Consider the following 55,512-nt stretch of genomic DNA (forward strand, 5'->3'; position numbering starts at 1 on the left):
GCCGGCCAAAACGACGTGGCCCGCCCTGGCGCCAGCCAAAACGACGCCAGCGGCCAGAACAACGCCAGCCACCCCAACGCCGCCCGCCCCAACGCCGCCCAGCCCAACGCCGCCCGCCCCAACGCCGCCCAGCCCAACGCCGCCCGCCCCAGCGCTGATCGCAACGACGCCGATCGCAACGACGCCGATCGCGACAAGGATGACCGGCGCCGGAGCGACGAGAGGCGCAGTGCGGTCTGTGCGGACGCGTCGAAGTCCCAGGAGGAGCGGGATCTCGATCTGATCAGCGACGCGAACCTCGACGCGAAGCAGCTCACCACCCGGTGCGACAAGCAGTAGGCCTGCATGATGGCGTGATGATCAGTGATGTGCGGCTGACCGGGCTCGCCGAGCGGCTGGTGGCGGTGCCGGGGGTGGCCGGGGTGGTGCTGGGTGGCAGCCGGGCCCGGGGGACGCACACCGCGGACTCCGACACCGATCTCGGCCTGTACTACCGCGGGCCGGTCGACGTTGAGGCGTTGAACGTGCTCGCGCGCGAGGTGGGTGGCCCGGCGGCCCGGGTCACCGCGCCGGGTGAGTGGGGGCCGTGGGTCGACGGCGGGGGCTGGCTGACCGTCGATGGCGGTGCGGTGGACTGGATCTACCGTGATCTTGATCGGGTCGCCGACTGCTGGGCGCGGGCGGAGCGGGGTCACTACGCGTTCCATACGCAGGTGGGCCATCCGCTGGGAGTGGCCGATTTTGCGTACGCGGGGGAAGTGGCCCTCGCCCGGATCCTGGCCGATCCCTCGGGTGAGCTGGCCGACCTGCGGGAACGTGCCAGGGTCTACCCGTCCGCGCTGCGCGACGCCCTCGTGGAGGGCCTGTGGGAGGCCGATTTCCTGGTCGGTGTGGCGGGCAAGGCCGCACCGCGCGGTGATTCCGCGTATATCGCCGGGTGTCTATTTCGAGTCGTCGGTGTCTGCGTCCACGCGTTGCACGGCGCAGCCGGGCGCTGGTTGATCAACGAGAAGGGCGCGGTGGCGTCGGCGGCGGCGCTGCCCGGTGCCCCCGGGCAGTTCAGGGAGCGGGTCGACAGGCTGTTCGCCGGGATCGACGGGGACCCGGTGCATCTGAGTGCCGCGCTGGCCACCGCCGCAGACCTCGTGCTGGAGACGGCCGACGCGTGCGCCATGATGACGCGATGACTGCTGCGGAACCCACGATCCTCGCCACCAGCGCCGGCTTCGAGCGCGGCAGGCACGGAGCCTTCGACATGCGACCCGGTGCGATCCACCATTTCGCGGCCGAGCTCTCCGGGGCGGGTGACACCGCCAAGTTCTGTTTCCTGCATCAGGCGGTGGGTGATCCCGCCGATTGGATCGGCGCGACGTACGCGGCGTTCGCCCGCACCAATTACCAAGCGTCACATCTGCAGCTCTTCCCGATGCCCAACCACGACGACATCCGCGCCCACCTGCTCGATCAGGACGTCATCTGGGTCAACGGCGGCAGCGTCGCGAACCTCGTCGCGGTGTGGCGCGTGCACGGCCTCGACGAGATCCTGCACGAGGCGTGGCAGGCGGGGGTCGTGCTCGGCGGGGTCTCGGCCGGCTCGATCTGCTGGCACACCGGCGGCAGCACGGACAGCTACGGCCGTGACCTGCGCGCGTTCACCGAGGGGCTGGGCTGGCTGCCGTACAGCAACGGCGTGCACTACGACAGTGAGGAGCAGCGCCGCCCGAAGATGCACGAGTTCATCGCGGACGGCACGCTGCCCGATGGTTATGCGACCGACGACGGCGCCGGCCTGGTCTTCCGCGGCACCCGGATGGCCGAGGCGGTGGCGGACAAGGCGGGCCCCCAGGCATACGAGCTGAAGCGGGCAGCGGACGGCACGGTGACCGAGACCCCGCTGCCCACCCGCGTACTCAAATATTAAAGCTCCTTGATCCGCACGTTGCGGAACGAGGCGTTGTCGCCGTCCCCGTGGTTCTGCAGGCCGATGTGGCCGGCGAGGGAGCGGGCCGGGTCGGTGTTGGTGAAATCGTTGATCTTGACGCCGTTGAGGAACACCTGCAGGCGCTCGCTTTCCACGCGCAGCTCGTAGGTGTTCCACTCACCGGGCGGGTTCAGCGCGGCGTCGCGGGCGGCCAGGTCGGCGGCCTTGAACGTGTAGACCGAGCCGGTGGTGCGGTCGTCGGCGTCGGTGGCGTCGATCTGGACCTCGTAGCCGTTGTTGACTGCGGACCACGGGTCGTCCGAGGCCGGGAAGCCCAGGAAGACGCCGGAGTTGTCGTCACCGGCGAGCTTCCAGTCCAGCTTGAGGGAGTAGTCCGTGAACTCCTTCGTCTCGTACCAGTAGAGGCCGAGACCGCCGGTTGAGCTGAGGGTCGCGTCGGTGTTGGTGAAGCCGCCCGGGCCCGCCTGCGACCAGCCGGTTGTCGTGCCGTTGTAGAGCGTGGTGTAGCCGGTTTCGGGCCGGCAGTCGGCGTTGGTCTGCCCGGCTGCGTAGCGGAGGCCGCCGAGCAGGTGGGTGCGGAAGGCCGGGTCGGCGTACGACTCGATGGTGTGCCCGCCGCCGGTGTAGAAGGACCGGCCGTCGTCGAGCGTCTTGCACCAGGCGTGCGGATGGTCGGCACCCATGCCACCGCCGGTGTACGTGCCCTCGTCCAGCGAGGCGAGGACGTGCGCCGTCGACCGGGGGTTGGTGCGGTAGTTGTACCACTCGTCGGTCCGGTTCCAGCGCTGCGGCAGGTGCGCGGTCGCCGCGTGCGCGCGGTCCTCGACGACCACGTCGGCCGGCTGGATCGCCGGGTGCGAGTCGAACCAGGCGCCGACCAGGTCACCGTAGAACGGCCAGTCGTATTCGGTGTCGGCAGCCGCGTGTACGCCCACATAGCCACCCCCGCCCCGGATGTAGCTCTCGAACGCGGTCTGCTGATCGGCGTTCAGCACGTCCCCGGTGGTGTTGAGGAAGACCACCGCGTCGTAGTTCGCGAGGTTCGCCGTCGTGAAGGCGGCCGCGTCCTCGGTCGCGGTAACCGCGAAACCGCCGAGCTCCTTGATGGCCTGGACGCCCGCCGCGATGGAGTCGTGCCGGAATCCGGCGGTCTTCGAGAAGACGAGTACGCCGGGTTCGTCACCGGAGTTGAGCGTGAACGAGTCCACATCGAACAGGGCGCCGCTGCCGCCCGCGAACGTCAGATAGAGCGGCCCGGTGCTCGCCGGGGCACCGCTGATCGGCCCGGTGACGTCGATGAACGTTTCCCAGCTGCCGGTCACCGGGACGGTGGCCGAGCCGATGATCGTGCCGGTCGGCGAGCCGGTGCGGAACTGCAGCGTGCCACCGGCCCCACCGGAGGAGACCCGGGCGGTGAACGACGTGGCGGTGTCCAGCCGGTACGGCTCGAACGAGACCCAGTCCCCGTTGTCCACATTGCCGACCGTCCGGCCACCCTCGGCCTGCGTCTTGCTGATCGGGTCGACGCCCGAGGAGGCCTTGTAGTGCTCGGCCTGGCGGTGCCGGGGCTGCAGGGTGTGCTGGGTGTGCGTGGTCAGGCCACCGGAGTCGGTGTACTGCGCGTCGAAGATCGCGAAGATGTTCGCCGCCGAGTCGTGCTCGCCGTCGACCGGGATCGTGATCTCGCCGGTGCACCCGTTCTGTGACGTGATCTGGTGACCGTGGCTGTCGTGGCCCAGCACGTAGGTCATCGTCACCTTGGTGCAGTCGATCGAGTCGTCCTCGGGGTCGGTGACTGTGATGTCGAACGGGACGGTGTCGCCGTAGGAGAAGAGTGCGCCGTTCGCCGGGGCGTTGACGGTGACCGTCGGCGCGGTGTTGCCGACCGTGATCGTCACGCTCGATGTGCCTGTCAGGCCCTCGGCGTCGGTCACGGTGAGCACAGCTGTGGGCGTACCCTCCGCTGTGTAGGTCTTTGCAGGGTTGGCCTCGGTGGAAGTGGTGCCGTCGCCGAAGTCCCAGGAGTAGGTCAGCGGGCCACCCTCGGGGTCGGACGAGCCGGCCGAGGAGAACTCGACGGTCAGCGGGGCCTGGCCGTTGGTGACGTTCGCCGCCGCGGCCGCGGTCGGTGCCCGGTTGGAGCCGGCCAGGTAGTCGAAGCGGTAGAGCGCCGAGTTGGCGTCGCCGTTGAAGTAGCCGGTGCCGTAATCGAGGACGTAGAGCGAGCCCTCGGGGCCGAACGCCATGTCCATGACCTGCTTGCCCACCCAGGGGAAGGCCGAGATCTCGCCGGGGGAACCGTCCGCGGCGACGTCGATCGGCTTGATCCAGCCGCGGCCGAACTCGGCGGCGAAGAAGTGCCCGTCGAAGGACTGCGGGAACTTCGTGGGGGAGTCGAGGGCCGGGTCGAAGTGGTAGACCGGGCCGCCCATCGGTGACTCGGAGCCGCCGCCGAACTCGGGTGGGGTCCCGCTGTCGCCGCCGTACTTGATCCACGCGGGACGGGCCGCGGGCAGCGTCTCCAGGCCGGTGTTACGGAACGAGTTGTTGACAGGGCCGCCCGCACAGTCGTACTTCGCGCCGCTGGTGCCGGTGTCGAAGTCCCATTCGTTGTACGTCTCCGAGTTCGTGTTCGCGCCGGTGCAGTACGGCCAGCCGTAGTTGCCCGCGCTGGTGATCCGGTTGAACTCCACCTGCCCGCCGGGACCCCGCGCGGGATCCGTCGCACCCGCGTCCGGGCCGTAGTCGCCCAGGTAGACGACGCCGGTCGCCTTGTCGACGCTCATCCGGAACGGGTTGCGGAAGCCCATCGCGTAGATCTCGGGACGGGTCTTCGCGGTGCCCTCGGCGAACAGGTTGCCGTCGGGGATCGTGTACGACCCGTCCGCCCCGACCTTGATCCGCAGCACCTTGCCCCGCAGGTCGTTGGTGTTGCCGGCGCTGCGCTGGGCGTCGTACGCGGGATTGCGGTCCGCCCGCTCGTCGATCGGCGCGTAGCCGGCCGAGTCAAACGGGTTGGAGTCGTCGCCGGTGGACAGATAGAGGTTGCCGGCCGCGTCGAAGTCGATGTCGCCGCCGACATGACAGCACAAACCCCGATCGGCGGGTACGTCGAGCACGTCCACCTTGCTCGCGGCGTCCAGCGTGAAGTCGGCGTTGAGGGCGTACCGGGAGAGCCGGTTGACACCCTGCCAGGCCGACCAGTCGCTGCCGGTGGCCGGAGCGTCGCCGCCGGGGGTGGTCAGCGGCGGCGCGTAGTAGAGGTAGATCTGCCGGTTCGTGGCGAACCCGGGGTCGACGCCGACGCCCTGCAACCCCTCCTCGTCGTGCTGGTAGACGGGGAGGGTGCCGACGAGGGTGGTGGTGCCGTTCGCATCGGTACGCCGCAACGCGCCGTTACGCGCTGTGTGCAGCACCGAGCGGTCGGGGAGAACCGCGATCGCCATCGGCTCGCCGACCTCGTCGACGCCCTTGGCAAGGGTGACCTGCTGATAGTCGGCCGGGTCGGCGTCGGGAGCCTGGTGTGGAACGACGAACAGGGCGGCGGTCAGCAGAGCAGCCGCGGGAAAAGAGAGCATGGGCGGGGATCCCTTCCTCTTTGTTACAGGCGTGTGACGCTAGTAACGGAAGGGGCGCTTTCGCCCGAGAGGAATCAACTTTCGTCTATGAAGCAAAAAGGTGCGCCACCCGTGGTGGGTGACGCACCTTTGGGCCAGTATGCGCAGTGCAGGACGGGCCAGTATGCGCAGTGCAGGATGGGTCAGGATGCGTAGTGCAGGATCACGTTGTGGGCGTGATGGGTCTTCTCCGAGCCCCGGAACTCGACCTCGTAGGTGTGCTGCCCGACGGTGATCGCGATGGTGCCGGTGGAGAAGTACTGGCCGACGAAGCTCTTGTTGCTGACCACGCTCACCGAGCTGATCTTCGAGTAGGGGATGCTCGTGATCGCGAAGCGCTTACCGGCGAACGACTTGTCCTGGATGATCACCCGGCGGGTGGTGAGGCCGAGGAAGCCGGTGCCGACGCCGACCGCGTCGTACACCGCGATGATCTGCTCGCCCTCGAGCAGACCGGACTCGATCTGCTCGAACTGGCCCTTGCTGTCGTACACGGGTGCCGTCATGGCCACCAAGATTACTGAGCCACCGCTACTGACGGCCCACCACGGTGCGATACGCGTCCTCGATGCGGGCCGCGAGCGTGACCTCACCGTCGGTGATCGCGTCGCCGTCGGGCTGCCCCAGCAGGATCTGGGTGTGACCGGCCGTCCGGTTGATCCGGGGCCGCAGGCGCAGCGTGTCCGCCGCTACCTTTATTCTCTCCGTCAGATCGGCGTGCTGACTGTCGTCGCACGGGAGCTCGCGTTTGAGCTGAACGCCGTCCTGCGTCCAGCCGCCGAGCACCGCGAGCGCATCGCTCAAGTAATCGGAGCGGACACCCCGTGATTTCCTGCCCCGCATGAACCGCACCTCCCTGGCGTCGTTGCAGGCTTGTGGCCAAACTGTCGCCGTGTCGTCATGGTCGGTGCCCCCAGTCTTGTCTTCGTCGTCAACTATGTCCACGCCCACATATCCGTGTTTGCGTGACGATCGGGACGCATCGTTCAACCTGTTCGGTTAACTTTTGTGGCACGCTCTTGGCTCATGCCCCTTGGACAGCCTGCCGGCGGCCGCCAACTACCGAGAGTAATTGTGGCTGCGGTGATCGTCACTGACGGACGTGTACTGGCATGCGAGCGCTCAGCTCCGCCCGAGGCGGCAGGCAAGTGGGAGTTCCCGGGCGGCAAGGTCGAGCCCGGTGAGACCGACGCCGCCGCGCTGGCCCGCGAGTGCGCGGAGGAGCTGGGCGTGCGGGTGAAGGTGGGGGCCAGGGTGGGCCCGGACGTACCGCTGGCGCACGGCCGCGCCGTCCTGCGCGTCTTCGAGGTGACGCTGCTGGACGGCGACGAGCCGCGCGCCCTGGAGCACACAGCCATGCGCTGGCTGGCGGCGGACGAGCTGGACAGCGTGCCGTGGCTGCCGGCCGACCGCCCGATCGTGGCCGAGCTGCCGGCGCTACTGTCCGCCGATCGTCCGGCGTAGCTCCCGCTTCAGCACCTTGAAGCTCGGGCCCATCGGAAGCTGCTCGACGAAGCGGACCTTGCGCGGGTACTTGTGCTTGCCGAGCCGCTCCTTCGACCACTCGATCAGCTCGTCGGCGCTGAGAGCGGTGTTCTCGCCCTGGTCAGGGACGATGACCGCCATGATCTCCTCGCCGTGCACCGGGTCGGCCACGCCGATCACCGCGACCTGGACGACGCCGGGATGCCGCGCCAGCGCCTCCTCGACCTCGCGCGGGTAGACGTTGAACCCGCCACGGATGATCAGGTCCTTCTTGCGGTCGACGATGGTGATGAAGCCCTCGGCGTCCTTGGTGCCCAGATCGCCGCTGCGGAACCAGCCGTCGACGACCGCCTCGGCGGTGTCCTCGGGCCGGTTCAGATAGCCGGCGAAGACGTTGTGACCGCGGATCACGATCTCGCCGAGCGTGCCGGTGGGCAGTAGCTCGATCCGGTCATCGAGCTCCGGGCGGGCGATCTCCACCTCGACGCCCCAGATCGCGTGGCCGATCGTGCCGGCTCTCGTGCCGAACGCCGGCTGGTTGGTCGTGGCGGTCGGTGAGGTCTCCGACAGGCCGTACCCCTCGTAGATCTTCGCGTTGAAAGTCTCGCCGAACTTCTCCAGGACGGCCACGGGCAGTGACGCACCGCCTGAAACGCAGAGTCGCAGCGCCGGGAGCGTGTCCGCCTTCGCGGCAGCCTCCAGCAAGGCGATGTACATCGTCGGAACGCCATGGAAGACGGTCACGTTCTCGCGCACCATCAGGTCGACGGCGGCCTCCCCGGTGAACCGCGCGAGCAGCACGAGCGTCCCGCCGAACCGGAAGGTGCCGTTCATGCCGACGGTCTGGCCGAACGTGTGGAACAGCGGCAGGCAGCCCATCACCACGTCGTCGGTGCGCACCTCGTTGGCGTCGAAGACGTTCACCGTCGCGTTCATGACCAGGTTGAGATGGGTGAGCAGCGCACCCTTCGGCTCCCCGGTCGTCCCGCTGGTGTAGAAGACGACCGCGACGTCCTCGGCCTCGCGGGACACGTACGTCGGCAGCGCCTCCACCGCGGCTGCGGCGTCCTCCAGTCGCTGCGGCGCCCCGGGCAGGTCCGGGGGCAGCGGGCCGACACTCGCCAGCTTGGTGCCGGCCTTGTGCGCGGCGGTCGAGGCCGTCTGCAGCTGACTGGAGTGCGTCACGAGCAGGTCGGTGCCGCTGTCGCGCAGGACGTACGCCATCTCCTCGGCCGTGAGCAGCAGGTGCACCGGCACGACCCGGGCGCCGACCGCGAGGGCCGCGTAGTAGACCCGGGGGAAGTCGGTGAGGTTGGGGATGAGCATCGCCACGGTGTCGCCGGGGCCGATGCCGAGCTCGCGCAGGCCGGCGGCGTACGCCAGGGACTGGTGCCAGAGCTCGCGATACGTGGTGCGCAACGGCCCGTCGACCACCGCCACCTTGTCCGGATACTTGCGTGCACCTTCGGCCAATACAGCGGCCAACGACAACATTGTCACGCTAAGTGCCCTCCGATCTTGGTGTACCCGCGGAGCAGATCGCGGGAGATGATGAGGCGCTGCATCTCGTCGGTGCCCTCGTAGATGCGCATCAGGCGGACCTGGCGGTACCAGCGCTCGATCGGCAGCTCACGGGTGTAGCCCATGCCGCCGTGCACCTGCATGACCCGGTCCACCACGTTGTTGACCATCTGGGCGCCGAACAGCTTGGCCATCGAGGACGAGTGCCGCATGTCCCAGCCCTGGTCGACGGTCCACGCCGCGCGCAGGATCAGCCAGCGGGCCGCCTCGATCTCGACCTCGGAGTCCGCGATCATCCACTGGATGGCCTGGTTCTCACCGATCTTGCGGCCGAACGTCTCGCGGGTGTTCGCGTAGTCGACCGCCATGCCCAGCGCCCGCTCGGCGATGCCGAGCGCCTGCGACGGGATCAGGTAGCGGCCCTTGCCGATCCACTTCATGCCCAACTCGAAGCCCTGCCCGATCTCGCCGAGAATGTTGCGGGCCGGAACCCGCACGTCCTCGAAGATCAACGAGGCGGGGCCGCCTTCGCCCATGGTCTGGATGAACTCGGAGCGCCAGCCCATGTCCCGGTCGACCAGGAACGCCGTGGTGCCGCCGCCGCGCACGCCCTTCTCCCGGTCGGTGACCGCGACGACGATGACGAAGTCCGCATCGTTGCCGTTGGTGATGAACGTCTTCTCGCCGTTGAGCACCCAGTCGTCGCCGTCCTGGCGGGCGCTGAGCTTGATGTTCGCCGCGTCCGAGCCGGCGCCGGGCTCGGTGATGGCGAAGCAGGAGATCCGCTCGCCCTCGATCGTGGGGATCAGGTATTCCTGCTTCTGCGCCTCGTTCGCGTAGTACAGGATGTTGTCAGCGTCGCCGCCGAACTTGAACTGGATGAAGGTCCGGCCGACCTCGGTCACGATCAGCGACTGCATGACCGCCGGCAGGTTCATCCCGCCGTACTCCTCCGGGGTCGACAGTCCCCAGAAGCCGAACTTCTTCGCCTTCTGCTGCAGCTCGCGCAGCTCGTTAAGCTCCAGGCCAGGCTGGTGGTTGCGCTCGCGGCGCAGTGCCTCCTGCTCGAGCGGCATGACTTCACGGGTGATGAACTGGCGAGCTGTGTCACGGACAGCCCGCTCTTCGTCGCTGAGTGAAAAGTCCACGTGCTAAAACTAGCGGTGTAAGTTTTCCGGAGTAAAGAGTTTCAGGAGTGTTAAAACGGTGGCCCGTCCGAGACACACCCTGCTCTCCCGCGATCGCATTGTCGACGTGGCGAGCAAGCTGGTCGACGCTGAAGGGCTGGAGGCCGTCTCGGTCCGGCGGCTCGCCACCGAGCTGGGTGTGGCCGGGCCATCGCTCTACAACCATTTCCCCACCAAGGCCGACATCCTCGACGCGGTGGCCGACGCGGTCATCGCCCAGGTCGACGTGTCCTTCTTCGCCACCCATGAGTGGCAGGAGGCGCTGCGGCTCTGGGCGCACTCGTACCACGCGGTGCTCTCCGCGCACCCGAACGTCGTGCCGGTGCTGGCCCAGGGTCCCGGGCGCCGCCCGGCCGCGCTGGCCATGGCCGACACGGTCTACGGCGGGCTCATCGATGCCGGCTGGCCGCCCGCCCGGGCGACCCACATCGGCGCGCTGATGCGTTACCTGGTCACCGGCTCGGCCCTGGGCTCGTTCGCCCTGGGCTTCGACGAGGACCCGCAGTTGTACGCCGAGCGCTACCCCCACCTGCGCGACGCCCACCTGCTCGCCGAGCACCGCCGCAGCGTGGACGAGGGGGCGTTCGCGCTCGGCCTGGAAACCGTGATCACAGGTCTGACAGTCATGAAGGACGGAGTGCTGCGATGAACCGGGACAGCCTTTACCTCGGCGGCCGATGGGTCCCCGCGAACTCGGGGGCCACCATCCCGGTGGAGAACCCCGCCACCGAGGAGATCATCGCCCACGTGCCGGCCGGTAACGCCGAGGACGTGGAGCGCGCGGTGACCGCCGCGACCGCCGCGTTCGACGACTGGTCGCGCACCCCGATGGCCGAGCGCGGCGCGATGCTCGGCAAACTGCACGAGGCGCTCGCCTCGCGCGCCGATGAGATCGCCCGGACCGTCGGGCTCGAGCTCGGCACGCCGCTCAAGGTCGCGAAGGCGGTCCAGGCAGGACTCCCCCTCGCGGTTCTTCGTGGGTACGCCGACCTGGCCGCGAATCCGGCCCCCGAGGAGACGATCGGCCACTCGCTCATCGCGCGGGAACCGGCCGGCGTGGTCGGCGCGATCACGCCCTGGAACTACCCGCTGCACCAGGTCGTCGCGAAGGTGGCCGCCGCCCTCGCCGCGGGCTGCACGGTGGTCCTGAAGCCGAGCGAGCTGACGCCGCTCGTGGCCTATCTGCTCTTCGACGCGGCGGACGAGGCGGGCCTGCCCGACGGGGTGCTCAACCTGGTCACCGGCACCGGCGCTGAGGTCGGCGCGGCGATCGCCGGGCACCCGGGCATCGACATGGTGTCCTTCACCGGCTCCACGGCGACCGGCCGGGCCATCTCGCACGCGGCGGCGGACCGGATCGCCCGGGTCTCGCTCGAGCTCGGTGGCAAATCCGCCAACATCATCCTCGCGGACGCCGACCTCACGAAGGCGGTGAAGGTGGGCGTGGGCAACGCCTTCCTCAACTCCGGGCAGACGTGCACGGCGTGGACGCGGATGCTGGTGCACCGCGACCTCTATGACTCCGCCGTTTCGCTGGCCGCTGACGCCGCTGCTGCGTACACGACCGGCGATCCGTTCGACTCCGGTACGCGGATGGGCCCGCTCGTCTCGGCCGCGCAGCGCGAACGGGTGCAGGGCTTCATCTCCAGGGCGGGTGCACGGATGGTCGCGGGCGATGCGGGCATACCCGAAAAGGGCTATTTTGTTGCCCCCACGGTCTTCGCCGACGTCGACCCCGGCAGCGAGCTCGCGCAGGAGGAGATCTTCGGCCCGGTCCTGTCGATCATCGCGTTCGACGATGACGAGGACGCCGTACGCATCGCGAACAACTCCCGCTACGGCCTGGCAGGCGGAGTCTGGGGTACGCCCGACCGCGCCCTCGCCGTGGCCCGCCGCCTGCGCACCGGAGCGGTCGACGTGAACGGCGCGTCCTTCAACCCGGTGGCCCCGTTCGGCGGCTACAAACAGTCCGGCATCGGCCGCGAGCTGGGCGTCCACGGCCTCGCCGAGTTCCAGCAGACCAAGGCGATCCAGCGATGAAGGCCCTGGTCGTACGCGCCGCGGGCCTGGCGCCTTCCGTCGAGGAGATCCGGCTCCCCGAGGTGGGAGCGGGCCAGATCCGGGTACGCATCCGCGCGGCCGGCGTCTGCCACTCCGACCTGTCCATGGTCAACGGGACCCTGAACCCGCCGTACCCCCTGGTCCTGGGGCACGAGGCCGCGGGCGAGGTCGTCGAGATCGGCCCCGACGTCACCCGGGTGCCGGTCGGCGCGCACGTCGCGCTGAACTGGTCGCCGCCCTGCCGCACCTGCTGGTTCTGCGAGAACGGCGAGCCGTGGCTCTGCGCCACCGCTAACATCGCGGCGCTGGAGAACGGCAGCACGCTCGATGGGGCTCCGCTGCAGGTGGCGCTGGGGCTGGGTGCGTTCGCGGAGGAAGTTGTGGTGCCTGCTCACGCGGTGATCGAGGTGCCGTCCTCGCTCGCATGGGAGAGCGCGGCGCTGCTGGGGTGCGCTGTCCTCACCGGTACGGGAGCCGTCCGCAACACGGCCGGCGTCAGGTCCGGGGACTCGGTGCTGGTGATCGGGCTCGGTGGCGTCGGGCTGTCCGTGGTCGCGGCCGCGCGGGCTGCGGGTGCTTCGTCGGTGATCGCGGTTGACGTGTCCGCCGCGAAGAAGGCGCTGGCCGAGGCCGCGGGTGCCACGGACTTCATCGTCTCGGGCGACACGCTGTCCAAGGACGTGCGCGTGCTGACCGGTGGGCGTGGCGCTGACCATTCGTTCGAGTGTGTGGGGCGCTCGGGGACAATTCGGGCAGCCTGGCGGGCTACGCGGCGCGGTGGCCAGGTCACGGTTGTCGGCATGGGCCGGGGCGATGACATGGTTCAGCTGAGCGCGCTCGAGATCTTCAGCTCCGCGCGTACGTTGCGGGCCTCGGTCTATGGCTCCTCCGACCCGGACCTCGAGGTGCCGCAGTTGGCTCAGGACGTGCTGACCGGGGCACTGAAGCTGGACCATCTGGTCACCGACCGGATCACGCTTGCCGAAGTTCCCGTGGCGTTCGAGCGGATGACCCGGGGAGAGGGTGCGCGCTCCGTCGTGACTTTCTGACTGTCCGTCGGCGCGCCTGGTCAGCCAGGTGCGCCGACGTGACGGTTCTTACGAATCTGAAGCTGCGCTCGTAATGCGGGCTATCGAAACATGTGTGTATCGTCGCGAAGGGGTCACTACCGCTAGGAGGGTGATGACTACTTCGAGTAACGAGACGGTGCTGCGGCGTACAACCGACGCTCTGGAGCACGTCTCGGGGATCTGTTTCAAGACCGGGCCGCCATCGCGGGTCGGTGTTGAGCTGGAATGGACCACCCACTACAGCGATCAACCAGCGGCCGCGCTGCGGGTCTCCGATCTTCGGAGGGCGCTCGGGCCGCACGCACCCACCACGCTCGGCAATCCCGATCCTGTGCCGCTCCCGGGCGGCGGCACGGTAACCCTTGAGCCCGGCGGCCAGATCGAGATCTCCTCGGCGACGGCCCGCGATCTCGCCACGCTGTACGACGTGGTCGGCAACGATCAGCAGTACCTGGTCGAGTTGCTGGCCCGCGGCGGGCTCTCCCTCGGTGAACGCGGTATCGACCCGCACCGCGAGCCACAGCGAATCCTCGACACCCCCCGGTATGCGGCGATGGAGCACGCCTTCGACGAGGCCGGGCGCACGATGATGGGCAGCACCGCGGGTTTCCAGGTCTGCCTGGACGCGGGCACGGAGAGCCAGGTCGGCGCGCGCTGGGACACCGTGCACGCCGTGGGGCCCGCGCTTGTTGCCGCTTTTGCCACGTCCCGGGTGCATGCCGGCCGGGACACCGGCTGGGCCAGTGGGCGGATGGCCGCGTGGTACGGCATCGATCCTCGCCGGAGCGGTCCGGTGGGGGGCAAGGACGATTGGCCACGCTATGCGCTCGAGGCGCCACTTCTCTGCGTACGCAGGGACAGCGGTCGCTGGGAGGCACCCGCCGGCGTCACGTTCGCCGACTGGATCAACGGCGCCCTCGGCAGCAACCGGCCCACGATCGACGACCTGGACTATCACCTGACCACCCTGTTCCCACCGGTACGCCCGCGTGGGTATCTGGAGGTCCGCTACCTCGACACGCAGCCCGGGCTGGAGTGGATCGCGCCCGCCGCGGTGCTCTGCGCGTTGTTCGCCGACGATGCCGTCACGGACGCCGCTCGTGACCTGGCCGCGCCCGCCGAGGGCCGGTGGGTGGAGGCGGCCCGCGACGGGCTGGCCGACCCCGCGGTGGCTGCCGCCGCTTTTGATCTCGCCGATCTCGCCTGCCGTCGTCTGGACAGCACCGGGCTGTCCCGGGAACTGCAGGACACGGTCGCCGACATCGTGGATCGCCGCCTGCACGGCGTCGGTTCCCCACGGAAGGACCTGCATCGATGACCGACAAGAACAAGGTCGCCGCCGAGCTGGAGCGGGCGCGGCAGCGGACCGTGCTGCTCACCGAGGCGGTTGATGACGCCGATCTCGTACGCCAGCACTCGCCGATCATGTCCCCGCTCGTCTGGGACCTAGCCCACGTGGGCAACCAGGAGGAGCTCTGGCTCGTCCGCGACGTCGGCGGCCGGGAACCGGTGCGCCGCGACATCGACGAGCTCTACGACGCCTTCAAGCACTCACGCCGCGACCGGACCGCGTTGCCGCTGCTCAGCCCGCAGGAAGCGCGCAAATACGTGGGGCAGGTCCGGGACAAGGCCATGGACGTGCTCGACCGGGTCCGGCTGGACGGAAGCCGGCTCGCCGCGGACGGGTTCGCGTTCGGGATGATCGTGCAGCACGAGCAGCAGCACGACGAGACGATGCTCGCGACCCATCAGCTGCGGCTCGGCGCGCCCGTTCTCGAAGCGCCCGCGCCGCCGCAGGCCACCAGCAAGATCACCGGTGAGGTCCTGGTTCCGGCCGGTTCCTTCACCATGGGTACGGACACCGAGCCCTGGGCACTGGACAACGAGCGCCCCGCCCACGCCGTGCACGTCGACGCGTTCTACATCGACGCCGCTCCGACGACCAACGGGGAGTACGCCGACTTCATCGCGGCGGGCGGATACGACGAACCGAGTTGGTGGAGCGAGCGCGGCTGGGCCCATCGCCAGGAGGCGGGCCTCACGGCGCCTCAGCACTGGCAGCGTGACGGCGACGGGTGGGCGTACACCCGGTTCGGCCGCACGCAGCGCATCATCGACGACGAGCCGGTGGTGCACGTCTGCTTCTTCGAGGCACAGGCGTACGCGACATGGGCGGGCAAGCGCCTCCCGACCGAGCCGGAATGGGAGAAGGCTGCCCGCTTCGACCCGGCCACCGGGCGCTCACGCCGCTACCCGTGGGGTGACGAGCCGCCGGAGACGCGACACGCCAACCTGGGCCAGCGGCACCTCGCCCCGGCACCCGCCGGGGCGTACCCGGAAGGGGCCTCACCGCTCGGTGTGCACCAGCTGATCGGTGACGTCTGGGAGTGGGTCGACTCCGACTTCTACGGCTACCCGGGGTTCAGCATGTTCCCGTACGAGGAGTATTCGCAGGTCTTCTTTGGCGGCGACTACAAGATCCTGCGGGGCGGCTCGTTCGGCACCGACGCGGCAGCCGTGCGGGGTACGTTCCGCAACTGGGACCACCCGATCCGCCGGCAGATCTTCAGCGGTTTCCGGTGCGCCCGTGATGCGGCCGATGTGTAGGCACCTGGCCTATCTCGGCACCCCGATCAAGCTGTCCGAGCTGCTGTTCGATCCGCCGAACGCCCTGGTGCGCCAATCCTGGGCACCGCGCGACATGCGTGGCGGCGGCACGATCAACGCGGACGGTTTCGGCGTGGCGTGGGGAACCACCCGGTTCCGCAGTGCGATGCCGATGTGGTCGGACACGGCACTGCCCCAGCTCGCGGCGACAACCGTGAGCGGGGTGGTGCTGGCCGCCGTACGGTCCGCGACCGTGGGTATGCCCGTGACCGAGACCGCCAGCGCACCCTTCCAGGAGGGGCGCTGGCTCTTCAGCCACAACGGCGTGGTGCGGGGCTGGCCCGGGAGCATCGCCAAGCTCGCGAGCCGGCTGCCGACCACGGACCTGATGACGCTGGACGCCCCGACGGACAGCGCCGTGCTCTGGGCGCTGATCCGGGACCGCCTGCGGGCCGGGATCTCCCTGGCCGCCGCGGTGACCGAAGTGGTGGCGGAGGTCGAGGCCGCCGCTCCGGAATCCCGGCTCAACCTGCTGCTGACCGACGGCTCGCAGATCGTGGCGACGACGGTCGGTCATTCCCTCAGCTTCTGCAAAAGGGCGGACGCCGTCCTCGTCAGCTCCGAACCGCTCGACGACGCGCCGGGCTGGGAGCCCGTGCCCGATCGGCATCTGCTCGTCGCAACCCCGTCCGAAGTCACCCGCACCCCGCTAGGGAGAGCCTGACCATGCTCGAGATCCACCTCGACGAGCAGGACATCGACCGCCAGCTGCGCGCCGACGTCACCCTCGGCCTGAGCGCCACACCGAAGTGGCTGCCCCCCAAGTGGTTCTACGACGCCCGGGGCAGCGAGCTCTTCGAGGACATCACCCGCCTCCCCGAGTACTACCCGACCCGCTCCGAGCGCGCGATCCTCGCCGCGCGGGCCGCCGAGATCGCCGCGATCACCGAGGCCAAGACCCTGGTGGAGCTGGGCTCGGGCTCCTCGGAGAAGACCCGGCTCCTGCTCGACGCCCTGCTGTCCCGGGGCACGCTGGGTGCGTTCGTTCCGCTTGACGTCTCGCGTACGGCGTTGGCGGAAGCAGTCGCAGGCCTCACCACCGACTACCCGACCCTGTCGGTGCACGGCGTGGTCGGCGACATGACCGACGACCTGCGCCACATCCCGGACGGCGACAACCGTCTCGTGGCGTTCCTCGGCGGCACGATCGGCAACCTGATCCCCGCCGAACGAGCCGCCTTCCTGACCGGTCTGCGCGCGGTCCTCGGCGAGGGCGAGTGGCTCCTGCTCGGCACCGACCTGGTCAAGGACCCGGCCATCATCGTCCCCGCGTACGACGACGCGGCGGGCGTCACCGCCGAGTTCAACAAGAACGTCCTGCGCGTGGTCAACGCCCGCCTCGACGCCGACTTCGACGTGGACGCCTTCACCCACGTTGCCCTCTGGAACGCGGAGGAGGAATGGATCGAGATGCGCCTGCGCGCCACCACGGCCCAGCAGGTCCGCATCAACGACCTGGACCTCACGGTCGACTTCGCCGCGGGCGAGGACCTGCGCACCGAGATCTCCGCCAAGTTCCGCCGCCCCGGCCTCGAAACCGAACTCGCCGCAGCGGGCTTCACCCTCCGCCACTTCTGGACGGACCCCCAGGGTCTCTTCGCCGTCACCCTGGCCCAGGCTGTCAGCGGGTGATCACGCTGGGCGGCGGCGCAGGCCGTCGAGCAGCAGAGTGACGGCGCCGTCCGCGTCGACCTGGGAACCCGGATGGTCGAAGGCCGAACAGATGCCCTGCAGGGTCATCATCACGGCCCCGATCCCCACGTCGTCGCGGATGGAGCCGTCCTCGACGGCGGCGGTCAGCAAGTCGGTGATGGCCTGGCCCAGCGCCTGGCCGCCCTCGGCCAGCGCACCCGAGCGCGTGACCATGAGCGTGGTGAGCGTGCGGGCCAGGCCCTTGTGGGTATGCAGATGGATCACGAAACCCCGCAGGAACGCTTCTAAGGCCTCGTATGCGGGGAGCGCGGCCCGCAGTTCGCGGGTGCGGTCGCACATCGCGGTGAGCTCTTCGCGGTAGACCGCCTCGGCCAGGGCCTCGCGGGTGGGAAAATGGCGGTAGAGCGTGCCCGTGCCCACGCCGGCCAGCTGGGCGAAGTCGTCGAAGCGCAGGTCGAAGTCGCCGGCTGCGAAGACCTCGCGGGCCTTGGCGATCAGGGCGTCGCGGTTTCGCCGGGCGTCGGCGCGGAGCGGCTTGGCGGTGGTCATGCAGGCCTCACGTTGACAAGTGGAGATCGTCTCCATATCTTGAATGTGGAGACGATCTCCGATTGTAGGCCACGCGAGGTGCGGCATGAAGATCCTGATGTTCGGCCGAGGCGTGATAGCCGTGATGTACGGATGGGCCCTGGAGCGCGCCGGCCACGAGGTCGAGTTCTACGTCCGGCCGGGTCGCGCGGCGACCTACGGGGACGCGATCGACCTCGACGTGCTCGACGCACGCCGCCGGTTCTGGGGACAGACCGTCACCGAGAGATGGCCGGTGCGCTATCGCGAATCGCTGGAGCCCGACCACGATTTCGACCTGATCGTGGTGAGCGTGCAGCACTACAGCTTCGCGGAGGTCGCGGCCTTCCTGGGACCACGCGTGGGCAGCGCGACGGTGCTCGTCTTCAACAACCTGTGGGTCGAACCGCTGACGGCGATCGAGGCCCTCCCCGCCGACCAGGTGGCCTGGGGCTTTCCCGGCGCCGGCGGCGGCTTCGGCGACGACGGCGTGCTGCACGGCTCCCTGCTGCCCATGGTCTTCTTCGGCACCCTCGGCTCGCCACCGACCGAGCGCGAGCGGGCCGTGCGTGCGGCCTTCCGCGAGGCCGGTTTCCGCTTCCAGGAGCAGGACGACTTCCGCGGCTGGCTGATGCTCCACTTCATCCAGAACGCGGGCCTCCACACGCAGAGCCTGAAGCTCGGCTCGCTGGCCAAACTCGCAGGGTCGCCGGCCGCGGTGCGCGAGGCGATGCTCGCCACCCGCGAACTGCTACCACTCGTCGAGGCACGCGGCGTCGACCTGCGGCGGCATCGGCCCGACGCGCTGCTGTTCAGGGCGCCTGCCCGCCTGACGGGCCCAGCACTCGCCTGGCTGTTCGGCCACTTCGGACCGGTGCGCCGGGTGATGGAGGCCCATGCCAACCCCGAGGAGCTGCGCGCGGTCTGCCGCGACACCTTGGCAGAAGCGCGCCGGCTCGGCGTAGCGGTGCCGCGGCTGGAGGCAGCCGAGCCCTACTTCGCCTAGTGTCCTGACGCGGCAGCCCGGGTCCGGCGTGAGAAGGTTCGGATCCAGGCCGCGACCACGTTCGAGGCATCGAAACGACCGCTCAGATTGCGTCTGAGCTGCGGGTTTCTGAGAAGTCCGTCCGTGATTGGCGACGTCGATGGACTTCCGGCTGCCCGCCTACGCCCCGGACCTCAACCCCACCAACGTCATGCGCGGCAGGACCTGGCCGCGGGCACAAAGTTGCGTTGAAACCCGCAATGCCGCAATCGCCTGCGGTGTCAGGTGTCAAGCTCGGGCCAATCATGTCTGGCCTAGAAACACATGTTCTGCTGTCAGACACGATTACCCACATTTGACAAACGACACCGCATAAAGTTGTCGCATCCTGCCGCCCAGCGCAACATGTGGTCTTCGCCCTGGGGTCCTAGTTCCCTCAGCCCTTGATCCGTTGGCGGTAGACGGTGGCAAGGAGCTTGTCGGTGGCTTCTGGTCCAGCCGCAGGGCCGTGACCGGTCGTTCTCGCCGGCCGGCCCGGGCCTTGGGATCCCAGGGCCCGGAGGCGGTCAGCGGAATCTCGGTCATGAACCGCCGTTCGGCTTCCGGTCTCAGCGCGACGACAAGGCCGGGATGTAGACGGCTGCTGAATACGGACCGGTGAGGTCGAACCGGGCTGATCCGTGCGGCGGCTGTGCCGTTGGGGAGTGGAGGGCGAGGCGGCGCCGCACGGGGCCCATCCGTCGTGCAGCAGGTGCTGTTCCATGTCCCGGTGGGTGGGTGTCTCCACTCAGCGGGGGGTGAGCAGCGTGGTGATAGTGCGGGTGAGGGCGGCGCGGGCGGCGTCGGGGTCCAGGCCCATGCCGTCGCGCAGGGTGCCCCAGGAGGGCCACATGCTTGCTGCGGTGAGGGCGTTGAGGAGGGCTTCGTCGGTGCCGATCGCGTCGGGGAAGAGCGTCTGGAGTTCGGCGCGGACCCGGTTGATGTGGGTGCGGCGGTAGGACTGGAGGGTCTGGGAGAACGGTTCCTTCAGGGCGGAGGCCTTGGCGGCGGGGGCGATCTGCTCGAGGAGCCGGGCTCGCTGGTGGCAGTAGGCGTCGATGCGGCGTTCCAGGGGCAGGTCGGCCGGGATCGGTTCGTGGGCTTCGTCGCGCTGGTCGAGGATCTGCTGGCCGCTGGCGGCGAAGAGGGCTTCCATGTCGGCGAAGTGGCTCCACAGGGCGCGCAGGGAGACGCCGGCCTGTTTGGCGATGCGGTCCGCGGTGGGGCGTAGGTCGCCCTCGCGGATCAGGGTGACGTGGGCGTCGACGATGGCGGCGCGGGTGCGTTCCGAACGGGCGGTGCGGCCGTCGATCCGCTGCGGTGGGCGGGGTGAAGCTGCTGGCATCAGGCGCTCCGGTAGCGATTGAGTTCGCGGCGGGCCAGGGAGCGCTTGTGGACCTCGTCCGGACCGTCCGCCAGACGAAGTGTGCGGGTTGTCGCCCAGAGACGGGCGAGCGGGGTGTCCTGTCCGACGCCGGCCGCGCCGTACGTCTGGATGGCTTTGTCGATGATCCACTCGGTGGTCGACGGGACGATGATTTTGATCGACTGGATCTCGGTGTGGGCGCCCTTGTTGCCGACGGTGTCCATCAGCCAGGCGGCCTTGAGCACGAGGAGCCGGGCCTGTTCGACGCGGACCCGGGACTCGGCGATCCATTCCTGGACGACGCCCTGCTCGGCGAGGGGTTTGCCGAACGGGGTGCGGGTCAGCGCGCGGGTGCACATCAGCTCGAGCGCGCGCTCGGCCATGCCGATCAGCCGCATGCAGTGGTGGATGCGCCCGGGGCCGAGGCGTGCCTGGGAGATGGCAAAACCCGAGCCCTCAGAACCGATGAGATTGCTGACGGGTACGCGCACCTCGTCGAAAATCACCTCGGCGTGCCCGCCGTGGTCGCCGTCGTCGTAGCCGAAGACGGTCATGCCGCGCTGCACCGTGACGCCGGGGGTGTCGCGGGGGACCAGGATCATGCTCTGCTGGACGTGGCGGGCGGCCTCGGGGTCGGTCTTGCCCATGACGATGAAGATCTGGCAGCGGGGGTTCATCGCGCCGGAGATGTAGAACTTCCGGCCGGTGATGACGTATTCGTCGCCGTCGCGGGCGATGCGGGTGCCGATGTTGGTGGCGTCGGACGAGGCGACCTGCGGTTCGGTCATCGCGAACGCCGAGCGGATCGTGCCGTCGAGCAACGGCCGCAGCCACCGGTCCTGCTGCTCCGGGCTACCGAACTCCGCGAGCACCTCCATGTTGCCGGTGTCGGGGGCGGCGCAGTTCAGCGATGGCGGCGCGATGATCGGGCTGCGGCCGGTGATCTCGGCGAGCGGGGCGTACTGCAGGTTCGTCAGGCCCGCGCCGTGCTCACCGGGCAGGAAGAGGTTCCACAGGCCGGCCAGCTTCGCCTGGGCCTTGAGCCGCTCCAGCTCGGCGGGCGGCGCCCAGTCCCCCTGGTAGGCCTGCTCGTATCCGGCCTCCGCGGGGTAGACGTACTCGTCCATGAAGGCGAGCAGCCGCTTGCGGTAGTCCTCGGTCTTCTCGTCGAACGCGAAGTCCATCAGTGTCCCTTCAGCGATTCGTGTCCCTGGGCTACGAGCGGCCCGACCATCTCCCCGACGGTGTCGAAGCCTTCACCCAGGGTCTGGCCGTGGACGTAGCGGTAGTGCACACCTTCGAGGATCACGGCGAGCTTGAACGCGGCGAAGGCTACGTACCAGTGGAGGTCGGAGACGTCGCGGCCGGAGCGTTTGGCGTAGTGCGCGGCCAGGTCGTCGAGGGTGGGGTGCCCGTCGACCGAGAGCATCGTGCGGCCGCTGAGCAGCGGGCGGCCCGCGTAGACGAGCATCAGGGCGACGTCGCTGAGGGGGTCGCCCAGGGTGGACATCTCCCAGTCGAGCACGGCGTTGACCCGCAGGTCGTCGCTGATCAGGACGTTGTCGAGGCGGTAGTCGCCGTGCACCACCGTGCCCGGGCCGCCGGCGGGGATCTCCGCGGCGAGCCGGGCGTGCAGCTCCTCGATGCCCGGGACCTCGCGGCTGTGCGAGGCGTCGAGCTGCTTCTTCCAGCGGCGGACCTGGCGTTCGTTGAAGCCTTCGGGGCGGCCGAAGCCGGCGAGGCCGATCGCCGCGGGCTCCAGCGCGTGGAGGTCGGCGAGCGTGTCCACGAGCGACAGAACGAGGGTCCGCACGGCGTCGGGGCCGAGCTCGTCGAGCACGGCGGCGTCGCGGTGGATCGTGCCGTCGACGTGCTCCATCAGGTAGAACGGCGCGCCGATCACGTCGGTGTCGGTGCACAGCCGCACCGGCTCGGGCGCGGGGAACCCGGCAGCGGAGAGCGCGGCGAGGACCTTGTGCTCACGGACCATGTCGTGGGCGGTGGGCAGCACGTGACCGAGGGGCGGGCGGCGCAGCACCCAGCGGTCGGTGCCGTCGGTCACGGCGTACGTGAGGTTGGAGCGGCCCCCGGCGAACATCGTCGCCGTCAGCTCCCCGGTGCCCAGGTAGTCACGCAGCCGATCGAGGTCGAGCCCGCGCGGCGAGGCCATCAGGAATCCGCCGGGAAGAAGTTGCGCTGGATCTTGTTCATGCCGCCCAGCCAGCGATCGGGCTCGGTGGCGCGGCGCTGGTAGTACTCGGCGACCTCCGGGTGCGGCAGGATCAGGAAGCTGTCGCCGTCGAGTGCTTTCACCACGACTTCCGCGACGTCCTCAGGCTCCAGCGCTCCGGCGGCGAGCAGGCTGCGGCTGGCACTCTCGCCGTCGCCGGACATCATCGCCGTGTTGACACCCTGCGGGCAGAGCGCCTGGACGGTGATGCCGCGATGGGAGTAGGTCGCGCGCAGCCATTCCGCGTAGCCGAGCGCGGCGTGCTTGGTGACGGAGTAGGGGGCACTGCCGAGCAGGGTGAGCAGGCCGGCGGCGGAGACGGTGAAGATGATCCGGCCACCGCCGTTCTCGAGGTAACGCGGCAGGAGCGCGCGGGTCGCGTACACATGGGACATGACGTTGACCTGCCAGGCCTTTTCCCAGTCGGCGTCGGGTGCGTCCGCGTCGCCGGTGGTGAGGATGCCCGCGTTGGCGCAGAACAGATCGACGCCGCCCAGCTCGCTGTAGGCGGTGTCGACGACGCGCTGGACGTCCGCCTCGTTCGCGACGTTGCCCGGCACGGCGATGCCGTTGATCTCGGCGGCCACCGCCTGCGCGGCAGCCGCGTCGAGGTCGTTGACGACAACCTTGGCTCCGTCAGCGGCGAACCGCCGGGCCAGCGCGCGACCGATGCCGCCGCCCGCACCCGTGACAACAACCTTCACTGTCCCGCTCCTGTCAGGGTGATGCCGCCGTCGATGACGATGGTCTGGCCGGTGATCCAGGCCGCGTCGGGGGAGCAGAGGAAGGCGACGGCGCCGGCCACGTCCTCGGGAACGCCGAGCCGGCCCAGCGGGTAGGTCGCCGCCACCTTCTCCTCCCGCCCCTCGTAGAGCGCGGTGGCGAAACGGGTCTTGACCACGGCGGGAGCAACCGCGTTCACCCGCACCGAGGGGGCCAGCTCGACGGCGAGCTCCTCGGTGAGGTGGATCAGCGCGGCCTTCGTGACGCCGTAGAAGGCGATGCCGGGGGCGGGGCGCACGCCGGTGACCGAGGAGATGTTGACGATCGACCCGCCGCTCTCGGCGAGGCCGCCGCGCAACGCCTCCTGCACCCAGCCCAGTGTGCCGACCACGTTGACGTCGACCATCTTGCGGGCCGCGGCGAGGTCGAGCCTGCCCAGCGGACCGTACGCCGGGTTGATCCCGACATTGTTGACCAGCACGGAAACCGGCCCGAACGCCCCGAGCGCGGTATCGATCACCGCTGCCCGGTGGTCGGCGTCGTCGCCCTTACCGGGCACCCCGATCGCGACGTCCTCTCCGCCCAGGTCCTTGACCGCGTTCTCCAGCGCCTCGGCGTTGCGGCCGGTGATGCAGACCTTGGCGCCCTCCGCGACGAAGCGCTGGGCGATGGCGAATCCGATTCCCCGGCTCGCGCCGGTCACGATGGCGACGGCACCCGACATTGTCATCCGCGAACTCCCAAAAATGTTGCACTAACCGTGCCAAATAGTATCGGGCAGGCACCCCGCCGCCAACCCTGCAACGGTTGACGGCGGGCCGCAAGCCTTACGACGCGGCAGGGATACCGTTCTGCGGGGGAGCGACAGGAGCAGTGGTGTACGCGGTGACAGCCCCCGCGTCGTCATCGGTCGTGTACGGCGTACCGAAGTAGATCTGCTTGCCGCCTTCGACCTTGCTGAGCTGCTCCCCGGCGTACCCGGAGTGATCGCCCTTGGCAAAACGCACCGGGACCAGACCGGGGCCCTGGAACCCGCCCTTCTCGACCGCCGCGATCAGCCCGTCACGCGTCAGGTCCTTGCCCGCGGACTGCAGACTCTGCACGAACAGGTACGCCACCGACATGCCGTAGACGGCGTTGTTGTCGAGCTCGGCACCCGCGTTGTACTGCGTGTTGACCTTCGTGAAGAGCTGGATCCACGGGTTCGCCGGGTCGGTGGCCAGTGGCAGGTAGTTCGCCGAGATCAGCCCCTCGGTCAGCGGTGCCGCGGCACCCAGCGACTTGGTCAGCGTGCCCAGATCGGCGCCGACCTGGGAGACCACGAACTGCGGCTTGAAACCGATCTTCGCGGCGGTGCCGATGCTCAGCGCGGTGAAGCCGGGCACGGTGGCCAGCATGACCACCTGACAGCCGGCCTGCTTGAGCGCGCCCATCTGCGGTCCGACATTCGGGTTGCTGGTGACGTACGACTGCTTGGCCGCGACCGGTCCGAGGATCTTCTCGATCCCCGCGAGGCTGTCCTTCCCGAAGTCGTCGTCCTGGCCGAGGAAGCAGACCTTCTTGCCGGCCTGGGTCTCCTTGACGTGGGTGGCGAGGATCTTGCCCTCGACGGTGTAGTCGACGTTGAACCCGAACGTGCCCGGGTACTTGTCGGGCTGGTTCCAGCTGCGGCTGCCCGACGCGACGAACAGGTCCGGGACGCGGTTGGTCTTCAGGAAGTCGAGCACGCCGGTGTGTGTCGGTGTGCCGAGCCCGTTGAGCACGGCGAAGACCTTGTCCTGCAGGACGAGCTCGCGGACGACCTGCTGGGTGGTCGCCGGGTTGTAGGTGTCGTCCATGATCTTGTAGGTGATCTTCCGGCCGTGCACGCCGCCGTTCGCGTTGACATAGTCGAAGTACGCCTTCGAAGCCGGGGCGATCTTCGAGTAGCCGGCCGCGGCGGGGCCGGTGAGCGGCATGTGCGTACCGATGAGAATCTCCGTGTCGGTGACGCCGGGGGTGCTGGAACCGCTGCCACCACCGCTTTCACTGCAGGCTGTGGTTGCGGCGGCCAGGGCTATGACGGTGAGAACGGACCAGAGACGCTTCACGCTTTGCTCCTTTTCCTGAGCGGGCGGAGACCGGCTTTTGTGAACGGGCTGCGTTTGAACGGGCTTCGTTTGAACGGTCGGAGAGCGGCGATCCCGCCGGGGGCGGCGAGCATGACGACGATCAGGGTGACGCCGAAGAGCGCGAGCGGGAGGTTGCCCTCGAGCCGCTGGGCGTCGATACCCTCGGTCACGGTGTGGGCGAGGGCGGGGAGGGCGACGAGGAGCACCGCACCCCACGCCGCGCCGGCCAGGCTGCCGAGGCCGCCGATCACGATGGCCATGACCAGGAACAGCGACAGCGACAGCGGGAAGGCGCCGGGGGAGACGCTCTGCGCGAGCACGGCGAACAGGGCACCGCCGATACCGGCACAGGCCGCACTGACCACAAACGCCAGCACCTGGGTACGCGCAACGCCGACCCCCGCGAGCCGTGCAGCGGTCTCGTCGTCCCGGACGGCCTTCAGCTCGCGCCCGAACCGCCCGCCGATCAGCAGTTGCAGCAGCACCAGCACGATCAGCGCGGCGCCCCACGCGAGCCACGCCTGCCACTGCTCGACGGTCACCGTCCCGGGCGGCGGCTCCAGAGCCACGGAAAGGCCCTGATCGCTGTTGAACGTGCCGTCAAACGTGCTGGTGATGGCCGGGACGACCACCGCCACGGCGAGCGTGAGCCCGGCCAGATAGGGCCCGCGCAACCGGGCGGCGGCGAGCCCGACGACCCCGCCGATCACCGTGGTCACCACGAGCGCGGCGGCGAAGGCGGCGGTGAGCGGCCAGCCGGCATTGACGCTCAGCGCCAGCGTGTACGCACCGGTCGCCATCAGAGCGCCATGGCCGAGCGACAACTGCCCGTTGAGCCCGGTCAGCACGGTCAGGCCCGCGGTCACACACAGGTACGCGCCGACCGTGGCGAGCTGATACGTCCGGAACGGCGGGAACACCAGGGTGAGCACCACGACCACGGCGACACCCGCGACGATCGTGGCGATCTTCATCTTGCCGCTCATACGGTCCTCGCCGCCGACCGTGAGAACAACCCGCCGGGCCGGCCGAGCAGGACCACCACCAGCAGGATCAGGACGGCGATCGGCGCGACCGTCGCCCCCAGATAGCCGCTGACGTACGACAGCAGCAGCCCCACGATCAGCCCGCCCAGCACCGACCCGATCGCGCTGTCCAGACCCCCGACCACCGCCGCGGTGAACGAGGACACGAAGACGATGTCCATCGCGTTCGGGTGCAGTCCCAGCTCGGTCGGGAGCACCAGCATCCCGGCGAGCGAACCGACCGCGGCGGCCAGCGCCCAGCCCAGGGTCAGCATCCCGCTGACGTTGACGCCGAGCAGCCGGGACACGTCGGGGGCGAACGCCGCGGCGCGCATCCGCAGGCCGGTGTGCGTACGCGTGAAAAGAAGCGCGAGCAACACGACCACGATGCCCACCGCCGCGAAGACGAACAGGTCGAAGCGGGACAGCAGCGCGACCCCGCCCACCGTGAACGCGTCCCGGCTGAACGGCGCCTCGGCGGGCCGGAACTCGCTGCCGAAGATCATGCCGAGCCCGCCCTGGATCACCAGCACCAGGCCGAGCGCGACCACCACCCCGTTGAGCGGCGACGAGTGGTCGACGAACCGCATCACCACCCGCTCGGTGACCGCGCCCAGAATCAGGCCCGCGGCGATCGCCACGGCGAACCCGAGCCAGTAGGAGCCGGTCGCCGCCGAGACCTCGAAGCCCGCGTACGCGGTGGCCACGGCCATCGCGCCCTGGGCGAAGTTGACGATGCGCGTGGCACGCCAGATCAGCACGAGTGCCAGGGCGAACGCGGCGTAGACCGCGCCCCGGCTCAATCCGTCGAAGGTAAGGAACACGAACCGATCCAAAGCGAACTCCCCCAGTCAGAAACCTAGGTACGCGTGCCGCATCTCGTCGTCGATGTCGGTGCCCCGGGTGACCACCCGGCCCAGCGCCAGCACCACCGCCTCGTCCGCGATCGCCAGCGCACCGCGCACGTTCTGCTCGACCAGCAGCACGGTCAGCCCGGAGCGGTCGCGCAGGGTGCCGAGCAGCGTCATGATCTGCGCGGTGATCTTCGGGGCGAGCCCGAGCGACGGCTCGTCCAGCAGCAGCAGCCGGGGCCGCCCGACCAGCGCCCGGCCCAGCGCGAGCAGCTGCCGCTCGCCGCCGGAGAGCTGATGACCGGGGAACTTACGGCGCCGGGCGAGCGGCTCGAACAGCTCGTACACCTCGGTCATCGCCTTGCGGACATCCGCCCGGTCCTTGCGCCACAGCCCGCCGAGCCGCAGGTTCTCGTCGACGGTCAGCTCGGTGACGACCCCGCGACCCTCGGGCACGTGCGCCACCCCGCGGCGCACCATCTCCTCGACCCGGACCCCGCGCAGGTCCTTGCCGTCGAGCAGGACCCGGCCGTGGGTGGCCGGAAGCAGACCCGAGAGGGTACGCAGCAGCGTCGTCTTCCCCGCCCCGTTCGCCCCCAGCACCGCGGTGATCGACCCGGTATTCACGTCGAGATCAACCTCGTGCAGCACCGGCGCAGCGCCATACCCCGCGGTCAGACTCTCCGTCCGCAGCAGTGCCGTCATGCTGCTGCTCCCAAGTAGGCGTCAGCCACTGCTTCGTCAGTGCGGATCTCGTCCGGAGTGCCGTGGGCGACGGGCTTACCGAAGTCGAGGACCAGGATCTCGTCGCAGACCGTCATCACGAGGTCCATGTGATGCTCGACCAGCAGCACCGAGCAGGAGAGCCCGGTGATGAGCTCGCCCAGCTCCTCGATCTCCTGCACGCCGAGCCCACCGGCCGGTTCGTCCAGCAGGAGCAGCCGGGGATCGGTGACCAGGGCACGGGCGAGGGCGACGCGTTTGCGGATCGCGTACGGCAGGGCGGCCGGTTTCTCGTCGCGGTAGGAAGCGGCGCCGCAGCGTTCGAGGGTGGCCTCGGCCCTGTCCCTGTCGCTCTCGCCGACCAGGACGTTCTCCAGGACGGTGAGGCTGGGGAAGAGCCCGACGCCCTGCAGCGTGCGGGCGATGCCGCGTTTCTTGAGCTGATGCGGTCGTGGGCGCAGCGGGCGGCCGTCAAGCGTGAGCTGCCCCGAGGTCGGGGCGACGAAGCCGCAGACGACGTTGAACAGGGTCGTCTTGCCGGCGCCGTTGGGGCCGATCACGCCGACCGTCCGGCCCGGCGGGACGCGGAGAGAGACGCCCTCGAGCGCGGTCAGGCCGCCGAAACGGACGCTTATGTCATGGAGGATGAGGCCGTCGGAAGGGGGCTGGTGCGGCATCGGCACCGTCCTCTTTAGAGATCAATATTACACTCGCAGTGTAATTTCTTGAGACGTGGTGTCAATGCCTGCGAAACATTGCCGTTAACTTGCAATAGGGGGCTGCGTACGTTGCGGCAGAACGGATATCCTGCGCGCGCCCGAAATCGAGCGGGCTGGAACACCGCGGGGGAAGCAGTGACGTACAGCTATGGGTCGCCCGACCATTACCCGGCGGCGCGGCGACTCCGCAGGCCCGCGATCCGGGCGAGCATCGCGCTCGGGCTGGTCTCCGCCGCGGCGATCGCCGAATGGGCCGGCTCGCTCATCCTGCTCGGCGTCGACCCCGCGTCGTACGACGCCGACCAGGACACGATCGACCTGCTCGGCGCCGTCTGGGGAGTGTTCTACCTCTACGCGGGCATCGAGTTCATCGGCTGGCTGCGCGTCGCCCACGACAGCATCGGCGAGCTCGGCATCAAGCTGAGCTGGACCCGCGGCTGGACCATCGGCGCCTGGCTCATCCCGCTGGCGAACCTGGTGATCCCGCTGCTCATGCTCAGCGAGATGGACCACGCAGCCGAACAGCGCGTGGACCCCGCCGCGAGACGCCTGGGCCGATGGGTCTTCGTGTTGTGGGCAATCCTGTGGACAGCGGGCGATCCGTTCCTGGACCCGTCAGCCTGGGACGACTACCTGTCCAGCGAGGTGGTGGCGGTTCTGCTCGGCCTCATCCTGGTGATCGACCTCGCGGCGGCGGTCTTCGCGGCGCTGCTGATCTGGCGGATGACCGGAAATATCCGGATCTCCGTCGGGCTCGCCGGCCCCCACGGCGCTACGCCCGTCGCCTGGGACCCGACGGCCCCCTACGCGCATTACCAGCAGCCACCCGTGCCGCCGGCCTTTCCCCCGCCGCCCCCGCCGCCCTCGCCGCCGGATCTCACGCCCGCGCCGGATCTCACGTCCGCGCCCGATCCCACGTCCGCGCCGGATCCGTGGTCGCCGTCCGTGCCGAGGCCGCGTCCTCCGGCCGACGACCAGATCTGACACTTCGGATGATCAACTCGGCTGGCGGGGTGTCGTAGCCTGCTGATCGTCGTGCTCCCGGCGCGGCGTTCACGGGGGAGTTCTGCACGTCTTGCGTACGAAAATTGTCCGGTTTGCGATCGCAGCCGTCGCCCTCACCGGCACCGCCGCGGTCTGGGCCCTCTCGACAGGGTCGGCTTCAGCCGGCACCCAACCCGAAACGGTCGTGCTGGCCGCCGCCGACCAGCATCCGATCAGCGGTTACGCGTCGGACGATCTCGTCGTCGACGGCGTGCACAAGCACCTGCTGAGCAGTCAGACGCCGGACAATACGGTCAAGGTGTTCAAATACGACGGCACCCTCGCGGCGACCCTGGAGCCGGGATCCGGGCTCGGCGTGCAGGCACCGGTGCTGTCCGCGGACTCCACCAGGCTGTACGTGGCATTGGCGGCCGCCAACGAGATCGTCGAATACGACGCTGCGAAGCTCACCGAGACCGCGCGCTATCCCCTCGGTTACGGGCACTCGCCCGAGCGGCTCGCCTTCGCCGGCGGCAGGTTGTGGTTCTCCTACCAGGATCTCGGCTACAACGGTCATATCGGATCTCTCGATCTCGCCGACGGCGCAGTCTCGATCTACGAGACCCCGGACGGCAGCACCCTGACGAATGCGGCGCCGATCCTCGCCTCCAGCCCGGCGGCCCCGGACCGGCTCGCCGTCCTGGGCGGCTGGGGCAGCACCCGCGGCCCGCTGTACCTCTTCGACGTCTCCGGCGGCACGGCGAACCAGCTGGCCAGGGCCGAGTACTACGACGATGTCGTGATCAACTACCGCGAGCTGCTGTTCAGTGCCGATGCCAGCCAGATCGTCATCGGCGGCTACGGCGGCGTGAAGATCGTGTCGGCCGCCGACCTCTCCGCGGTCGACGTGATCAAGACATACCGCTTCCAGGGCGTGGACGTGACCAGCGGAACCGGCCTGCTGATCTCGGAGCGCCCGGACGCCGTCCTGCCCGAGCTCACCCTCTATGCCCCCGGCACCACCACCCCGGTCCGGCAGTGGGATGTTCCGCTCAGCGGCGCCGCTGAGCTGCCGTCGATCTCCGATGTGGCCTGGGAGCCGGGTGGCGGCCGCGCCTTCGCGATCACCAGCGAGCGCCTCGGCACGCAGACGCTCTGGACGCTCCAGGACCCGGCAACCACCCCGACCGGGATCGAGCTCACCGCACCGGCGACCGCCACCCGCGCGGCGACCCTCACCATCTCGGGGGCGTCCACCGGGATCCCGGCCGGAGCCGGGCTCTCGGTGACCCGCAAGGACCTGGAATCGACCGCAGGCAAAGCGCTACCTCCGGTGCAGACCGGTCCGGCCGGCACATTCACCATCACCGACAAGCCCCCGGTGGGTGGCAAGGTCAGTTACATCATTTCGTACGCCGGGAGCGCCACCCGCCGTCCGTCATCCGCGACGGCAACGGTGTCGGTCTCCCTCGCCACCCCGGCGTTGACCCTCAACGGCAACGGCAGCATCCACGCGTACGCCTCCACGTACTCCCTGACCGCCCACCTGGGTACGGCGTACAAGAACCGTACGATCGAGATCTGGGCCGACCCGTGGGGTCCCGACGCGAACCGCCTGCTGAAAAAGGCCACGATCGACGCCAAGGGCAACATCACGGTCGCCTACCGCCTGACCCACAACACCTCGGTCAGCGCGATCTTCACCGGCGACGGCCAATACGCCGCCCGCACCGTGAAGTCCACTGTCTACACCCGGCCGAACATCTCGCTGGCGGTGTCGTCGCACTACAAGACGGCCAAGATCGGCTCGACGTCGTACTACTACTTCCACAGGACCACGAACCCGCGCATCACCACGACGATGACGGCCTACCCGAAGCGCAAGCAGAAGGTCCTGCTCGAGTACTACGCCTCCGGCAAGTGGAACAGCTGGAAGGAAACCTACGTAGCCCTCGACTCGGCGGGCCACTCGACCTACACCCTGACCGGCACCCACAAGGTCGGTGTCCGTTACCGGGTCCGCTCGGCCTACATCGCCGGCACCTCCGGCGACAACGTCGACTACACGACGTGGGGCTCCCACAAATACTTCACCTTCGCGAAGTAGCCCCCGCCGGTCAGGCGACGTTGATCGGGCGGAACTGCACGCTCACCCGAGGGCCCACCGGCCTGGCGGTCTTGGGGATGGCGTGCTCCCAGGTGCGCTGGCAGCTGCCGCCCATGACGATCAGATCCCCGTGGCCCTGGGGGAAGCGCAGCGTCTCCGCCTGCCCCGCGCGGGGACGCAACATCAGGTTGCGCGGCGAGCCGAACGACACGATCGCCACCATGGTGTCCTCGCGCGCCGAGCGGCCCAGGGTGTCGCCGTGCCAGGCCACGCTGTCCTTGCCGTCGCGATAGAGGCACATGCCCGCCGTCACGAAAGGCTCGCCCAGCTCGGCCGCGTAATAGGCGGACAGCTGCTCCCGGGCATCGGTCAACGCCGGATGCGGGAGCTCCTCGTCACCGCCGAACCATCGCAGCAATCGCGGCACGTCGACCATGTCGTCCCACATCTGGCGGCGCTCGGCCCGCCAGCCGATCCGATCGGCGAGCAGCGTCTCGAAGATGTTGTCGGAGCCGTGGACCCAGCCCGGCAGCACGTCGACCCAGGCGCCCGCGGTCAGGTGATGCCGGACGATGCGGTCGCCGAGCGGCTCGAGGACGGGCGAAGGCCCGCCCATCAGGTCGAGCATCGACGGCTGATATGCGCTCACCAGGCCAATCTACCCGCCTTCGCACGTACGTGCTAATCCTCCTGGCGTGCCGCGCGCAGTGAGTCCAGACGGTCCTGGGCGCGTTTGACCGCGGACCGGGAGCGTTCCAGAAACGCGTCGCTGCGGTCGAGCCGGGCCACTTCGCGGGCGAACGCGCCGTCCATCCGGTCGACGGGATCGGCCGGGTCCGTCCCGGGGGTGGTTTGCTGCTGGTCGAGGGCGCGCTCGCGGGCGGTCGCGACGTGCTCGCGGGAGTCGGCGAGCGAGTCGCGCTGGTCGGCGAGCTCCTCGCGTCGTTCCGCGGCGACCTCGCGTTCGGCGACGAGGCGTTCGCGGTTCTCGAGGGTGTCGTTGCGGCCGATCAGATCTCGTTCGAGGCTGGTGAGGCGCTGCTCGCGGGCGTCGAGCAGGCGCTCCCGGGCGTCGAGCTCGCGCGTCCGCTCATCCAGGTGGTGATCGCGCGCATTCCAGTTGTCGTCAGGGAACACGCCTGATCCTCGCACGCCCGCAACGCCGGCGCCCGCGGAGTCGCTCAGCTGTCTCTTGATCGCTCAGCTGTCTCTTGAGGGCGATCCCGGCGCCGGATGCTGATAGGTGATCTCGGTCAGGGGGAACGTCTGGTCGTCGCCGAACGGGGACGGCCCGCCGGACTGCGTGGACAGCATCTCGCCGACGTCCAGGTGGGCGTCCGGACCCGCGCCCACCTGCGGGGCCTCGGCGAGCTGGTCCCGGCGGAAGATCTTGCGGCCGAGCCAGACCAGCGGGTCGTAGCGCCGGTCCACCACGCGCTCCTTCAACGGGATGATCGCGTTGTCGGTGATCTTGATGTGCTCGGGGCAGACCTCGCTGCAGCATTTGGTGATGTTGCAGTAGCCGAGCCCCTGATGGGCCTGGGCGTATTCCTTGCGGTCGGAACGCGCGTCCAGGGGGTGCATGTCCAGCTCGGCCGCGCGGATGAAGGAGCGGGGGCCGCTGAACGCTTCCTTGTTCTCCTCGTGATCGCGTACGACGTGACAGGTGTTCTGGCACAGGAAGCACTCGATGCATTTGCGGAATTCCTGCGACCGTTCCACATCGATCTGCTGCATCCGGTATTCGCCCGGGGCGAGTCCCTCCGGCGGGCTGAAAGCCGGGGTCTCGCGGGCTTTCGTGTAGTTGAAGGACACATCGGTGACCAGATCGCGGATGACCGGGAATGCCCGCAGTGGTGTGATCGTGACGGTCTCGCTCTCCTCGAACGTCGACATCCGCGTCATGCAGCCCAGCCGCGGCTTGCCGTTGATCTCCATCGAGCACGAGCCGCATTTGCCGGCCTTGCAGTTCCACCGGCAGGCCAGATCCGGCGCCTGGGTGGCCTGGATCCGGTGAATGATGTCGAGCACCACCTCGCCGTCATTCACGTCGACGTCGTAGTCGCGGATCTCACCGCCGGACGAGTCGCCCCGCCAGACCCGGAAATGACGGCTCATGAGAGCTCCTCGTCGGTCATGTACTTGGTCAGTTCGCCGTACTCGAACAGCTCCAGCAACTCCGGTCGCATGGCCGGCAGCGGTTTGCGTTCGAGGTGCACCTCACCCGTGTCGTCCAGCGAGCAGACGAGGTTGACCTTGCGCCATTCCGGGTTCATGGTCGGGAAGTCCTCGCGGGTGTGGCCGCCGCGCGACTCCTCGCGTTCCAGCGCGGCCTTTGCGGTGCATTCCGAGACCACGAGCATGTTGCGCAGGTCCAGGGCGAGATGCCAGCCCGGGTTGTAACGGCGGCCGCCGGTCGCCCCGACGTTCGCGACGCGCAATTTCAGCTCGTGCAGGCGTTTCAGCGCGTCGGTCAGCTCGCCTTCGCGGCGGATGATGCCGACGAGATCGCCCATCACCGCCTGAAGATCCTGCTGGAGGGTGTACGGATTCTCGCCGCTTTCCCGGTGCAGCGGAGCCAGGGCAGCCCCTGCCGCGGCTTCGACATCGGCAGTGCGGACCTTGGGCCTTTTTTCGAGGCTCTCCGCGTACGCGGAAGCGTGCTCACCGGCACGTTTCCCAAACACCAGCAGGTCGGAGAGCGAGTTACCGCCCAGCCGATTGGAGCCGTGCATTCCCCCGGAAACCTCGCCGGCCGCGAACAACCCGCGCACCACACCGGCGGCGGCTGCGGTGTCCGGATCGACCTCGACGCCACCCATCACGTAATGGCAGGTGGGCCCGACCTCCATCGGTTCCTTGGTGATGTCGACGTCGGCCAGCTCTTTGAACTGGTGGTACATCGACGGTAGTCGCCGGGTGATCGTCTCCGCCGGCATCCGGGTCGACACATCCAGGAAGACGCCGCCGGATTTGGTGCCCCGCCCCGCCTTGACCTCGCTGTTGATCGCCCTGGCCACCTCGTCGCGGGGCAGCAGTTCCGGCGGTCGGCGGTTGTTGTCCGGGTCGGTGTACCAGCGGTCGGCCTCCTCCTCGGTGTCCGCGTACTGCTTGCGGAACACGTCGGGGACGTAATCGAACATGAACCGTTTCTGGTCGGAATTGCGCAGCACACCGCCGTCACCACGCACCGATTCGGTGACCAGGATTCCCTTCACGCTCGGCGGCCAGACCATGCCGGTCGGATGGAACTGCAGGAATTCCATGTTGATCAGCGTCGCCCCGGCCCGCAGCGCGAGCGCATGACCGTCCCCGGTGTACTCCCACGAATTCGAGGTCACCTTGTAGGAGCGCCCCACCCCACCGGTGGCCAGCACGATCGCCGGCGCTTCCAGCAGGATGAGCTCACCGGACTCGCGGTAATAGCCGAACGCCGCGGCCACCCGATCGCCGTCCAGGATCAGCTCGGTGATCGTGGTCTCGGAGAAGACCCGGATCCGCGACTCATAATTGCCGGTCTCGGCGAAATCCTCCTGCTGCAGCGAGACGATCTTCTGCTGCAGGGTCCGGATCAGTTCCAGCCCGGTGCGGTCGCCGACATGCGCGAGCCGCGGATACTCGTGGCCGCCGAAATTGCGCTGCGAGATCTTGCCGTCCGGGGTCCGGTCGAACAGCGCACCGTACGTCTCCAGCTCCCAGATCCGCTCAGGCGCCTCTTTAGCGTGCAGCTCCGCCATCCGGTAGTTGTTGAGGAACTTGCCGCCCCGCATGGTGTCGCGGAAATGCACCATCCAGTTGTCCCGCGAATTCGCGTTGCCCATCGCCGCCGCGGCGCCGCCCTCGGCCATGACCGTGTGGGCCTTGCCGAACAGCGACTTGGAAATGATCGCGGTCCGCTTCCCGGCGAGCCGCGCCTCGATGGCCGCTCGCAGTCCCGCGCCGCCCGCACCGATGACGACGACGTCGTACAGGTGCCGTTCGATCCGTTCTTTCATGTTCCTTGCCGCTCCCTAACTGATGAAGCGCAGGTCGGGCCACCAGCCGGCCGCGAGCGCCATGACGTAGAAATCGGTCAGCGCCAGGGTCCCGAGGGTCACCCAGGCCAGCAGCATGTGCCGCGCGTTGAGCTTGGAGACGAACGTCCAGAACCGGTAGCGGACCGGATGCTTCGAGAAATGCTTCAACCGCCCACCGGCGATGTGCCGGCACGAATGACAGGACAATGTGTACGCCCACAGCATCACGACATTGGCCGTCAGGATGACGTTGCCGAGCCCGAAGCCGGTGCCGAATGACCGGATCGCGTCCCAGGTGTTGATGACGGAGATGATCGTCGCGGCGTAGAAGGCGTACCGGTGCAGGTTCTGGAAGACCAGCGGGAACCGCGTCTCACCGGTGTATTTCGCGTGCGCGTCCGGGACCGCGCAGGCAGGCGGCGACAGCCAGAAGGCCCGGTAGTAGGCCTTGCGGTAGTAGTAACACGTCAGCCGGAAGAGCAGCAGGAACGGCAGCGTGAACGCGGCTTCGGGGATCAGCCAGAAACTCGGCAACGGGGTCCCGAACTCGGCGGAACCCTCGACGCACCGGTCGGTCAGGCAGGGAGAGTAGAACGGCGTCAGATAGTGGAAGTCCGGCACGTAATACCACTTGTGCATGAACACCCGGACGGTCGCGTAGAGCACCCACGCGCTCAGACCCGCAAAAGTGATCAGCGGCGCCAGCCACCACCGATCGGTCCGCAAGGTCCTGGCGGCGATGGCGGCACGCTTCGCCCCAGGCCTGCTTACGGTCGTCGTCATTGACGTCTCCCTGACAGGTAACTCTGCCGGCGGGCGCGCACGAAGAATCGGTCCACAAAGTTTGCGTCCGCAATGTGTGGCACACGTTACAACGAAGGTCACGAACTTGTCTGCGTGAATCTCCGGTGACTCTGGGTTTCTGATCCGCTATGACTCGCGCCATTGGGCACCCAGGGCGCTGGTGGCCTTGATCAATCCGGCCGGTTCCCTGGCCGCGGGCCAGATCTGCAGCAGGTAGTCCTCGACCGGGGCGTCGGGCAGCCGAGCCTCGCCCTCATCGCGGTGACGACCGGCGACCCGCAGCAGGTAGCGGCCCGGCTCGGCGCCGGTGGCAAGCTCCCTGTCGGGGCGGGGATCGACGTCGGCACCGAGAAGGCGAACCGGCCCGCCCGGCCAGGAGATCTCCACCTCGGCGGCGTCCTGCCAATCCGCCGGTGCCGGTGCAGGCGGTTCAGCGGCCCAGAGCTCGGCGACGACATGCACCTCGTCGTCCCGTGCACCGGTGACGATCACCGCCACCGTGCCGTCGCCTTCGGACACGGCGGTGACCAGACCGTTCTCGTACGGCCGCTCGACGCTTCCCGGCTCGGCGGTGGCATCACCGATGGTGAGCACGTTGTACTCCACCTCGATCGATGCGTCGACCCGGCTCAACGGCGTACCCATCACAGCACCCCTCTCCGGTCGATGGTGACCGCCTGTCACAGGCGGTCACCATCGGTCGATGTTACGGCTGGACCCAGATGAAGAACGGATCGTTGTCGAGGACGCGGTTGGTGCGGTAGAAGCCGCCCAGCAGCGAGCCGCCGACGCTGTTCTCCCTGGCCGGGAGCATGCACGACGACCAGCCGGTCGGGCCGGTCACGCCGGTCGGCACATTCCACGCCGGGTCTATCTCACACCAATCGGTGTTCGGCGGGGCGAAGGTGCGGGCGGTGCCCGTCGGAGGCTGAGCCGGGCCCTGCTTGGTGGATCGGGGCGGATACTCGTCGCAGGACCTGCCTTCCGGCCGAACCCATACGCGCGGGCAGGCCGTGTCGCCGTTGAGACGCTTCTGCACGGTGTCGACGAGCCGCCGCAGCGGCGTCCCCGTGGGGTACGCCCCTGGCAGACCGCTCTGCTGAGCAGCCTCGACGTGCGTTGCCAGCCTCCCGAACTGGCCGCCTTTGGAGTAGGTCATCACCGGTACGTAGCCGTAGAACACACAACCGGCTCCCGGCGTTGCCAACGGGCCCGCTTCCGGATCGTTCCAGTCGTTACCGTCATCGGTGAACGCGTTGTCGCACCGGATCTGCGGCGGTCCGACCTCGCGCGGATCGGACGGCAGGGTGCCGGGGCACTGCATCCGGTATTCCCAGTGGGGGTTGCTGTAGCCGATGTCGCCCGGCTGGATCGCGGTCGAGTCCCCAGTAGGCCTCGCTCTCGTTGTCGACGCCGTTGCGGAACCAGCCCGGCTGCAGACCGGTGTCGCTCTCCGGCTTGCAGGCGCCCTCGCACCAGGAGATGCCGTAGACCTGCGCGAAGAAATCGAAATTCCCGTATCGCTCACTCCAGAACTTCCGCACCGCCAACTGGTAGGCGAACGTATCGATGTCGGCACTGGTGTAGCTGTAATTGGACTCCAGCGCCTCGGCCGTGCCGATATGCCGGCGTACGCCGTTCGTCTCGAGGTAGATCAGAACGGTCACCGACACGATCATGCAATTCTGCGTACGATTCCCCCACCACAAACCGTCCAGGGCGTGCTCGTAACAGAATACCGGCAGCGGCAGATGGTCCTGCACCTTGACGCCGTCCGCACGGGCTGCGGTCAGGGCGGCGGTGCGCTGCTCGGCGGTGAGGGCGGCACTCTTCGCGCGAGCCTCGTTCAGTGCGGACGCTCGGGCTGCGGCCTGCTCTCCCGAGGCTGCCCGGTTGACTGCCAGGCAGGTGTAGACGATCCTTCCTTGCAGCTCAGCCGGTGCTTCGGGGCCGGCCGGCCCCGTTTTGGCGGCCTTCTTCTTCAGCGCTGCGTCGGAACAGTCGTCCGCCGCCTTCGGTGTGCCGGTAGCGGTCTCCGCCGGCGGCGACCGGCGGATCAGCGGTCGGCATCGCCGCACCGGCGGCCGCTGGGACGGCGAGTGCCGCCGTGGTGAGCGTCGCGGTGACCAGCAGAGAAAGGCCTGCCAGCCGGGACCGCGGGTTGAATATCGTCATGTCCCCTCCATGAGGCGGAAGACGTGACACAGAAAGCCGGGCGCCCCACATTGTCACGCCTGCGGCCCAAACGGAAGGCGCTCACCTATAGACGTCCGTCATTTAGTACAAGAACTGACAGCGATTCACGTTGGCGACTGAAAACGTTTCTGGATCTGCTGAAAAGCAGCGGCTGAAATTGACCTTTCCGGTCAGCCCGGTCCCCGCCCGGCTCACGCCTGACCCCCGCCCGGTCAGCCCGGTCCTCGCCCGGTCCCCGCTCGGTCCGCCCGACCCCCGCTCGGTCCGCCCGACCCCCGCTCGGTCCGCCCGACCCCCGCTCGGTCAGCCCGACCCCCGCCCAGCTCGCGCCCGGTCCCCGCTCGGTCAGCCCGACCCCCGCCCAGCTCGCGCCCGGTCCCCGCTCGGTCCGCCCGACCCCCGCTCGGTCAGCCCGACCCCCCGCCCAGCTCGCGCCCGGTCCCCGCTCGGTCAGCTCGGTCAGCCCGTTCAGCCCGGGCGGGGCTGCGCGCTGCACTGTGGCGGGGGTGGTTGCCGGATCGGTAAAGCGGCCGTGCCGGTCGCCGGGCAGAGTGGGGCGGTCGTTGTCAGCCGGAGGCGTTGCCGGTCAGGTTCCAGGAGGCGAGGTGGACGGCCGGGGCCGTGAAGCGGACGCCTGCCCAGCGGTCCGGCAGGGCGACCGATTCCGTGCCGACGGCCAGGACCGCACCGGGGCCGAGGGCCTGCGGGTAGGACTGGGTGAAGCGCATGTTGCCCACCGCCGTGGTCACCTGGCCGTCCTCGACGAGCCAGACGCCGTTGCGGGTGAGGCCGGTGATGACGAGGCTCTTCTGGTCGAGGACGCGGGTGTACCAGAAGTCGGTGATCAGCAGCCCGCGCCACATCCCCGACACCAGCGCGCGGGCGCTCGACGCCGTCGGCCCCGTTCCGTCGTCGCCCTTTACGGCGGGGGCGTCACCGGAGCCGGCGGCGAGCTGGAGGTTGACGGCGATCGGGCCCCAGGAGCGGGAGGCGGCCGAGGCGTGGCCCGTGGAGATGGTGCCGGCTTCGGCGGCTGAGGTGCGGTCGTGGCTCACCGCGCGGGTGGTGCCGCCGTCGATCAGGGTGAGGCTGTCCCGGGGGGTGCCTTCCAGGTCGAACGGGAGGACCGTGCCGAGCGGCTCGTCGGTGATGGTGATCTTCTCGTCGAACTGCTGGGTGCCGAGCTGGGCGAAGGACTGGTGCTGGGCGAAGGCCTTGCCGTTGAAGCCGAACGTCGCCAGGTTGCTGAGCAGGTCGGAGACGGCGGTGGGCTCGAGCACGACCTCGTAACGGCCGGGCGGGAGCTCGATGGCGCGGCCGGCGGCGCGGGCCTTGGCGGCGGCGCGGGCGCCCATGGGGGCTCCCCGGAGGTCGGACAGGCGGCCGCTGGCGTGCCGGGACACCCCGTCGGCGCCGTCGAGCCGGGCGATGCCGTCCATGGCCGCCTCGGCTGTGCGGCCCTGGGCGGAGTGCCCGGCGGTGCTGGCGAATCCGCCGGAGGTGTAGCTGGTGCGGCAGAATCCGGCGGTTTCCAGGCCTCCGGCGGCGTCGACGAAGTCCCGGACCCGGTCTGCGCGCTCCTGGGGGGAGGCAGCCGCGGTGGCCTCGTCGAATCCGGCGTCCGGGCGGAGCTCGGCCGCCGCGGTGAGGCCCGGCCAGGTGACGTCGGGCGGCGACAGGCGGGCCGCGGCGATCGTCCGCTCCACCAGGGACTCGAGGCCGTTGATGCCGGTCACCGTGGTGGAGCCGCCCGCCGTCCGGCCGTCGAGGTGCAGCCGCAGCCGCACCGTCGTGGTGGCCTCGGCGACGTTCTGGTGGATCGCCGAGTTGGCGAACCGGGTCAGCGCGTCGGCCGAGTGCACGGCGACGACCTCCGCCTCGGCGCCGGGGCCGGCGACGCGCCGGACCAGCTCGACGACGCGTCCGGCCAGGTCCAGCTCGGCGCTCATCCGCGGACTCCTACTCGTACGTTGGTGAAGCGGGCCGGGGCCGCGGGGTGACCGGTGTGCCCGATCTGACCCGGCTGGCCCTTGCCGCAGTTGGGCGTGCCCCAGGCGATGCTCTCGGAGGAGAGCATGTCCATCGACTGCCAGAACTTGGGGCCGATGCCGGTGTAGGTGGGGTTGCGCAGCATGCGGCCGCGCCTGCCGTTCTTGATCTCGTAGCCGATCTCGCAGCCGAACTGGAAGTTGAGCCGCTTGTCGTCGATGGACCAGGAGCGGTTGATGTCCATGAGGATGCCGTCGTCGGTGGCCGCGATGATCTCGTCGAGGGTGTGCGGGCCGGGCTCGAGGCCGACGTTGGTCATCCGGACCATGGGCAGCCGGGCCCAGCCGTCGGAGCGGACGCTGCCCGCGTAGTCGAGGCCCGCCATCGCCGCCGAGTCGCGGCCGGCGAGGACACCCACCCAGATGCCGTTGCGGACCGCGTCGCGCCGGGCGGCGGGGGAGCCCTCGTCGTCGTAGCCGAAGCTGCCCAGCGCACCCGGGATCGTCGGGTCGATGGTGATGTTCATCAGCTCGGAGCCGTAGCGCAGGCTGCCCAGCTGGTTGAGGTCGAGCCAGGAGGTGCCGGCGAACGCGGCCTCCCAGCCGAGGATGCGGTCGAGCTCGATGGCGTGGCCGACAGACTCGTGGATCTGCAGGGCGAGCTGTTCGCCGCCGAGGATCAGGGTGGTCTCGCCGGAGGGACAGAGCGGCGCGGTCAGCAGCTCGCGCGCCTCCTCGGCCATCCGGGCGGCGTTGTCGGTCAGCGCCAGCTCGTCGACGAGCTCCCAGCCGCGGGTGCCGTACTGACCTCGGTGGGACGGCCAGGACCGGCGCTGGATCTCGTTGTCGCCGTAGGCGCTGGCGGTGATGCCCGCGCCGCACTCCCGGATGTGCTGGTCGATGCGGTGGCCGTCGCTGGACGCGAACCACTTGCGGGTGTCCCAGATCTGGTAGATGCCCTCGGCCAGGTCGGCGCCGGCGTCGCGGGCCGCGGCCGTCGCCGCCACCAGCAGGTCACCCTTGGTGGAGAGCGGCACCGACAGCGGGTCGATCTCGCAGGCGCTGGCCCAGCTCGCCGTCACCGCACCGGCCGGCACCAGGTCGATCTTGGGACCGGGCATCCGGGCGCTGGCTGCCGCGATCTCCGCGGCCCGGCGACCCGCGGCGCGCGCCGCGGCGTCGGAGAGGTCGGGAACGGCGTAGAAACCCCAGCTCGACCCGACCAGCGCGCGCACCCCGATGCCGGCGCTCTCGTCGGAGCTCAGGTCCTCGACCTCGCCGTCGCGGGCGCTCATCGTCTCGGTGCGGCGCAGCATGACCCGCGCGTCGGCATATCGGGCACCGGCGTCGAGTGCCGCCTGAACGGCAGCCCCCGCTTCGTCGAAGTGATCCACGCTCATGTTCCAAGGGTAGGGGAAGCGTCGGACATTTTTTGACTCATATGTGGTGCGGGGCGGCCGAACGGTACCGTCACGGGGAGATCGACATCCGGATCGAGGTGGGAGGATGGCGACCGACCGCCTGCCCGCGCTCATTCTGCCCTACGGCCCGCACGCGCAGCTCGCGCTGCACGTGCACGACCTGACGATCCAGGGTCGCCAGGGGGAGACGTTGCGCGCCGCGGACGCCGCCGAGGGTGTGGCGACAGCGCTCGGCGATCTGCGTACGGTCCAATCGATCAAACTCGGCCGCATGTACGCCCTGATCGCCCTCGGCCGCCTCCAGGAAGCGCTCACGGTGGGCGAGAGCATCACCATGGCCGGCCCGCGCAGCACCGACGCCAAGATCCTCGCCGACACCGCCGAGGTGCTGATCCGGATGGGCCGTGTCGACGAGGGCCTGCATCACCTGGCGCGCGCCATGGTCGTTCTCGAGACCGCTCCGCGGGGCAGCGTCCGCTACGTGTCGGCGATGTCGTCGCTCTGCGATGCGGCCCGCGTGGCCGAGCTCTTCGAGCTGGCCGACGAGTGTCTGCGCATCCCCGACGGCATCCTGGACTTCAGCGACCTCTACCGCTCCTCCGCCGACCTTCAGCGAGCCGAGCTGCGCCTGGAATGGGGCCTGCGCCTGGAACAGGTCGGCCGCCCGGACGAGGCCACCCGCCTCTACGAGACCGCGGTGGTCCTGCTCGAACGCTGGGCGGCGCCCGACGCCCCGCTCTCCAACGCCCTGCTCGCGCTCGGCCTGGCCAAGACCGGCCGCCACGACGAGGCCCTGAAGATCGTGCACTCGCTCCTGCTGCCGATGCGCCTCGACGGCCAGGACCACGAAGCCCGGTTGCTGCACCTGGCGCACGGCGTGGTGCTGCGCGACACCGGCGACCTGCCCGGTGCCCGGCGGGAGTTCGTGGCGGCGGACGAACTGGCCGTCCTCCCGGGCGAGCGGCTCATCTACCGCTACGAGCTTGCGGTCCTGGCCACGCTGGAGGTCCCCGGCGCGGCCGCCCGATCCATGCTCGCGGCCCTGCGCGGCCAGGTCGAGATGCTGTGGCGCCTCCGCCTGGACCGCCGCATGATGCTGCAACAGGCCTACCGCCGCGTGGAGCTCGAAGCCGCCCGCAGCACCGCGGACCACGCGGCAACCTCCGACGCCCTCACCGGCCTGGGCAACCGCCGCATGTTCGACCGCCGCATGGCCTCGATGGCCGGCACCAGAGCCCTGCTCCTGATCGACGTCGACCGCTTCAAATCCATCAACGACGACTTCTCCCACGGAATCGGCGACCGCGTCCTCGCCGAGATCGCCGCCGTATTGCGCGCCCACTGCCGCCACGACGAGATCGCCATCCGCTTCGGCGGCGACGAATTCGCCCTCTTCCTCACCACGGAAGAACCCGAATCCCGCCAGGCCGCCGAACGAATCCGCAAGGTCATCCTCGCGCGCGACTGGACCACCATCGCCCCGGGCCTGCGGGTCACCCTCAGCATGGGCCTGGCCGTCTGCCACCCCGGCGAATCCAGCGAAGACCTCTACACCAGAGCAGACGCCAATTTGTACGCGGCAAAGCGCGCCGGCCGTAACCGCCTGGCCGTCGCCTGACTCAGCCCGGCGGCAGCAAGGCAGCACGCCCCAGGTTAGAGGTTGAGGCCGGTGACGCGGACGAGTTGCATGACGGACTGTTCGACGTAGCCCTGGGCGGAGAGCATGTTGCTGTGGAGGAGGCCTCGCTCGGGGTCGGCGACCAGGTAGCAGGGGATGCGGGCCTGGGCGTACGCGTGCATCTTCAAGGTCCAGTCGACGGTCGTGCTCGCGGCTGAGGTGATTTCGCAGACGAGGCGGACCGAGGTGGCCTCCACCAGCGGGATGTCCGGGTCGATGGTGCCGGCGATGATGAGGTCGGGGACGGCGATGCGACCGGGGCCGAGGCGGACGGGGACGCCGGTGATGACGTTGAGGTCGGCCCGGCCGGCTCGGAGGGCGTTGGCGAGGGCGTGGAGGATCATCTGGTGGCGGGGGGTGTCGCGGGGGCAGGTGAGGACGTTGCCGTCCCACAGCTCCGAGATGGCCGAGGTTTCGCCGAGCTGGAGGTAGTCGACTTCGGTCGTCGGCAGGGCTTCCATGGGCAGGCTGCGGCCGATCAGGGCTGACGTCATGCGCACTCCCGGGTGACAAACTCAACTTCCACGGACAAATCACCAGATATAGGTACGGTGAGCAGCGCCGGACCCGCAGGCCCCGCGATGTGATGCTCGTAGATTTCGGGGTTGTCGGTGCGCGAACCGAGATACCGCTCGGCGTACGCGGGCGGCAGGCCGGCCCAGTCGAGCACCGGATCGCGGGCGACGCCGCAGCGGAAGACGTCGGGGCGGCGCTGCACGGCCAGGGCTGCGAGCCAGCCGCCGAGGCCGGTGCCGCGGATCGCCACGCGGTCCAGGTCGAGGTCGGGGTGTTTGCCGGTGAGCGCGTGCAGCCCCTCGATCTGGTCGGTCAGGGCGACGTCGGCGAGCCGGCGGTAGACGACCTTTTCGAAACTGGGGGCCACTCCGGGCGTACCCCGGGAATCGACACTGACCACGACGAAGCCGGCGTCGGCCCACCATTGTCTTTCCTGCCAGGCGGCAGGGTCCTGGATGACCTGCTGGCGGCCGGGGCCGTCGCCGAGCTCGACGAGGACGGGCAGGCGGGTGCCGTCGACGCGGCCCGTGGGGTAGAGCACGGCTGACGGCAGGCGGCGGTCCGTGACGCGTTCGAGGACGGGCTTCGGCGCGTACGGAAAAGGCGCCGGGGCCGACGGGAGCAGTTCGTTGTCGATCATCAGGAGGGCGCCACCGACGATCGCGTGGTGCCAGCCGGGCTCGGTGGTGAGCCGCCGGGACTTCGCGCCGCTGCCGCCGAGTGACGTGCGGATCGCGTAGATGTGCTGTTCCGCGGGCTCGCCCTCGGTGCCTTCGACGATCAGTTCCTGGGTGCCGCCGAGCACCCCCGCGACCCGCCGTACGTAGAGGCCGGGCGGGGTGAGCAGGCTGCCGTCGGCGAAGAGGCAGCGGGCGTCGAAGCCGTCGTGGGCGAGCTCGCCGCCGACCAGGACGCGACCGTCCGGCAGCAGCAGGGGAGTGCCGGGGATCGGCTCGACCCAGCGCGCGTCGGCCAGCTCGGCATGCACCTGGGTCTCGCCCGTACGCGTGTCGACGGAGAGCACCAGCCCGTGCTGCTGGCTGCGGCGGAGCACCGTGATCAGCGGGTTTCCGGAGGTCCAGCGCACGTCGGCCAGGTAGGGGTAGGTTTCGCGGTCCCAGTGCACGTCGACCCAGCCGCCGTACAGGTCCAGCAGGTGCAGGCTGACCGTGCCCGCGCTGCGTACGGCCAGGATGCGGCTGCCATCCGGAGACCACCACCAGCCACGGGTACGCCCGAACTCCGCAGCAGTGGCGTCCGCGGTGCCCCAGGCGACGCCCGGCTCCCCCGCGAGCAGTTGATCTCCCTCGGGCCCCGTCACCCGCAGCGCACCCGCCGGAGTCACATACCCGATATGCCCCCCATCGGGCGAGGGCTGCGGGTCGACGACCGGCTCTGAAGCGCTGAAATCGCTGGTGGACCGCAGGGTGCCCGCCACCGCCCAGGCCAGCACGGACAAATCACTCGAGCCCGCGAAGCTGGTCACGGGTCCGGGGTCGATCTGGGTGATGTCGCCACTGTCAACCACGCGGACCCACAACGCCGGGTCCGGGTCGAAGGGCCCCGCTGAGCGCAGAAAAGCCACCCGAGCGCCGTCCCCGCCGACCGTCACGGCGTGGGGTGCGCCGAAGCGGAACCGGCCGGTGCGGGCGGCGAGTTCGGGATACTCCACGCCGCTTAGCATCCCTGATCATCAGCCACTCGCGCCCACCAAACCGGGGAGAGCCTCCCCGCGTAAAGTGGCGCGAGTGACGAACGCCCAGCCCGCACGCCGCCTCATGCTCGTGCACGCCCACCCCGACGACGAGGTGACCGGCACCGGCGCCACCATGGCCCGCTACGTCGCCGAGGGCGCCCAGGTAACGCTCGTGACCTGCACCTTGGGTGAGGAGGGCGAGATCCACGTGCCCTCGCTGGCCCAGCTGGAGGCGAAGCAGGCCGACCAGCTCGGCGGCTGGCGCGTCGTGGAGCTGGAACGGGCCTGCGCCGCGCTCGGCGTGAGCGACCACCGCTTTCTCGGTGGCGCAGGCCGCTACCGCGACTCCGGCATGATGGGCCTGGAGACCAACAACCACCCCCGGGCCTTCTGGCAGGCCGATCTCGAGGAGGCCGCGCGGCTCTGCCTGGAGATCATGCGGGAGGTACGCCCCCAGGTGCTGATCACCTATGACGACAACGGTTTCTACGGCCACCCCGACCACATCCAGGCGCATCGCGTCGCCATGCGCGCGGCCGAGCTCGCCGAGGCCGAGGGGTTCGGGCCCGAGAAGATCTACTGGACCGCCATGCCGCTCAGCGTCCTCGAGGGCGGCATCGAAGCGTTCAAGGGCATGGACGACAACCCGTTCGCCGACGTCGAGAGCGTCGCTGACCTGCCGTTCGGTCACCCGGACGACGAGATCGCGGCCCGCGTCGACGGCACCGACTACTACGAGCAGAAGGTCGCGGCGATGCGCGCGCACGCCACCCAGATCCCGGACAACTCCTGGCTCTACGGCATCGCCGGCGACTTCGGCGGCGAGTTCATGGGCGTCGAGTACTTCACCATCGTCAAGGGCGAGCGCGGCGAGGTGAGCGGCCCGCACAAGTGGGAGAGCGACCTGTTCAGCAACGTGGTCACGCCGTGACGTCCGTGTTCAAGATCGGCGGGGTGCTGGTCTCGCTGGTTCTCGTGGTGCTGACCGCCGCGCTCGAGCTCTATCTGACGCCGCTGCGCGCCGGGGGCGTACCCATCGGGGTTGCGGTCCTGGTCGCCGCCGTCGCCAACTGGCTGATCTCCTGGTTCGCGACCGAAACGGTCGGCCGCCGCTGGGCGGTCGGCCCGGCCTGGGCGCTCTGGACCGTGCTCATGTTCATCGCCGCCGGCACCCGCACCGCCGAGGGCGACTACCTGATCAGCGGCAACGACTGGGTCGCGCTGGTGATGATCCTCGTCGGCAGCCTGACCTTCGCGGTCTACGTCTATCGGGCGATCTTGAAGCCCGCCCCCGTCACAAACCAATGACAACCCCTCGCGTCGCTTGGCCCTCCTGACCAGCCCATGCAGACTGGTTCTTTTCGCCGCTGACGACGAAAAGGACCACGTTGACCGCCGTTTCCGAGCAAGCTCCGGCCGCACTGGTCGAGGAACCCACCCCGCTCAACCGTAAACGGATCATCGTGGTGGGGACGGTCGCCGCCGTGCTGATCGCGGCGGCAGGTGTCACCGCGTGGGTCTACGGCGGCGACGTGCCGCGTGGCACCCGGGTCCTGGGCCTCGACCTCGGCGGCAAGTCGCGCTCCGAGGCCGAGCGGGCCCTCGCCGAGAGCTTCGGCGCCAAGGTCAGCGCCCCGGCGAAGATCGACCTCGACGGTGAGCCGGTCACCCTGCAGCCCGCGGAGATCGGGCTCAGCCTCGACGTCACCCGCACGGTCAGCAAGGCGATGAAGGGCAGGCCCACGATCGTCGGCGAGCGCCCCGTCGACCCGGTGGTCCAGCTCGACCGGGCGAAACTCGAGGCCGCCCTGCGCGACCAGCTCGATCCGGACAAGGTCACGCTCAGCAAGCCCGCGCTCACGTACGCCGGCCTCAAACCCAAGCTCACCTACCCCTCGCCGGGCGAAGGCCTCGATCCTGCCCAGGCGGCTACCGCGGTCAGCGCGGCGTGGCCGCTCGGCGAGACGGCGAAGGTGCCACTCGTGCAGGTCACCGCGACCACCGACGCGGCCCAGCTCGACGCGCTCGCCAAGGACCTGGCCGAGCCCGCGGTCGCCGCGCCGGTCACGGTCAACGTCGCCGGCAGGTCGTTCACCCTGGCCCCGGCCGCGATCGCCAAGGGCCTGATCTTCAGGTCGGACGACGCCGGCCTCCTGACCCCCGCCATCGACGCCAAAAAACTGCACAACGCCGCGGCCAAGGAGTTCGCCAAGGTCGAGAAGGCGCCCACCGAGGCCGCCATCAAACTGGTCAAAGGCAAACCCCAGATCTCCGCGGGTACGCCCGGAGACCTGGTCGACCTGACCGCCCTCGCCCCGGCCCTGCTCGCCGTGCTGCGCAACCCGGCGCCCCGGGAACTCGACGCGACCCTCAGCAAGCAGGATTCCGACGTCACCGCCGCCAGCCTCGCCAAACTGGGCGTCAAGGAGAAAGTCTCGACGTTCACCACGAACTTCACCGGTGGCGCCGGCTCACCCCGCAGCCAGAACATCATGACCGTCGCCCGCGCGGTGGACGGCGCGGTCGTCCAGCCCGGCGCGACGTTCTCCCTCAACGGCCACACCGGCGAACGCGACTACGCCGCCGGCTACCAGGACGCCCCGGTCATCGTCGGCGGCAAACTCGAACCGGGCGTTGGCGGCGGCGCCTCCCAGTTCACCACCACCCTCTTCAACGCCGCGTACTACGCGGGCCTGCAGGACGTCGAGCACAAACCACACTCGTTCTACTTCTCCCGCTACCCCGCGGTCATCGAGTCGACGATCTTCTACCCGACCCTCGACCTCAAATTCAAGAACACCACTCCGTACGGCATCTTCATCGACACGTCCTACACCAGCAGCTCCGTGACGGTGACGATGTGGAGCACCAAGATCTACGACAGCGTCAAAACGGTCTACGGCCCCCGCCGCAACACCACCAGCCCGCCGACGGTCCACCGCGAGCCGGGCCCGAAATGCATAACCAGCAGCGGACTCCCAGGTTTCACCCAGGACGCATGGCGCGTCATCCGCAAAGATGGCAAAGAGATCGAGCGCAAGAAGTTCACTTGGCGCTACGATCCCGAACCACGATTCATCTGCGGCGAAGAGCCGAAGTAGGCCCCGAAGGAGAACCGGCATGAGGCAGCGCTGGACATCGATCGCCACAATCGCGGCAGCCCTCTTCGCGATCAACGTGATCGCCAGGCTGATCAGCCACTTCGGCTACCCCGACAACGACACCGCCGAAAACCGCATCTCCATCATCATGTTCGCCGTCATCGGCATCGTCCTCGCCGTCCTCACCTACCTCCGCAGCCAACGCCTCCCCGCCGCCCAATGGCTCCCCGACCTCGCCGCAGCCGCCGTCGCCGGCATGCTCCTCACGATCCTGATCGGCCCCTTCGCCAGCGGCGACTACCCGTTCTCCTCCGGCGCCGGCAACTTCTTCTCCCAGATCTGGCTCTACAGCGGCTTCGCGATCGTGGGCACGCTGCTCGGCTACTGGGTTGCCACCATGCTGGGGCGGGACTACCGGTCGAAGTCGTTGAAAGCTTTCTCGCAGGCTCGGGCGGCTAAGCCTCGTCGGGTCGTCCGGCGTTGACCGAACTGTTCGGTGTTCGGTAATTACCGAACAACGAACAGTGTTAATGTAGGTACATGCGTTCTGACCCGCTTGACGAGTTCCGTGAAGCCGCTGGCGCGGTCGGATTGACGGTCGAGTCATCCAGGGCGGATCTGGGTGTCGACATGATTGTTGCCAATCCGCAGGGAGGCCAGCTCTACATTCAGGCCAAATACCTGTCGCTGGCCGCAGCTGACGGGCTGGAGGCCAAGATCCTCCGTTGGAGTTCGCAACCATCCCATCCCTCCGCAGTCTCCGTGCTGGTGGCTGATCGAGTAACCCCGCAAGCGCGGCACATTCTGGAAGCCGCCGGCTGGGGCTGGCTCGACCTGCGTGGTCATCTGCGCCTCGTAGGTCCTGGATTCTTCGTCGATTCCGATATCCCCGCAGCCCGCGAGACTGCTGTTGCACGTGATCCGCTTGCAGGCAGTGTTGGCATCGAAGTGGCTGCCGCGTTGTTGCTCGACCCCGCCCGGCGAGCGCCCGTGAGAAAGCTCGCTCGTATGCTCGGCCGTGCGCCCAGCTCGGTGTCGCAGGCGCTGAAGGGCCTGCGACAACAGGGTTTGATCGACGAGCAGGGTGGGGCTGCAATTCCGGATCTGTTCTGGCAACTCGCGGAAAGGTGGAAGTCAACCGGAGCCGATGTCAGAACGCTTCCTGTGGATGGCGACGATGCGATCTTGAAGGTCGGTCTCGAGGGCGACATCGAGACAACCTCGGGGTGGGCTCTCACCGACACGGCGGCGGCAGCCCGCTTTGGCGCGCCGGTCGGGGTCCGAGCCGACCACCCGCCAGATTTTTATGTCCCCGACCAACTGACATTGCGGCGGGCAGTCAAACTTCTCGGCATCGCGGATGATCACGAGACCCGCAGTGCTCGAATCAAAATCGCGCCGGTCCCCTTCCTTTGTTCCCGCCGTGTAGCTCTAGTGGGTGAGAGATGGCGGCTGGCCCGGCCGCTCTTCGTAGCGCTGGATCTCGCTCAGGACCTGGGGCGGGGCAGGGAGATCCTGCAGGGCTGGACACCGGATATCGGAGGCCCTCGTGTCTGGTAGCTCGGAGGTCCCGACCGTCGACCTGCTCGGCTCGCCGATGTCCGCTCTTTTGCACGCGGTGCCGGTGATCAGGAGTCGAACCGGCCGTGAGGTCGTTCTCATCGGTGGACTCGCGGTGGTCTGCCGACTGGCGCGCCCGTATCGAGCTACGAGCGACCTGGACACCGTGAATCGACGCGGTGAGAACGAGACTCCACAGCTCGAACTTCTGCTCGCGAGCGGCGTCCAGCGCAGCGGACCCGCTGGGGTTCTGGTCCCGACGGACGCCGGACTGGTTCAGGTCGACGTGCTGGAGGTGACCGACGCGGAGTTGGCCTGCCTTCCGGATGATCCGACTGACCGGCTGCACGTTTTGTCTCACGCATGGGCCTCAGCCACCGCGACCCCGGTCCTCATGAGGGCAGAGGGTGTTACTGAGCTGCAGGTGAAAGTGGCCCAACCCGGCCCGCTCGTCGCGATGAAACTTCAATCCATCATGAACCGAGGGTCGGCGAAGGAGGCGACGGACCTGCTCGACATTCTCCGCCTGAGCTTTGATCCGGAATCCGGTCCCCTGCTGCGAAAGCAGCTCGCCGAGGCGGAGCCGCAGCTTCGTACCGACGCCGCTCTTCATGCACAGCGGTTTTTCGGAACACACGTCGCGAGATCACGTCGGATTATTCAGGCCTTGCCCGATGGGCAGGGCACAGAGCTGGATGATCTTCGACTCGTGGGAGAGCTGCTGGAAAGAGCGCTTTCCGAACCGGCTTGACCGACCGTTAGGGGGCTTCGCGGGTCAGGTAGGTGTGGTGGGTCTGGAAGGTGAGTTTCTGGTAGAGGGCGACCGCGGCGGCGTTGCGTTCCTCGACCTGGAGGTAGGTGCGGGGGGCTTGTTGCTGGAGGGCCCATTGGCCGATTGCGCGCATGACGTGGGCGGCCAGGCCTCGGCGGCGGGCGGTGGGGGCTGTCTGGATGAGGGAGAGGCCCAGCCAGCGGTCGGGGCCGGTGATGACGCCGCGGGCGACGGCGATGGGGGCGCCGTCGGGGTTGAGGACCGAGGCGAAGACGGCCTCGCGGACGCCCGTGATGATGCGGCGGCCGGTGGGGGGAAGGCCGCCTTTGTGGTCGGCGACCATGGCGTACCAGGCGTCGGTGGGGGTGTCGGCGAGTTCGACGGTGGGGAGGTCGGGGCGGGCCGTGGTGGCTTCGAGCATGGTGGTGACGCGGGTGGTCTGGACGAGGGTGAGGGGGCGGGCTGTCCAGCCTCGGGCGTCGAGGGCGGCGTTCACGGGGGCGGCCAGGGGCATCGGGGTGTTGATCATTGCGCGCTGGCCGTGGGCGGCGTACCACTGCTCGACCGCGTCGATGGCTGCTTCGAGGGTGCGGTCGGGGTCGCCGATCGGGAGGGCGGAGTTAGCCCGGCCGGTCCAGTTGCCGGCGGCGCGCAGGATCCAGGAGCCCAGGGTGGCCTGGGTGGGGGCGGGCCAGGCCTCGTTGGCGGCCAGTTCCAGGGCCACGACGTCGGCGGCCGGTGGGCGGCGTGCGGCGGGCACCCGTTTTGCCCGGTGGATCTCATTGAGCGGTACGCGCAGAGTTCCCTTGGGCGTCGCGAGAGTGAGATCCGTCTCGGTTAGTTCCACCAGCTCGCCGAGCGCATCCGTGAAGAGCGGGCGATCCTGGGAAACACCTACAATTCGACGAACGACAACCCGGTGTCCCACATCCTGCCGTCGGAGCACGTGCCACCCCCCTCCGGCGAGATACTAGGCTCTGCCCGTAACGTCGCGCTCTCCTGCGGCGTGGCTCTGGAAGGGAAAGACCAGTGACTTACATCATCGCTGAGCCCTGCGTCGATGTGCTCGACAAGGCATGCATCGAGGAGTGCCCGGTCGACTGCATCTACGAGGGCAACCGGATGCTCTACATCCACCCCGATGAGTGTGTCGACTGCGGTGCGTGTGAGCCGGTCTGCCCGGTCGAGGCGATCTTCTACGAAGACGACGTCCCGGAGCAGTGGAAGGACTACACCAACGCCAACTACGAGTTCTTCGAGGACCTGGGCTCGCCCGGTGGCGCCTCGAAGGTTGGCAAGATCGACAAGGACACGCCGTTCGTGCTGTCGCAGCCGCCGCGCGGGGATGCGCACTGACCGTGTTGTCCGCGGCTCTGCCTGATTTCCCCTGGGACCTGCTCGAGCCGGCCAAGGCCGTTGCCGCCGCGCATCCGGACGGCCTCGTCGACCTCTCGGTCGGCACGCCGGTCGACCCGGTGCCGGCGGCGGTCCGGTCTGCTCTCGCTGCCGCTTCCGACGCGCCGGGCTATCCGCTGACCGCGGGGACCCCGGCGCTGCGTGCGGCGATCGCCGGCTGGCTGTCCCGTTCCTGTGCCATTTCGGGAACTCCCGGGGTGCTGCCCACGATCGGCTCGAAGGAGCTTGTCGCGTGGCTGCCCACCCTGCTCGGCGTCGGCAAAGGTGACGTGGTCGTCATCCCGCAGGTGTGCTACCCGACGTACGAGGTCGGCGTGAAGCTGGCCGGCGCCGAGGTGGTCCGCTCCGACTCGCTGACCGCGCTGGGTCCGGACCCGCGGGTGAAGCTCGTCTGGATCAACTCGCCGTCCAACCCGACCGGCAAGGTCCTGCCCGCCGCCCACCTGCGCAAGGTGGTCGACTGGGCCCGCGAGCGCAACGCCGTCGTGGTCAGCGACGAGTGTTACCTCTCCCTCGGCTGGGACGAGTCCCCTGTCTCCGTGCTCTCCGACGAGGTGTGCGGCGGCGACTACACCGGTGTCATCGCGGTGCACTCGCTCTCCAAGCGCTCCAACCTCGCCGGTTACCGGGCCGGGTTCGTGGCGGGCGACCCGGCCGTGATCAAGGAGTTGCTGGCGGTCCGCAAGCACGCCGGGATGATCGTGCCGGCGCCGGTGCAGGCCGCGATGATTGCCGCTCTCGACGACGAGGACCACGTTGTTGAGCAGCGCAAACGCTATGCGGCCCGGCGTGAGTCGCTGCGTGCGGCGCTGACGGCCGCGGGTTTCAGCATCGAGTTCTCGACTGCCGGGCTCTATCTGTGGTCGACCCGTGGCGAGGACTGCTGGAAGACCGTCGACTGGCTCGCCGAGCGCGGGATCCTCGCGGCGCCGGGTGCCTTCTACGGTCCGTCCGCGGCCCAGCACGTACGGATCGCGTTGACGGCCACCGATGAAAGAGTCGCCGCGGCTGTTGCCCGTCTCACTGCTTGATCAGGAGATCTACGTCCCTGACCGGCCGAACGGGGTACCCGGAAATCGCCTCCTGTCGCTACCCTGATTGGTGCAGCTGTGACGGCGTGAGAACGGGGAGGCTGTCGTGGGCGACGGGATGAATGTCGAGACTGGTGGGTTGACCGACTTCTCGAGGGCGGTGCACGCGGATACTGATGTCTTCCTGGGACCGGCTACCGACCGGGCTCAGGTGCAGTTCCGTGAGGGTGTCCTCTTCGGGCAGGGCAACGCCAGCGACGCTGTGAAACTGGCCAAGGACAACTACGCGACGGCTCTGGGCATCTCGCTGCAGAACCTCGAGCAGTATGTGAAAGCGGCCCGGCTGATGGCGAACGCCGCCGAGAAGGCAGCCGCCGCGTTCGAGGCGTCGGACGCGCGCTCCGCCGATGGCGTGAGCCTGGCGCAGCAGGCGCTGTGGGACGCCGCGGAAGAGGCCCGTCGCATCGACGAAGCAGCAGCTCAGGCGTATCGCCGGCATGGTGGACAGGCGGTGATGATGTGACCGACTGGAATTCCTACAACACGCCTCGCCTGTGGTCGATGGTCGCCAACGAGGACAACAGCGAGGCCTGGCGCCAGGTCGCGGCCTGGGGCGACATGTCCGACTCGGTCAAGGACCAGCGCGGCCTGCTGATCAACGCCCGCGAGAAGCTCATCGCGATCTGGCCCCCGGAGGAGAACGCCTCGTCCGCGGCCTTCGTGGCGAAGCTCAACAGCTTGCTCGACCGCATGGATGTGGCCAAGGCCGAGGCGATGGACACGGCGGTCGGGATGGGCAACATCCTCGACGCGCTGCGCCATGCGAAAGAGAACATCGAGCCGCTCTACGAGCAGCACTACGACAAGAGCCACGACCTCGTGCCGGCCTGGTGGGACAGCGCCGAGGACGAGATCGACCAGCAGGCGCGTTCCCACATGATGGTTGCCGAGGCGATCGTCCAGGAAAACGTCGGCAAGATCCGCATTCCCGAGCCCTACTCCATGGAAATCGAGGTGCCCCAGGCCGGGGGGAAAGAGACCCAGCCGGGCACCAGCGACAGCAGCAGCACCGGCACCTCGACGCGGATCGGCACTCCTACCTCGATCAAGGTGCCGCACGACCCGCCTCCGCCCACCCCCGGCGGCCCGGGTGACGACCCGTCCCAGCCGACCGACGGCACCGGCCCCGGCAGCAACCCGCCGACCAGCGGAAATCCCCCGGGCTCGAGTAACCCTCCCGGCAGCGGCACGCCGATCGACAGCGGCCCCGGCGGCCCCGGCGGCGGTGGAGGCGGCGGGACGGTGCCGACCACCGGGCCCGGGCTGTCCGGCGTCATCACACCGCCCGCGGCCACGAACCCGGGTGTCACCCCGCCTGGTGGCACCCTGCCGCCCAGCACGGGTGTCATTGGGGGTGGCGGTGGCATCGGTGGTGGCGGCGTGATCACGCCGGGTGTTCTGCCCGGCGGTGGCCCGGTCACCGGTGGCACCGGTGGCAAGGGGACCCCCATCCGTGGTGGTGGCACGATCGGCGGTTCCGGCCTGACCGGTGAGGGTGTCGGCGGCGCCGGACGCGTCGGTGGGGTGGGAGCCGGTGGTGTCGGCGGCGTGGGTCGTGGCGGTGTCCGCCCCGGCGGCGCGCGCGCGATGCCCTCGGGAGCGGTCATCGGCGAGTCGGTCGGGG

At 69.1% G+C, this 55,512-nt stretch carries 56 protein-coding genes (1 of these 56 only partly in view); 26 read left to right on the forward strand and 30 right to left on the reverse strand.

The window, feature by feature from the left end; genetic code table 11:
- From Ahu01nite_RS21560 to Ahu01nite_RS21570, 3 genes are all read left to right on the forward strand, one after another.
- Positions 1–339 (forward strand): hypothetical protein (locus Ahu01nite_RS21560; RefSeq protein ID WP_438874808.1); only part of this gene is annotated, 339 nt, incomplete at its 5' end.
- A gap of 17 nt (positions 340–356) precedes the next feature.
- Positions 357–1,187 carry a nucleotidyltransferase domain-containing protein gene (locus Ahu01nite_RS21565; RefSeq protein ID WP_203838389.1) on the forward strand — a complete coding sequence of 277 codons (831 nt, stop codon included), beginning with the start codon at positions 357–359 and terminating at the stop codon, positions 1,185–1,187.
- On the forward strand, positions 1,184–1,921 hold the full coding sequence (locus Ahu01nite_RS21570; protein WP_203838390.1) for a Type 1 glutamine amidotransferase-like domain-containing protein: 738 nt from the start codon (positions 1,184–1,186) through the stop codon (positions 1,919–1,921). Before Ahu01nite_RS21565 ends, Ahu01nite_RS21570 begins: the two co-directional genes overlap by 4 nt.
- On the opposite strand, the gene Ahu01nite_RS21575 is transcribed toward Ahu01nite_RS21570, so the two are convergent.
- From Ahu01nite_RS21575 to Ahu01nite_RS21585, 3 genes are all read right to left on the reverse strand, one after another.
- Complete coding sequence (locus Ahu01nite_RS21575) at positions 1,918–5,520, reverse strand: ThuA domain-containing protein (RefSeq protein ID WP_203838391.1); 3,603 nt, start codon at positions 5,518–5,520, stop codon at positions 1,918–1,920. The two genes, Ahu01nite_RS21570 and Ahu01nite_RS21575, sit on opposite strands and share 4 nt — an antisense overlap.
- Before the next feature lie 182 nt (positions 5,521–5,702).
- Complete coding sequence (locus tag Ahu01nite_RS21580; protein WP_203838392.1) at positions 5,703–6,065, reverse strand: PH domain-containing protein; 363 nt, start codon at positions 6,063–6,065, stop codon at positions 5,703–5,705.
- A gap of 25 nt (positions 6,066–6,090) precedes the next feature.
- Positions 6,091–6,402 (reverse strand): pterin dehydratase, encoded by a 312-nt coding sequence (locus Ahu01nite_RS21585; RefSeq protein ID WP_203838393.1) that lies wholly within the window; start codon positions 6,400–6,402, stop codon positions 6,091–6,093.
- A gap of 183 nt (positions 6,403–6,585) precedes the next feature.
- Between Ahu01nite_RS21585 and Ahu01nite_RS21590 the strand changes: the two genes are divergently transcribed.
- Positions 6,586–7,023, forward strand: coding sequence for a (deoxy)nucleoside triphosphate pyrophosphohydrolase (locus Ahu01nite_RS21590; protein ID WP_203838394.1), 438 nt, complete (start codon positions 6,586–6,588; stop codon positions 7,021–7,023).
- Here Ahu01nite_RS21590 and Ahu01nite_RS21595 read toward each other — a convergent pair.
- A complete protein-coding gene (locus Ahu01nite_RS21595) occupies positions 6,997–8,538 on the reverse strand; it encodes a long-chain-fatty-acid--CoA ligase (RefSeq protein ID WP_239159038.1) in 1,542 nt (513 codons plus the stop codon). The two genes, Ahu01nite_RS21590 and Ahu01nite_RS21595, sit on opposite strands and share 27 nt — an antisense overlap.
- A gap of 2 nt (positions 8,539–8,540) precedes the next feature.
- Entirely contained in the window at positions 8,541–9,713 is a 1,173-nt protein-coding gene (locus tag Ahu01nite_RS21600; protein WP_203838396.1) for an acyl-CoA dehydrogenase family protein, read from the reverse strand.
- 58 nt (positions 9,714–9,771) lie between these two features.
- Between Ahu01nite_RS21600 and Ahu01nite_RS21605 the strand changes: the two genes are divergently transcribed.
- The 7 genes from Ahu01nite_RS21605 (at position 9,772) to egtD (ending at position 17,182) form a co-directional block, all read left to right on the forward strand.
- Positions 9,772–10,401 (forward strand): TetR/AcrR family transcriptional regulator, encoded by a 630-nt coding sequence (locus tag Ahu01nite_RS21605; protein WP_203838397.1) that lies wholly within the window; start codon positions 9,772–9,774, stop codon positions 10,399–10,401.
- Entirely contained in the window at positions 10,398–11,792 is a 1,395-nt protein-coding gene (locus Ahu01nite_RS21610; RefSeq protein WP_203838398.1) for an aldehyde dehydrogenase family protein, read from the forward strand. The genes Ahu01nite_RS21605 and Ahu01nite_RS21610 overlap by 4 nt, the downstream gene beginning before the upstream one ends.
- The gene (locus Ahu01nite_RS21615) at positions 11,789–12,862 is read left to right on the forward strand and encodes an alcohol dehydrogenase catalytic domain-containing protein (protein ID WP_203838399.1); all 1,074 of its coding nucleotides are present in this window, start codon (positions 11,789–11,791) and stop codon (positions 12,860–12,862) included. Before Ahu01nite_RS21610 ends, Ahu01nite_RS21615 begins: the two co-directional genes overlap by 4 nt.
- Before the next feature lie 133 nt (positions 12,863–12,995).
- Entirely contained in the window at positions 12,996–14,201 is a 1,206-nt protein-coding gene (gene egtA / locus Ahu01nite_RS21620; RefSeq protein ID WP_203838400.1) for an ergothioneine biosynthesis glutamate--cysteine ligase EgtA, read from the forward strand.
- Complete coding sequence (gene egtB, locus Ahu01nite_RS21625; RefSeq protein WP_203838401.1) at positions 14,198–15,490, forward strand: ergothioneine biosynthesis protein EgtB; 1,293 nt, start codon at positions 14,198–14,200, stop codon at positions 15,488–15,490. Before egtA ends, egtB begins: the two co-directional genes overlap by 4 nt.
- A complete protein-coding gene (egtC, locus tag Ahu01nite_RS21630) occupies positions 15,483–16,214 on the forward strand; it encodes an ergothioneine biosynthesis protein EgtC (protein WP_203838402.1) in 732 nt (243 codons plus the stop codon). The genes egtB and egtC overlap by 8 nt, the downstream gene beginning before the upstream one ends.
- A gap of 2 nt (positions 16,215–16,216) precedes the next feature.
- The gene (gene egtD / locus Ahu01nite_RS21635; RefSeq protein ID WP_203838403.1) at positions 16,217–17,182 is read left to right on the forward strand and encodes an L-histidine N(alpha)-methyltransferase; all 966 of its coding nucleotides are present in this window, start codon (positions 16,217–16,219) and stop codon (positions 17,180–17,182) included.
- Here the strand turns inward: egtD and Ahu01nite_RS21640 are convergent, their stop codons facing one another.
- Positions 17,183–17,752 (reverse strand): TetR/AcrR family transcriptional regulator, encoded by a 570-nt coding sequence (locus tag Ahu01nite_RS21640; protein ID WP_203838404.1) that lies wholly within the window; start codon positions 17,750–17,752, stop codon positions 17,183–17,185.
- Between the two features lie 85 nt (positions 17,753–17,837).
- Between Ahu01nite_RS21640 and Ahu01nite_RS21645 the strand changes: the two genes are divergently transcribed.
- Both Ahu01nite_RS21645 and Ahu01nite_RS51840 read left to right on the forward strand, forming a co-directional pair.
- Complete coding sequence (locus tag Ahu01nite_RS21645) at positions 17,838–18,776, forward strand: ketopantoate reductase family protein (protein WP_203838405.1); 939 nt, start codon at positions 17,838–17,840, stop codon at positions 18,774–18,776.
- Positions 18,777–18,862: 86 nt separating this feature from the next.
- Positions 18,863–19,114 carry a hypothetical protein gene (locus tag Ahu01nite_RS51840; RefSeq protein ID WP_369076635.1) on the forward strand — a complete coding sequence of 84 codons (252 nt, stop codon included), beginning with the start codon at positions 18,863–18,865 and terminating at the stop codon, positions 19,112–19,114.
- A 428-nt stretch (positions 19,115–19,542) separates the two neighbouring features.
- Here Ahu01nite_RS51840 and Ahu01nite_RS21650 read toward each other — a convergent pair whose 3' ends face one another.
- The 10 genes from Ahu01nite_RS21650 to Ahu01nite_RS21695 all read right to left on the reverse strand — a co-directional run bounded on the left by Ahu01nite_RS21650 (position 19,543) and on the right by Ahu01nite_RS21695 (position 28,500).
- Positions 19,543–20,139, reverse strand: coding sequence for a TetR/AcrR family transcriptional regulator (locus Ahu01nite_RS21650; RefSeq protein WP_203838406.1), 597 nt, complete (start codon positions 20,137–20,139; stop codon positions 19,543–19,545).
- Entirely contained in the window at positions 20,139–21,344 is a 1,206-nt protein-coding gene (locus Ahu01nite_RS21655) for an acyl-CoA dehydrogenase family protein (protein ID WP_203838407.1), read from the reverse strand. Before Ahu01nite_RS21655 ends, Ahu01nite_RS21650 begins: the two co-directional genes overlap by 1 nt.
- Positions 21,344–22,330, reverse strand: coding sequence for a phosphotransferase family protein (locus Ahu01nite_RS21660; protein WP_203838408.1), 987 nt, complete (start codon positions 22,328–22,330; stop codon positions 21,344–21,346). Before Ahu01nite_RS21660 ends, Ahu01nite_RS21655 begins: the two co-directional genes overlap by 1 nt.
- Complete coding sequence (locus Ahu01nite_RS21665; protein ID WP_203838409.1) at positions 22,330–23,094, reverse strand: SDR family oxidoreductase; 765 nt, start codon at positions 23,092–23,094, stop codon at positions 22,330–22,332. Before Ahu01nite_RS21665 ends, Ahu01nite_RS21660 begins: the two co-directional genes overlap by 1 nt.
- Positions 23,091–23,843 (reverse strand): SDR family oxidoreductase, encoded by a 753-nt coding sequence (locus tag Ahu01nite_RS21670; protein WP_239159034.1) that lies wholly within the window; start codon positions 23,841–23,843, stop codon positions 23,091–23,093. Before Ahu01nite_RS21670 ends, Ahu01nite_RS21665 begins: the two co-directional genes overlap by 4 nt.
- 97 nt (positions 23,844–23,940) lie before the next feature.
- Positions 23,941–25,203 (reverse strand): ABC transporter substrate-binding protein, encoded by a 1,263-nt coding sequence (locus Ahu01nite_RS21675; protein WP_203838410.1) that lies wholly within the window; start codon positions 25,201–25,203, stop codon positions 23,941–23,943.
- Positions 25,200–26,210 (reverse strand): branched-chain amino acid ABC transporter permease, encoded by a 1,011-nt coding sequence (locus Ahu01nite_RS21680; RefSeq protein WP_239159035.1) that lies wholly within the window; start codon positions 26,208–26,210, stop codon positions 25,200–25,202. Before Ahu01nite_RS21680 ends, Ahu01nite_RS21675 begins: the two co-directional genes overlap by 4 nt.
- Positions 26,207–27,085 (reverse strand): branched-chain amino acid ABC transporter permease, encoded by an 879-nt coding sequence (locus Ahu01nite_RS21685; protein WP_203838411.1) that lies wholly within the window; start codon positions 27,083–27,085, stop codon positions 26,207–26,209. Before Ahu01nite_RS21685 ends, Ahu01nite_RS21680 begins: the two co-directional genes overlap by 4 nt.
- Positions 27,086–27,100: 15 nt before the next feature.
- Positions 27,101–27,805: an ABC transporter ATP-binding protein gene (locus tag Ahu01nite_RS21690; RefSeq protein WP_203838412.1), complete on the reverse strand. Its 705-nt coding sequence runs from the start codon at positions 27,803–27,805 to the stop codon at positions 27,101–27,103.
- Positions 27,802–28,500 (reverse strand): ABC transporter ATP-binding protein, encoded by a 699-nt coding sequence (locus Ahu01nite_RS21695; protein WP_203838413.1) that lies wholly within the window; start codon positions 28,498–28,500, stop codon positions 27,802–27,804. The genes Ahu01nite_RS21690 and Ahu01nite_RS21695 overlap by 4 nt, the downstream gene beginning before the upstream one ends.
- 177 nt (positions 28,501–28,677) lie before the next feature.
- Here Ahu01nite_RS21695 and Ahu01nite_RS21700 point away from each other — a divergent pair, with 177 nt between their 5' ends.
- Positions 28,678–29,526 (forward strand): DUF4328 domain-containing protein, encoded by an 849-nt coding sequence (locus Ahu01nite_RS21700; protein WP_203838414.1) that lies wholly within the window; start codon positions 28,678–28,680, stop codon positions 29,524–29,526.
- Positions 29,527–29,617: 91 nt separating this feature from the next.
- Positions 29,618–31,633 (forward strand): YncE family protein, encoded by a 2,016-nt coding sequence (locus Ahu01nite_RS21705; protein ID WP_203838415.1) that lies wholly within the window; start codon positions 29,618–29,620, stop codon positions 31,631–31,633.
- A gap of 10 nt (positions 31,634–31,643) precedes the next feature.
- Here Ahu01nite_RS21705 and Ahu01nite_RS21710 read toward each other — a convergent pair whose 3' ends face one another.
- The 11 genes from Ahu01nite_RS21710 to Ahu01nite_RS21760 form a co-directional block, all read right to left on the reverse strand.
- Positions 31,644–32,285, reverse strand: a complete 642-nt coding sequence (locus Ahu01nite_RS21710) for an alpha-ketoglutarate-dependent dioxygenase AlkB (protein WP_203838462.1) — start codon at positions 32,283–32,285, stop codon at positions 31,644–31,646.
- Between the two features lie 29 nt (positions 32,286–32,314).
- Positions 32,315–32,770 (reverse strand): hypothetical protein, encoded by a 456-nt coding sequence (locus Ahu01nite_RS21715; protein WP_203838416.1) that lies wholly within the window; start codon positions 32,768–32,770, stop codon positions 32,315–32,317.
- A 63-nt stretch (positions 32,771–32,833) separates the two neighbouring features.
- Positions 32,834–33,751 (reverse strand): succinate dehydrogenase/fumarate reductase iron-sulfur subunit, encoded by a 918-nt coding sequence (locus Ahu01nite_RS21720; protein ID WP_203838417.1) that lies wholly within the window; start codon positions 33,749–33,751, stop codon positions 32,834–32,836.
- Positions 33,748–35,628, reverse strand: a complete 1,881-nt coding sequence (locus Ahu01nite_RS21725; protein ID WP_203838418.1) for a fumarate reductase/succinate dehydrogenase flavoprotein subunit — start codon at positions 35,626–35,628, stop codon at positions 33,748–33,750. Before Ahu01nite_RS21725 ends, Ahu01nite_RS21720 begins: the two co-directional genes overlap by 4 nt.
- 15 nt (positions 35,629–35,643) lie before the next feature.
- Positions 35,644–36,432: a succinate dehydrogenase subunit SdhC gene (sdhC, locus tag Ahu01nite_RS21730; RefSeq protein ID WP_203838419.1), complete on the reverse strand. Its 789-nt coding sequence runs from the start codon at positions 36,430–36,432 to the stop codon at positions 35,644–35,646.
- 147 nt (positions 36,433–36,579) lie between these two features.
- Complete coding sequence (locus Ahu01nite_RS21735; protein WP_203838420.1) at positions 36,580–37,098, reverse strand: hypothetical protein; 519 nt, start codon at positions 37,096–37,098, stop codon at positions 36,580–36,582.
- A 61-nt stretch (positions 37,099–37,159) separates the two neighbouring features.
- Positions 37,160–37,612 carry a hypothetical protein gene (locus Ahu01nite_RS21740; RefSeq protein WP_203838421.1) on the reverse strand — a complete coding sequence of 151 codons (453 nt, stop codon included), beginning with the start codon at positions 37,610–37,612 and terminating at the stop codon, positions 37,160–37,162.
- Between the two features lie 82 nt (positions 37,613–37,694).
- On the reverse strand, positions 37,695–38,120 hold the full coding sequence (locus Ahu01nite_RS21745) for a hypothetical protein (RefSeq protein WP_203838422.1): 426 nt from the start codon (positions 38,118–38,120) through the stop codon (positions 37,695–37,697).
- 265 nt (positions 38,121–38,385) lie between these two features.
- Positions 38,386–38,628 (reverse strand): hypothetical protein, encoded by a 243-nt coding sequence (locus Ahu01nite_RS21750; protein WP_203838423.1) that lies wholly within the window; start codon positions 38,626–38,628, stop codon positions 38,386–38,388.
- A 587-nt stretch (positions 38,629–39,215) separates the two neighbouring features.
- Positions 39,216–40,598 (reverse strand): TldD/PmbA family protein, encoded by a 1,383-nt coding sequence (locus Ahu01nite_RS21755; RefSeq protein WP_203838424.1) that lies wholly within the window; start codon positions 40,596–40,598, stop codon positions 39,216–39,218.
- Positions 40,595–42,031 (reverse strand): TldD/PmbA family protein, encoded by a 1,437-nt coding sequence (locus tag Ahu01nite_RS21760; RefSeq protein ID WP_203838463.1) that lies wholly within the window; start codon positions 42,029–42,031, stop codon positions 40,595–40,597. Before Ahu01nite_RS21760 ends, Ahu01nite_RS21755 begins: the two co-directional genes overlap by 4 nt.
- A 112-nt stretch (positions 42,032–42,143) precedes the next feature.
- Between Ahu01nite_RS21760 and Ahu01nite_RS21765 the strand changes: the two genes are divergently transcribed.
- Positions 42,144–43,676: a tetratricopeptide repeat-containing diguanylate cyclase gene (locus Ahu01nite_RS21765; protein ID WP_203838425.1), complete on the forward strand. Its 1,533-nt coding sequence runs from the start codon at positions 42,144–42,146 to the stop codon at positions 43,674–43,676.
- A gap of 35 nt (positions 43,677–43,711) precedes the next feature.
- Here Ahu01nite_RS21765 and Ahu01nite_RS21770 read toward each other — a convergent pair whose 3' ends face one another.
- Positions 43,712–44,230 carry a Uma2 family endonuclease gene (locus Ahu01nite_RS21770; protein WP_203838426.1) on the reverse strand — a complete coding sequence of 173 codons (519 nt, stop codon included), beginning with the start codon at positions 44,228–44,230 and terminating at the stop codon, positions 43,712–43,714.
- Entirely contained in the window at positions 44,227–45,936 is a 1,710-nt protein-coding gene (locus tag Ahu01nite_RS21775; RefSeq protein WP_438874809.1) for a prolyl oligopeptidase family serine peptidase, read from the reverse strand. The genes Ahu01nite_RS21770 and Ahu01nite_RS21775 overlap by 4 nt, the downstream gene beginning before the upstream one ends.
- A gap of 94 nt (positions 45,937–46,030) precedes the next feature.
- Between Ahu01nite_RS21775 and mshB the strand changes: the two genes are divergently transcribed.
- The 6 genes from mshB (at position 46,031) to Ahu01nite_RS21805 (ending at position 51,360) form a co-directional block, all read left to right on the forward strand.
- The gene (mshB, locus tag Ahu01nite_RS21780; protein ID WP_203838464.1) at positions 46,031–46,879 is read left to right on the forward strand and encodes an N-acetyl-1-D-myo-inositol-2-amino-2-deoxy-alpha-D-glucopyranoside deacetylase; all 849 of its coding nucleotides are present in this window, start codon (positions 46,031–46,033) and stop codon (positions 46,877–46,879) included.
- The gene (locus Ahu01nite_RS21785) at positions 46,876–47,256 is read left to right on the forward strand and encodes a hypothetical protein (RefSeq protein WP_239159036.1); all 381 of its coding nucleotides are present in this window, start codon (positions 46,876–46,878) and stop codon (positions 47,254–47,256) included. The genes mshB and Ahu01nite_RS21785 overlap by 4 nt, the downstream gene beginning before the upstream one ends.
- An 80-nt stretch (positions 47,257–47,336) precedes the next feature.
- On the forward strand, positions 47,337–49,049 hold the full coding sequence (locus Ahu01nite_RS21790) for a VanW family protein (RefSeq protein ID WP_203838429.1): 1,713 nt from the start codon (positions 47,337–47,339) through the stop codon (positions 49,047–49,049).
- 19 nt (positions 49,050–49,068) lie between these two features.
- Complete coding sequence (locus tag Ahu01nite_RS21795) at positions 49,069–49,533, forward strand: hypothetical protein (RefSeq protein ID WP_203838430.1); 465 nt, start codon at positions 49,069–49,071, stop codon at positions 49,531–49,533.
- A gap of 56 nt (positions 49,534–49,589) precedes the next feature.
- Complete coding sequence (locus Ahu01nite_RS21800; protein WP_203838431.1) at positions 49,590–50,609, forward strand: helix-turn-helix domain-containing protein; 1,020 nt, start codon at positions 49,590–49,592, stop codon at positions 50,607–50,609.
- Positions 50,599–51,360 carry a hypothetical protein gene (locus Ahu01nite_RS21805; RefSeq protein WP_203838432.1) on the forward strand — a complete coding sequence of 254 codons (762 nt, stop codon included), beginning with the start codon at positions 50,599–50,601 and terminating at the stop codon, positions 51,358–51,360. The genes Ahu01nite_RS21800 and Ahu01nite_RS21805 overlap by 11 nt, the downstream gene beginning before the upstream one ends.
- 7 nt (positions 51,361–51,367) lie before the next feature.
- Here Ahu01nite_RS21805 and Ahu01nite_RS21810 read toward each other — a convergent pair whose 3' ends face one another.
- Entirely contained in the window at positions 51,368–52,327 is a 960-nt protein-coding gene (locus tag Ahu01nite_RS21810; RefSeq protein ID WP_203838433.1) for a GNAT family N-acetyltransferase, read from the reverse strand.
- An 83-nt stretch (positions 52,328–52,410) separates the two neighbouring features.
- On the opposite strand from Ahu01nite_RS21810, the gene fdxA reads away from it, so the two are divergent.
- The 4 genes from fdxA to Ahu01nite_RS21825 form a co-directional block, all read left to right on the forward strand.
- Positions 52,411–52,737, forward strand: a complete 327-nt coding sequence (gene fdxA / locus Ahu01nite_RS50525) for a ferredoxin (protein WP_106316083.1) — start codon at positions 52,411–52,413, stop codon at positions 52,735–52,737.
- The gene (gene dapC / locus Ahu01nite_RS21815; RefSeq protein ID WP_239159039.1) at positions 52,734–53,828 is read left to right on the forward strand and encodes a succinyldiaminopimelate transaminase; all 1,095 of its coding nucleotides are present in this window, start codon (positions 52,734–52,736) and stop codon (positions 53,826–53,828) included. The genes fdxA and dapC overlap by 4 nt, the downstream gene beginning before the upstream one ends.
- 106 nt (positions 53,829–53,934) lie before the next feature.
- Positions 53,935–54,351, forward strand: a complete 417-nt coding sequence (locus Ahu01nite_RS21820; protein ID WP_203838435.1) for a hypothetical protein — start codon at positions 53,935–53,937, stop codon at positions 54,349–54,351.
- Positions 54,348–55,512, forward strand: the 5' portion of a protein-coding gene (locus Ahu01nite_RS21825; protein ID WP_203838436.1) for a hypothetical protein. 413 nt of this gene lie beyond the right edge of the window; only the first 1,165 of its 1,578 coding nucleotides appear in the window; the start codon lies at positions 54,348–54,350; its stop codon lies beyond the right edge, outside the window. The genes Ahu01nite_RS21820 and Ahu01nite_RS21825 overlap by 4 nt, the downstream gene beginning before the upstream one ends.

This window comes from Winogradskya humida, from assembly GCF_016862215.1.
Classification (GTDB): Bacteria; Actinomycetota; Actinomycetes; order Mycobacteriales; family Micromonosporaceae; genus Actinoplanes; species Actinoplanes humidus.

What these genes read in the sequence shown, in the direction of transcription:
- Ahu01nite_RS21565 (WP_203838389.1), top strand. Translation starts at nt 357, where the DNA reads ATGATCAGTGATGTGCGGCTGACCGGGCTCGCCGAGCGGCTGGTGGCG.
- Ahu01nite_RS21570 (WP_203838390.1), top strand. Translation starts at nt 1,184, where the DNA reads ATGACTGCTGCGGAACCCACGATCCTCGCCACCAGCGCCGGCTTCGAG.
- Ahu01nite_RS21575 (WP_203838391.1), bottom strand. Translation starts at nt 5,520, where the DNA reads ATGCTCTCTTTTCCCGCGGCTGCTCTGCTGACCGCCGCCCTGTTCGTC.
- Ahu01nite_RS21580 (WP_203838392.1), bottom strand. Translation starts at nt 6,065, where the DNA reads ATGACGGCACCCGTGTACGACAGCAAGGGCCAGTTCGAGCAGATCGAG.
- Ahu01nite_RS21585 (WP_203838393.1), bottom strand. Translation starts at nt 6,402, where the DNA reads ATGCGGGGCAGGAAATCACGGGGTGTCCGCTCCGATTACTTGAGCGAT.
- Ahu01nite_RS21590 (WP_203838394.1), top strand. Translation starts at nt 6,586, where the DNA reads ATGCCCCTTGGACAGCCTGCCGGCGGCCGCCAACTACCGAGAGTAATT.
- Ahu01nite_RS21595 (WP_239159038.1), bottom strand. Translation starts at nt 8,538, where the DNA reads ATGTTGTCGTTGGCCGCTGTATTGGCCGAAGGTGCACGCAAGTATCCG.
- Ahu01nite_RS21610 (WP_203838398.1), top strand. Translation starts at nt 10,398, where the DNA reads ATGAACCGGGACAGCCTTTACCTCGGCGGCCGATGGGTCCCCGCGAAC.
- Ahu01nite_RS21615 (WP_203838399.1), top strand. Translation starts at nt 11,789, where the DNA reads ATGAAGGCCCTGGTCGTACGCGCCGCGGGCCTGGCGCCTTCCGTCGAG.
- egtA (WP_203838400.1), top strand. Translation starts at nt 12,996, where the DNA reads ATGACTACTTCGAGTAACGAGACGGTGCTGCGGCGTACAACCGACGCT.
- egtB (WP_203838401.1), top strand. Translation starts at nt 14,198, where the DNA reads ATGACCGACAAGAACAAGGTCGCCGCCGAGCTGGAGCGGGCGCGGCAG.
- egtC (WP_203838402.1), top strand. Translation starts at nt 15,483, where the DNA reads ATGTGTAGGCACCTGGCCTATCTCGGCACCCCGATCAAGCTGTCCGAG.
- egtD (WP_203838403.1), top strand. Translation starts at nt 16,217, where the DNA reads ATGCTCGAGATCCACCTCGACGAGCAGGACATCGACCGCCAGCTGCGC.
- Ahu01nite_RS21640 (WP_203838404.1), bottom strand. Translation starts at nt 17,752, where the DNA reads ATGACCACCGCCAAGCCGCTCCGCGCCGACGCCCGGCGAAACCGCGAC.
- Ahu01nite_RS21645 (WP_203838405.1), top strand. Translation starts at nt 17,838, where the DNA reads ATGAAGATCCTGATGTTCGGCCGAGGCGTGATAGCCGTGATGTACGGA.
- Ahu01nite_RS21650 (WP_203838406.1), bottom strand. Translation starts at nt 20,139, where the DNA reads ATGCCAGCAGCTTCACCCCGCCCACCGCAGCGGATCGACGGCCGCACC.
- Ahu01nite_RS21655 (WP_203838407.1), bottom strand. Translation starts at nt 21,344, where the DNA reads ATGGACTTCGCGTTCGACGAGAAGACCGAGGACTACCGCAAGCGGCTG.
- Ahu01nite_RS21660 (WP_203838408.1), bottom strand. Translation starts at nt 22,330, where the DNA reads ATGGCCTCGCCGCGCGGGCTCGACCTCGATCGGCTGCGTGACTACCTG.
- Ahu01nite_RS21670 (WP_239159034.1), bottom strand. Translation starts at nt 23,843, where the DNA reads ATGACAATGTCGGGTGCCGTCGCCATCGTGACCGGCGCGAGCCGGGGA.
- Ahu01nite_RS21680 (WP_239159035.1), bottom strand. Translation starts at nt 26,210, where the DNA reads ATGAGCGGCAAGATGAAGATCGCCACGATCGTCGCGGGTGTCGCCGTG.
- Ahu01nite_RS21690 (WP_203838412.1), bottom strand. Translation starts at nt 27,805, where the DNA reads ATGACGGCACTGCTGCGGACGGAGAGTCTGACCGCGGGGTATGGCGCT.
- Ahu01nite_RS21695 (WP_203838413.1), bottom strand. Translation starts at nt 28,500, where the DNA reads ATGCCGCACCAGCCCCCTTCCGACGGCCTCATCCTCCATGACATAAGC.
- Ahu01nite_RS21720 (WP_203838417.1), bottom strand. Translation starts at nt 33,751, where the DNA reads ATGAGCCGTCATTTCCGGGTCTGGCGGGGCGACTCGTCCGGCGGTGAG.
- Ahu01nite_RS21725 (WP_203838418.1), bottom strand. Translation starts at nt 35,628, where the DNA reads ATGAAAGAACGGATCGAACGGCACCTGTACGACGTCGTCGTCATCGGT.
- sdhC (WP_203838419.1), bottom strand. Translation starts at nt 36,432, where the DNA reads ATGACGACGACCGTAAGCAGGCCTGGGGCGAAGCGTGCCGCCATCGCC.
- Ahu01nite_RS21735 (WP_203838420.1), bottom strand. Translation starts at nt 37,098, where the DNA reads ATGGGTACGCCGTTGAGCCGGGTCGACGCATCGATCGAGGTGGAGTAC.
- Ahu01nite_RS21740 (WP_203838421.1), bottom strand. Translation starts at nt 37,612, where the DNA reads ATGACCTACTCCAAAGGCGGCCAGTTCGGGAGGCTGGCAACGCACGTC.
- Ahu01nite_RS21750 (WP_203838423.1), bottom strand. Translation starts at nt 38,628, where the DNA reads ATGACGATATTCAACCCGCGGTCCCGGCTGGCAGGCCTTTCTCTGCTG.
- Ahu01nite_RS21755 (WP_203838424.1), bottom strand. Translation starts at nt 40,598, where the DNA reads ATGAGCGCCGAGCTGGACCTGGCCGGACGCGTCGTCGAGCTGGTCCGG.
- Ahu01nite_RS21765 (WP_203838425.1), top strand. Translation starts at nt 42,144, where the DNA reads ATGGCGACCGACCGCCTGCCCGCGCTCATTCTGCCCTACGGCCCGCAC.
- Ahu01nite_RS21770 (WP_203838426.1), bottom strand. Translation starts at nt 44,230, where the DNA reads ATGACGTCAGCCCTGATCGGCCGCAGCCTGCCCATGGAAGCCCTGCCG.
- Ahu01nite_RS21775 (WP_438874809.1), bottom strand. Translation starts at nt 45,936, where the DNA reads ATGCTAAGCGGCGTGGAGTATCCCGAACTCGCCGCCCGCACCGGCCGG.
- mshB (WP_203838464.1), top strand. Translation starts at nt 46,031, where the DNA reads ATGCTCGTGCACGCCCACCCCGACGACGAGGTGACCGGCACCGGCGCC.
- Ahu01nite_RS21795 (WP_203838430.1), top strand. Translation starts at nt 49,069, where the DNA reads ATGAGGCAGCGCTGGACATCGATCGCCACAATCGCGGCAGCCCTCTTC.
- Ahu01nite_RS21800 (WP_203838431.1), top strand. Translation starts at nt 49,590, where the DNA reads ATGCGTTCTGACCCGCTTGACGAGTTCCGTGAAGCCGCTGGCGCGGTC.